The sequence below is a fragment of the Curvibacter sp. EU05-FHT14A10 genome (assembly GCF_058791075.1).
Window position 1 is genome coordinate 57,129 of sequence record NZ_JBYTDE010000007.1, and the last position, 55,500, is coordinate 112,628.

At 64.6% G+C, this 55,500-nt stretch carries 52 protein-coding genes and 1 tRNA gene (1 of these 53 cut by a window edge); 33 read left to right on the plus strand and 20 right to left on the minus strand.

All coding sequences use genetic code 11. The annotated features are described in order from the left end of the window. Positions 1-191 carry the start of a xanthine dehydrogenase small subunit gene (gene xdhA, locus AC3WUT_RS14855; protein ID WP_492347855.1) on the minus strand. Its footprint begins 1,420 nt before the window's first position, so 191 of the gene's 1,611 nt are visible here — the first part of the coding sequence; its start codon is at positions 189-191; its stop codon lies off the left edge, out of view. A gap of 137 nt (positions 192-328) precedes the next feature. Here xdhA and AC3WUT_RS14860 point away from each other — a divergent pair, with 137 nt between their 5' ends. The 7 genes from AC3WUT_RS14860 to AC3WUT_RS14890 all read left to right on the plus strand — a co-directional run bounded on the left by AC3WUT_RS14860 (position 329) and on the right by AC3WUT_RS14890 (position 8,375). Next, a complete protein-coding gene (locus AC3WUT_RS14860) occupies positions 329-1,261 on the plus strand; it encodes a LysR family transcriptional regulator (protein ID WP_492347856.1) in 933 nt (310 codons plus the stop codon). A gap of 58 nt (positions 1,262-1,319) precedes the next feature. Next, positions 1,320-2,912, plus strand: coding sequence for an ABC transporter ATP-binding protein (locus AC3WUT_RS14865; RefSeq protein ID WP_492347857.1), 1,593 nt, complete (start codon positions 1,320-1,322; stop codon positions 2,910-2,912). After that, positions 2,899-3,978, plus strand: a complete 1,080-nt coding sequence (locus tag AC3WUT_RS14870; RefSeq protein WP_492347858.1) for an ABC transporter permease — start codon at positions 2,899-2,901, stop codon at positions 3,976-3,978. The genes AC3WUT_RS14865 and AC3WUT_RS14870 overlap by 14 nt, the downstream gene beginning before the upstream one ends. After that, positions 3,978-4,898, plus strand: a complete 921-nt coding sequence (locus AC3WUT_RS14875) for an ABC transporter permease (protein ID WP_492347859.1) — start codon at positions 3,978-3,980, stop codon at positions 4,896-4,898. The genes AC3WUT_RS14870 and AC3WUT_RS14875 overlap by 1 nt, the downstream gene beginning before the upstream one ends. A gap of 88 nt (positions 4,899-4,986) precedes the next feature. Next, positions 4,987-6,144 carry a BMP family ABC transporter substrate-binding protein gene (locus AC3WUT_RS14880; RefSeq protein ID WP_492347860.1) on the plus strand — a complete coding sequence of 386 codons (1,158 nt, stop codon included), beginning with the start codon at positions 4,987-4,989 and terminating at the stop codon, positions 6,142-6,144. Positions 6,145-6,237: 93 nt separating this feature from the next. Further along, positions 6,238-7,218: an aromatic ring-hydroxylating dioxygenase subunit alpha gene (locus tag AC3WUT_RS14885; RefSeq protein WP_492347861.1), complete on the plus strand. Its 981-nt coding sequence runs from the start codon at positions 6,238-6,240 to the stop codon at positions 7,216-7,218. A gap of 104 nt (positions 7,219-7,322) precedes the next feature. Continuing rightward, positions 7,323-8,375 (plus strand): adenosine deaminase, encoded by a 1,053-nt coding sequence (locus AC3WUT_RS14890; RefSeq protein WP_492347862.1) that lies wholly within the window; start codon positions 7,323-7,325, stop codon positions 8,373-8,375. Here the strand turns inward: AC3WUT_RS14890 and AC3WUT_RS14895 are convergent. After that, a complete protein-coding gene (locus tag AC3WUT_RS14895; protein WP_492347863.1) occupies positions 8,335-9,657 on the minus strand; it encodes an MFS transporter in 1,323 nt (440 codons plus the stop codon). The genes AC3WUT_RS14890 and AC3WUT_RS14895 overlap by 41 nt on opposite strands. 80 nt (positions 9,658-9,737) lie before the next feature. Between AC3WUT_RS14895 and AC3WUT_RS14900 the strand changes: the two genes are divergently transcribed. Beyond that, positions 9,738-10,652 (plus strand): LysR substrate-binding domain-containing protein, encoded by a 915-nt coding sequence (locus AC3WUT_RS14900; RefSeq protein ID WP_492347864.1) that lies wholly within the window; start codon positions 9,738-9,740, stop codon positions 10,650-10,652. Here the strand turns inward: AC3WUT_RS14900 and AC3WUT_RS14905 are convergent. Continuing rightward, positions 10,645-11,871 carry an MFS transporter gene (locus tag AC3WUT_RS14905; RefSeq protein WP_492347865.1) on the minus strand — a complete coding sequence of 409 codons (1,227 nt, stop codon included), beginning with the start codon at positions 11,869-11,871 and terminating at the stop codon, positions 10,645-10,647. The two genes, AC3WUT_RS14900 and AC3WUT_RS14905, sit on opposite strands and share 8 nt — an antisense overlap. A gap of 160 nt (positions 11,872-12,031) precedes the next feature. Between AC3WUT_RS14905 and AC3WUT_RS14910 the strand changes: the two genes are divergently transcribed. Further along, on the plus strand, positions 12,032-13,141 hold the full coding sequence (locus AC3WUT_RS14910) for a BMP family ABC transporter substrate-binding protein (protein ID WP_492347866.1): 1,110 nt from the start codon (positions 12,032-12,034) through the stop codon (positions 13,139-13,141). Positions 13,142-13,169: 28 nt separating this feature from the next. Here AC3WUT_RS14910 and AC3WUT_RS14915 read toward each other — a convergent pair whose 3' ends face one another. Both AC3WUT_RS14915 and AC3WUT_RS14920 read right to left on the minus strand, forming a co-directional pair. Continuing rightward, positions 13,170-14,807 (minus strand): phospholipase D family protein, encoded by a 1,638-nt coding sequence (locus tag AC3WUT_RS14915; RefSeq protein ID WP_492347867.1) that lies wholly within the window; start codon positions 14,805-14,807, stop codon positions 13,170-13,172. Positions 14,808-14,856: 49 nt separating this feature from the next. Beyond that, complete coding sequence (locus AC3WUT_RS14920; RefSeq protein ID WP_492347868.1) at positions 14,857-15,342, minus strand: Lrp/AsnC family transcriptional regulator; 486 nt, start codon at positions 15,340-15,342, stop codon at positions 14,857-14,859. 113 nt (positions 15,343-15,455) lie between these two features. On the opposite strand from AC3WUT_RS14920, the gene AC3WUT_RS14925 reads away from it, so the two are divergent. From AC3WUT_RS14925 to AC3WUT_RS14955, 7 genes are all read left to right on the plus strand, one after another. Beyond that, positions 15,456-17,066, plus strand: coding sequence for an aminotransferase class V-fold PLP-dependent enzyme (locus AC3WUT_RS14925; RefSeq protein WP_492347869.1), 1,611 nt, complete (start codon positions 15,456-15,458; stop codon positions 17,064-17,066). A gap of 56 nt (positions 17,067-17,122) precedes the next feature. After that, the gene (gene guaD, locus AC3WUT_RS14930) at positions 17,123-18,436 is read left to right on the plus strand and encodes a guanine deaminase (RefSeq protein ID WP_492347870.1); all 1,314 of its coding nucleotides are present in this window, start codon (positions 17,123-17,125) and stop codon (positions 18,434-18,436) included. 72 nt (positions 18,437-18,508) lie between these two features. Further along, positions 18,509-19,075 carry a dCTP deaminase gene (gene dcd / locus AC3WUT_RS14935; RefSeq protein ID WP_492347871.1) on the plus strand — a complete coding sequence of 189 codons (567 nt, stop codon included), beginning with the start codon at positions 18,509-18,511 and terminating at the stop codon, positions 19,073-19,075. After that, entirely contained in the window at positions 19,072-19,458 is a 387-nt protein-coding gene (locus AC3WUT_RS14940) for a cupin domain-containing protein (RefSeq protein ID WP_492347872.1), read from the plus strand. The genes dcd and AC3WUT_RS14940 overlap by 4 nt, the downstream gene beginning before the upstream one ends. A gap of 173 nt (positions 19,459-19,631) precedes the next feature. After that, positions 19,632-19,910 (plus strand): hypothetical protein, encoded by a 279-nt coding sequence (locus tag AC3WUT_RS14945; protein ID WP_492347873.1) that lies wholly within the window; start codon positions 19,632-19,634, stop codon positions 19,908-19,910. Positions 19,911-20,078: 168 nt separating this feature from the next. Beyond that, positions 20,079-20,957, plus strand: coding sequence for a KPN_02809 family neutral zinc metallopeptidase (ypfJ, locus tag AC3WUT_RS14950; RefSeq protein ID WP_492347874.1), 879 nt, complete (start codon positions 20,079-20,081; stop codon positions 20,955-20,957). A 141-nt stretch (positions 20,958-21,098) separates the two neighbouring features. Further along, positions 21,099-22,559 carry a DEAD/DEAH box helicase gene (locus AC3WUT_RS14955; RefSeq protein WP_492347875.1) on the plus strand — a complete coding sequence of 487 codons (1,461 nt, stop codon included), beginning with the start codon at positions 21,099-21,101 and terminating at the stop codon, positions 22,557-22,559. A 54-nt stretch (positions 22,560-22,613) separates the two neighbouring features. Here AC3WUT_RS14955 and AC3WUT_RS14960 read toward each other — a convergent pair whose 3' ends face one another. After that, entirely contained in the window at positions 22,614-23,447 is an 834-nt protein-coding gene (locus AC3WUT_RS14960; RefSeq protein ID WP_492347876.1) for a symmetrical bis(5'-nucleosyl)-tetraphosphatase, read from the minus strand. A gap of 24 nt (positions 23,448-23,471) precedes the next feature. Here AC3WUT_RS14960 and AC3WUT_RS14965 point away from each other — a divergent pair, with 24 nt between their 5' ends. From AC3WUT_RS14965 to AC3WUT_RS14980, 4 genes are all read left to right on the plus strand, one after another. After that, entirely contained in the window at positions 23,472-24,770 is a 1,299-nt protein-coding gene (locus AC3WUT_RS14965) for a hemolysin family protein (RefSeq protein ID WP_492347877.1), read from the plus strand. Positions 24,771-24,933: 163 nt separating this feature from the next. Next, positions 24,934-25,236, plus strand: coding sequence for an H-NS histone family protein (locus AC3WUT_RS14970; protein ID WP_019574726.1), 303 nt, complete (start codon positions 24,934-24,936; stop codon positions 25,234-25,236). Between the two features lie 843 nt (positions 25,237-26,079). After that, positions 26,080-29,673, plus strand: coding sequence for a bifunctional diguanylate cyclase/phosphodiesterase (locus AC3WUT_RS14975; protein ID WP_492347878.1), 3,594 nt, complete (start codon positions 26,080-26,082; stop codon positions 29,671-29,673). Beyond that, positions 29,670-30,884: an FAD-dependent monooxygenase gene (locus AC3WUT_RS14980; protein WP_492347879.1), complete on the plus strand. Its 1,215-nt coding sequence runs from the start codon at positions 29,670-29,672 to the stop codon at positions 30,882-30,884. Before AC3WUT_RS14975 ends, AC3WUT_RS14980 begins: the two co-directional genes overlap by 4 nt. Before the next feature lie 11 nt (positions 30,885-30,895). Here AC3WUT_RS14980 and AC3WUT_RS14985 read toward each other — a convergent pair whose 3' ends face one another. Both AC3WUT_RS14985 and AC3WUT_RS14990 read right to left on the minus strand, forming a co-directional pair. Next, the gene (locus tag AC3WUT_RS14985) at positions 30,896-31,351 is read right to left on the minus strand and encodes an NINE protein (RefSeq protein ID WP_492347880.1); all 456 of its coding nucleotides are present in this window, start codon (positions 31,349-31,351) and stop codon (positions 30,896-30,898) included. Positions 31,352-31,360: 9 nt separating this feature from the next. Further along, positions 31,361-31,882: a GNAT family N-acetyltransferase gene (locus AC3WUT_RS14990; RefSeq protein ID WP_492347881.1), complete on the minus strand. Its 522-nt coding sequence runs from the start codon at positions 31,880-31,882 to the stop codon at positions 31,361-31,363. 119 nt (positions 31,883-32,001) lie between these two features. On the opposite strand from AC3WUT_RS14990, the gene rpsP reads away from it, so the two are divergent. The 7 genes from rpsP to hisC all read left to right on the plus strand — a co-directional run bounded on the left by rpsP (position 32,002) and on the right by hisC (position 37,386). After that, on the plus strand, positions 32,002-32,253 hold the full coding sequence (gene rpsP / locus AC3WUT_RS14995; protein WP_019574721.1) for a 30S ribosomal protein S16: 252 nt from the start codon (positions 32,002-32,004) through the stop codon (positions 32,251-32,253). Between the two features lie 121 nt (positions 32,254-32,374). Then, positions 32,375-32,947: a ribosome maturation factor RimM gene (gene rimM / locus AC3WUT_RS15000; protein ID WP_492347882.1), complete on the plus strand. Its 573-nt coding sequence runs from the start codon at positions 32,375-32,377 to the stop codon at positions 32,945-32,947. A gap of 19 nt (positions 32,948-32,966) precedes the next feature. After that, complete coding sequence (trmD, locus tag AC3WUT_RS15005) at positions 32,967-33,746, plus strand: tRNA (guanosine(37)-N1)-methyltransferase TrmD (RefSeq protein WP_492347883.1); 780 nt, start codon at positions 32,967-32,969, stop codon at positions 33,744-33,746. Between the two features lie 211 nt (positions 33,747-33,957). Next, positions 33,958-34,341 (plus strand): 50S ribosomal protein L19, encoded by a 384-nt coding sequence (rplS, locus tag AC3WUT_RS15010; protein ID WP_492347884.1) that lies wholly within the window; start codon positions 33,958-33,960, stop codon positions 34,339-34,341. Positions 34,342-34,456: 115 nt separating this feature from the next. Beyond that, complete coding sequence (locus AC3WUT_RS15015; protein WP_492347885.1) at positions 34,457-35,161, plus strand: CoA pyrophosphatase; 705 nt, start codon at positions 34,457-34,459, stop codon at positions 35,159-35,161. 45 nt (positions 35,162-35,206) lie between these two features. Continuing rightward, the gene (locus AC3WUT_RS15020) at positions 35,207-36,202 is read left to right on the plus strand and encodes a CobD/CbiB family protein (RefSeq protein ID WP_492347886.1); all 996 of its coding nucleotides are present in this window, start codon (positions 35,207-35,209) and stop codon (positions 36,200-36,202) included. Positions 36,203-36,306: 104 nt separating this feature from the next. Continuing rightward, complete coding sequence (hisC, locus tag AC3WUT_RS15025) at positions 36,307-37,386, plus strand: histidinol-phosphate transaminase (RefSeq protein WP_492347887.1); 1,080 nt, start codon at positions 36,307-36,309, stop codon at positions 37,384-37,386. A 24-nt stretch (positions 37,387-37,410) separates the two neighbouring features. Here hisC and rsgA read toward each other — a convergent pair whose 3' ends face one another. The 3 genes from rsgA to AC3WUT_RS15040 are packed head-to-tail and all read right to left on the minus strand — an operon-like array spanning position 37,411 to position 40,007. After that, positions 37,411-38,379, minus strand: a complete 969-nt coding sequence (rsgA, locus tag AC3WUT_RS15030; protein ID WP_492347888.1) for a ribosome small subunit-dependent GTPase A — start codon at positions 38,377-38,379, stop codon at positions 37,411-37,413. After that, on the minus strand, positions 38,336-38,695 hold the full coding sequence (locus AC3WUT_RS15035; RefSeq protein ID WP_492347889.1) for a 4a-hydroxytetrahydrobiopterin dehydratase: 360 nt from the start codon (positions 38,693-38,695) through the stop codon (positions 38,336-38,338). The genes rsgA and AC3WUT_RS15035 overlap by 44 nt, the downstream gene beginning before the upstream one ends. Before the next feature lie 34 nt (positions 38,696-38,729). Next, the gene (locus AC3WUT_RS15040; RefSeq protein WP_492347890.1) at positions 38,730-40,007 is read right to left on the minus strand and encodes a M48 family metallopeptidase; all 1,278 of its coding nucleotides are present in this window, start codon (positions 40,005-40,007) and stop codon (positions 38,730-38,732) included. 36 nt (positions 40,008-40,043) lie between these two features. Here AC3WUT_RS15040 and orn point away from each other — a divergent pair, with 36 nt between their 5' ends. Further along, a complete protein-coding gene (gene orn / locus AC3WUT_RS15045; RefSeq protein WP_492347891.1) occupies positions 40,044-40,610 on the plus strand; it encodes an oligoribonuclease in 567 nt (188 codons plus the stop codon). Between the two features lie 351 nt (positions 40,611-40,961). Continuing rightward, on the plus strand, positions 40,962-42,839 hold the full coding sequence (locus AC3WUT_RS15050) for a DEAD/DEAH box helicase (protein WP_492347892.1): 1,878 nt from the start codon (positions 40,962-40,964) through the stop codon (positions 42,837-42,839). 178 nt (positions 42,840-43,017) lie between these two features. Here the strand turns inward: AC3WUT_RS15050 and AC3WUT_RS15055 are convergent, their stop codons facing one another. Continuing rightward, the gene (locus AC3WUT_RS15055) at positions 43,018-44,820 is read right to left on the minus strand and encodes a glycoside hydrolase family 15 protein (protein WP_492347893.1); all 1,803 of its coding nucleotides are present in this window, start codon (positions 44,818-44,820) and stop codon (positions 43,018-43,020) included. A gap of 186 nt (positions 44,821-45,006) precedes the next feature. On the opposite strand from AC3WUT_RS15055, the gene AC3WUT_RS15060 reads away from it, so the two are divergent. Both AC3WUT_RS15060 and otsB read left to right on the plus strand, forming a co-directional pair. Beyond that, positions 45,007-47,256: an alpha,alpha-trehalose-phosphate synthase (UDP-forming) gene (locus AC3WUT_RS15060; RefSeq protein ID WP_492347894.1), complete on the plus strand. Its 2,250-nt coding sequence runs from the start codon at positions 45,007-45,009 to the stop codon at positions 47,254-47,256. Positions 47,257-47,264: 8 nt separating this feature from the next. Next, positions 47,265-48,017, plus strand: coding sequence for a trehalose-phosphatase (otsB, locus tag AC3WUT_RS15065; protein WP_492347895.1), 753 nt, complete (start codon positions 47,265-47,267; stop codon positions 48,015-48,017). 52 nt (positions 48,018-48,069) lie between these two features. On the opposite strand, the gene AC3WUT_RS15070 is transcribed toward otsB, so the two are convergent. After that, positions 48,070-48,432 carry a hypothetical protein gene (locus AC3WUT_RS15070; protein WP_492347896.1) on the minus strand — a complete coding sequence of 121 codons (363 nt, stop codon included), beginning with the start codon at positions 48,430-48,432 and terminating at the stop codon, positions 48,070-48,072. Between the two features lie 191 nt (positions 48,433-48,623). Between AC3WUT_RS15070 and AC3WUT_RS15075 the strand changes: the two genes are divergently transcribed. Beyond that, positions 48,624-48,770 carry a hypothetical protein gene (locus AC3WUT_RS15075; RefSeq protein WP_492347897.1) on the plus strand — a complete coding sequence of 49 codons (147 nt, stop codon included), beginning with the start codon at positions 48,624-48,626 and terminating at the stop codon, positions 48,768-48,770. Between the two features lie 60 nt (positions 48,771-48,830). Here the strand turns inward: AC3WUT_RS15075 and AC3WUT_RS15080 are convergent, their stop codons facing one another. From AC3WUT_RS15080 to AC3WUT_RS15090, 3 genes are all read right to left on the minus strand, one after another. Further along, positions 48,831-49,070, minus strand: a complete 240-nt coding sequence (locus tag AC3WUT_RS15080) for a hypothetical protein (protein ID WP_492347898.1) — start codon at positions 49,068-49,070, stop codon at positions 48,831-48,833. A gap of 151 nt (positions 49,071-49,221) precedes the next feature. Then, a tRNA-Met gene (locus tag AC3WUT_RS15085) sits at positions 49,222-49,298 on the minus strand. Positions 49,299-49,386: 88 nt separating this feature from the next. Then, positions 49,387-50,166 carry an enoyl-CoA hydratase gene (locus AC3WUT_RS15090; protein WP_492347899.1) on the minus strand — a complete coding sequence of 260 codons (780 nt, stop codon included), beginning with the start codon at positions 50,164-50,166 and terminating at the stop codon, positions 49,387-49,389. Positions 50,167-50,309: 143 nt separating this feature from the next. Here AC3WUT_RS15090 and AC3WUT_RS15095 point away from each other — a divergent pair, with 143 nt between their 5' ends. Continuing rightward, the gene (locus AC3WUT_RS15095) at positions 50,310-51,125 is read left to right on the plus strand and encodes an enoyl-CoA hydratase-related protein (protein WP_492347900.1); all 816 of its coding nucleotides are present in this window, start codon (positions 50,310-50,312) and stop codon (positions 51,123-51,125) included. Here AC3WUT_RS15095 and AC3WUT_RS15100 read toward each other — a convergent pair. From AC3WUT_RS15100 to AC3WUT_RS15115, 4 genes are all read right to left on the minus strand, one after another. Continuing rightward, positions 51,065-52,963, minus strand: coding sequence for a M61 family metallopeptidase (locus AC3WUT_RS15100; RefSeq protein WP_492347901.1), 1,899 nt, complete (start codon positions 52,961-52,963; stop codon positions 51,065-51,067). The two genes, AC3WUT_RS15095 and AC3WUT_RS15100, sit on opposite strands and share 61 nt — an antisense overlap. A 32-nt stretch (positions 52,964-52,995) precedes the next feature. Beyond that, a complete protein-coding gene (locus AC3WUT_RS15105; RefSeq protein WP_027478084.1) occupies positions 52,996-53,457 on the minus strand; it encodes a DUF3429 domain-containing protein in 462 nt (153 codons plus the stop codon). 108 nt (positions 53,458-53,565) lie between these two features. Beyond that, positions 53,566-54,294, minus strand: coding sequence for a DsbC family protein (locus tag AC3WUT_RS15110; RefSeq protein WP_492347902.1), 729 nt, complete (start codon positions 54,292-54,294; stop codon positions 53,566-53,568). A 47-nt stretch (positions 54,295-54,341) separates the two neighbouring features. Further along, on the minus strand, positions 54,342-55,487 hold the full coding sequence (locus tag AC3WUT_RS15115) for an FAD-dependent monooxygenase (RefSeq protein ID WP_492347903.1): 1,146 nt from the start codon (positions 55,485-55,487) through the stop codon (positions 54,342-54,344). Between the last annotated feature and the right edge of the window lie 13 nt (positions 55,488-55,500).

Consider the following 55,500-nt stretch of genomic DNA (forward strand, 5'->3'; position numbering starts at 1 on the left):
GGGCCTTGCGCTGGGTCCAGCTCGCCCAGCACCACGGTGCAGGCGCCGCAATCGCCTTCGCCGCAGCCTTCCTTGGTGCCCGTGCAGTGCAGGTCTTCCCTGAGCAGTTCCAGCAGGGTGTGAGTGGGTGTTACATTGCCCAGCGAGACAAGCTGGCCACGGCGCAGAAAGCGAATCGGTCTGTGTTGCATGGGTGGTGTGTGATCCCTGGAGTGGTGTTTGGCGGCCTGGGGAAATCCCCTGGGTGACTGCCGTCTGGTTCAGAGGGTAGGGCGAGCCACGGTCGCCAGCATAAGCGTTGACGTATGACAAGAATGCAGCCCCTGCTATGAGAGACCAAGCCCTTTTCGACAAGATAGACCTCCACTTGATAAGGGTCTTGCACACCGTGTTAACCGAACGCAGCGTTTCTCGCGCCGCCATCCGTCTGGGCATGCACCAGCCCGCCGTCTCGGCGGCGCTGAAGCGCCTGCGTGATCTGGCCGATGATCCGCTGCTGGTGCGCTCGGGTTCGGGCATGACACCCACCGACGCCGGCCTGCGCATGGTGGAGCCGGCCGCCAGCATCCTGCGGGCGGCCGAGGTGCTGTTCACCGATGTGCGTGGCTTTGACCCGCGCACGGCGAGCAACACCTTCCGGGTGGCCGCGAGCGATTACCTCGATCCGCTGTTCCTGCCTCAGTTGGTGTCGCAGATCAAGGTGCAGGCGCCGTTCTGCCAGATCGAGATCCATCCGCTGTCGGCCGATACCCATTACCACGCGCACCTGGCCCAGGGCCAGCTCGATGTGGTGATCGGCAACTGGCCCAAACCGCCTGACGACCTGCACATGGGCCGCCTGTTCGGCGACGAGGTGGTGTGCCTGGTGGCGGCCGAGCACCCGGCGGTGCGCCGGGGTTGGGACCAGGCGGCCTGGCTGGCCTCTGAACACATTGCCCCCACGCCCACCCACCCCGGTGCGCGGGGCGTGATCGACGATCACCTCGACACCCTGGGCATCCAGCGCCAGATCACGGCGCGCTGTGCGCATTTCAGCCTGATCCCGGCCATGGTGGCCTCGAGCCTGCTGGTGCTGACCACGGGCCGCCAATTCTGCGAGCGCTTTGTGGACCGCTACCCGCTGCGCATCCTGCCCTGCCCGGTGTCTTTTCCGCGGCTGATGTATTACCAGCTCTGGCACGAACGCACGCACACCTCGGTGGCGGCGGCCTGGCTGCGTGACCGGGTCAAGTCAGTGGCCGCCTCGCTTCGAAAAGAATAGCAACCCATCCCCCACAGGAGCCCCTTGTGACCCGCCAAACTTTGAGAAAATCCGCGGCATGAACACGCACGCTTCCCCCCCGCCCAGCGCCCGTCTGGTGCTGCAGGGCATCACCAAGCGCTACCCCTCGGTGGTGGCCAACAGCGGGGTCTCGTTGACCGTGCTGCCTGGCGAAACCCATGCCGTGCTGGGTGAGAACGGGGCCGGCAAGTCGACCCTGATGAAAATCATCTACGGCTCGGTCAAGCCCGATGAGGGCTCGGTGCTGTTCAATGGGCAGCCCGTGAACGTGCGCAACCCGCAGGAGGCTCGGGCCCTGGGCATCAGCATGGTGTTCCAGCATTTCAGCCTGTTCGACACCCTGACCGTGGCCGAAAACGTGTGGCTGGGCCTGGACAAGCACTTCAAGCTGGCTGAAGTGACGCGCCGCATCACCCAGAAGGCCTCTGAATACGGGCTGGACATCGACCCCAGCCGCCCGGTGCACACCCTGTCGGTGGGCGAGATGCAACGGGTGGAGATCATCCGCGCCCTGCTGACCGACCCCAAACTGCTGATCCTGGACGAACCCACCTCGGTGCTGACCCCGCAAGCGGTCGAGAAGCTGTTTGTGGTGCTCAAGAAACTGGCGGCCGAAGGCTGCAGCATCCTCTACATCAGCCACAAGCTGCATGAGATCCGTGAACTCTGCACGGCCTGCACCGTGCTGCGTGGCGGCAAGGTGACTGGGGTTTGCAAGCCGGCGGAAGAGTCGAACGCCTCGCTGTCGCGCCTGATGATCGGGGCCGAGCCACCGGCCCTGGAGCACCGTCCCGCCAAGCTGGGGGCCACGGTGCTGGGGGTGTCGGTCCTGTCGCTGCCGCGCCAGGACCAGTTTGGGGTTGACCTGATCGACGTGAACCTCGACGTGCGTGCGGGTGAGGTGGTGGGCATTGCCGGCGTCTCGGGCAATGGCCAACAGGAGTTGCTGTACGCCCTTTCGGGCGAAGACACGCGCGCCGCGCCGGCCTCCATCACCGTCGCCGGCCAGGCGGCCGGCCAGTTGCCGCCCCAGCGCCGTCGCGCGCTGGGCCTGCATTTTGTGCCTGAGGAGCGCCTGGGCCGCGGGGCCGTGCCCACCATGGGCCTGGCGCACAACCTGCTGCTGACCCGCAACGATGCCGTGGGCCGTGGCGGCTGGCTGAAGCTGGGGGCGCTGGAGGCGCAGGCGGCCGACATCATCCGTCGCTTCAACGTCAAGGCCGGTGGGCCTCAGGCGGCGGCCAAGTCGCTGTCGGGCGGCAATCTGCAGAAGTTCATCGTGGGGCGCGAGATCGACGCCAAGCCCCGGCTGCTGATCGTCTCGCAACCCACCTGGGGGGTGGATGTGGGGGCTGCGGCCCAGATCCGTGGCGAGATCCTGGCCCTGCGCGATGCCGGCTGCGCGGTGCTGGTGGTGAGCGAAGAGCTGGACGAGTTGTTTGAGATCAGTGACCGCCTGCATGTGATCGCCAAGGGCCGTCTGTCGCCCTCGGTGGCGCGCACCCAGGCCACAGTGGAAAAGATAGGCGAATGGATGAGCGGACTCTGGAATGAAGACGTGCAGGCCCACCTGGCCGAACTGGACCAGGCCGACGGTGCCGCAGCGGAGGTGAGCCATGTTCAAGCTTGAACCCCGGCCGCAGGCCTCGCGCTGGTGGGGCCTGGGCTCGCCCTTGTTGGCCCTGGCCATCACCGTGCTGATCGGCGTGGCTTTGTTCATGCTGCTGGGCAAAGACCCGCTGCGTGGGCTGCAGGTGTTCTTCTGGGAGCCGCTGAAAAGCGCCTATGCCATCGGCGAGCTGATGGTCAAGGCCACGCCGCTGCTGCTGATCGCTCTGGGCCTGGCGGTGTGCTACCGCTCCAACGTCTGGAACATCGGGGCCGAGGGCCAGTTTGTGATCGGGGCTCTGGCCGCGGGCGGCGTCGCGCTGCTGGCCGACAAGGGCACGGGCGGCTGGATCATCGTCCCCATCCTGCTGGCCGGCGTGGTGGGCGGCATGGTGTGGGCCGGCATCACGGCCCTGCTGCGTGACCGCTTCAATGCCAGCGAGATCCTGGTCAGCCTGATGCTGGTGTACGTGGCGGTGCAACTGCTCAGTTACCTCGTGTTTGGCCCCTGGAAAGACCCGGCAGGCTACAACTTTCCGCAGACCCGCATGTTTGACGCGGCGACCCAGATCCCGCGCCTCATGAAAGGCTCACGCGTCAGCGTGGGGCTGCTGATCGCCTTGGCCGGCTCGGCGGCGCTGTGGGTGTTTCTGTTCCGCACCAAGGCGGGCTTTGCCCAGCAGGTGGGCGGCTTGGCCCCGGCCGCGGCGCGCTACGCGGGTTTTTCGTCCCGCAAGGCCTTGTGGCTGGCGTTGCTGGTGTCGGGTGGCGCGGCCGGCCTGGCCGGAGCCCTGGAAGTGGCGGGCCCGATCGGTCAGCTCACGCCCTATGTGCCGGCGGGCTACGGCTTTGCCGCCATCATCGTGGCCTATGTGGGGCGCCTGCACCCGGTGGGCATGGTGTTCTCGGCCATCTTGATGAGCATGTTCTACATCGGTGGCGAGCTGGCGCAGTCGCGCCTGGGCCTGCCCAAGTCGCTGACCGGCGTGTTCCAGGGTTTGCTGCTGTTCTCTTTGCTGGCTTGTGACACGCTGATTGCGTACCGGGTCCGTTTTGTCGCCACGCGTTCCACAGGAGGGGCCCGCTGATGGAGTCCTATGCATTGCTTCTGGGGGCCACGCTGAATGCGGGCACCGTGCTGGCCATTGCGGCCCTGGGCCTGCTGATCAACGAAAAGGCCGGCATCGTCAACTTGGGCGCCGAGGGCCTGATGCTGTGCGCGGCCATCGCCGGTTTTGCCACCGTGTCGCACACCGGCAGCGACTGGCTGGGCTTTGCCGCCGGCATGGGCGCAGGGGCCTTGCTGGCGGCGCTGTTCGGCGTGCTGGTGATCTGGCTCAACACCAATCAATACGCCACCGGCCTGGCCCTGAGCCTGTTCGGCGTGGGCTTTTCGGCTTTTGCCGGCATCAACTACGTGCAGGCCAAGCTGCCCGAGCGGCCGCAGTTCTCGATCCCGCTGCTGGGTGACATCCCGCTGCTGGGCCAGGCCCTGTTCCGTCAGCACCCGCTCGTTTATGGGGCCATCGCAATGATGCTGGCCCTGAGCTGGTTCCTGTACCGCTCGCGCGCCGGCCTGGTGTTGCGCTCGGTGGGCGAGTCGCCCGAGTCGGCCCACGCGCTGGGTTACCCGGTGCGGCGCATCCGGCTGGGCGCGGTGGTGGTGGGCGGGGCGCTGTGCGGTCTGGCCGGCGCCTTCATCTCGATCTCCTACACCCCGCTGTGGGTGGAGGGCATGGTGGCCGGCCGCGGCTGGATCGCCCTGGCCCTGACCACCTTCGCCACCTGGCGCCCGGCACGGGTGTTGCTTGGGGCTTATCTGTTCGGTGGCGTCACCATGCTGCAGTTTCATCTGCAGGGGGTGGGGGTCAACGTGCCCAGCCAGATCCTGAGCATGCTGCCCTATCTCGCCACCGTGGTGGTGCTGGCCCTGATCTCGCGCAACCCGGCCTGGATCCGCGTGAACATGCCGGCATCGCTGGGCAAACCTTTTTATCCCGGTGCTTGAGGCCGGGACAAAGGTCTTGCTGTTTTGTTTTTCCTGACTGGATAATCAATTTTTCAACCCTCGTCACCGACCTCAACAAGGATTAGACATGACTGACCTGAACAAACGCTCCCTGCTCAAGGTAGCCGCCCTGTCTGCGGTTGCCGCAGCGGCCCTGGTGGGTTGCGGCAAGAAGGAAGAACCGGCACCGGCGCCCGCACCGGCTCCGGCCGCAGCACCGGCTCCCAAGCCCGAGCCGCTGAAGATCGCCTTCGCCTACGTCGGCCCGGTGGGTGACGGCGGCTGGTCCTTTGCCCATGACAACGGCCGCAAGGCGCTCGAAAAAGAATTCGGTGACAAGGTCCAGACCTCGTTCGTGGAAAGCGTGCCTGAATCGGCCGACGCCGAGCGCGTGTTGCGCGACATGGCCGGCCAGGGCAACAAGCTGATCTTCGGCACCACCTTTGGCTACATGGAAACCATGCTCAAGGTGGCCGCCGATACCCCGGACGTCAAGTTTGAACATGCCACCGGCTACAAGACCGCGCCCAACATGCGCACCTACGACAGCCGCACCTACGAAGGCGCCTACATGGCTGGCGTGATCGCCGGCGCCATGACCAAGACCAACACGCTGGGCGTGGTGGGCTCGGTGCCGATCCCTGAAGTGATCCGCAACATCAACAGCTTCACCCTGGGTGCCCAGAGCGTGAACCCGAAGATCAAGACCAAGGTGGTGTGGGTCAACGAGTGGTTCAGCCCGCCCAAGGAAACCGAAGCCGCCACCGCCCTGATCAACGGCGGCGCCGACATCCTGTTCCAGAACACCGACTCACCGGCCGTGCTCAAGACCGCCGAAGAAAAAGGCAAGCGCGCCTTCGGCTGGGATTCCGACATGACCGCCTACGGCCCCAAGGCCCACCTGGCTTCGTCGGTGATCAACTGGGGCCCGTACTACATCAAGGCCACCAAGGACGTGCTCGAAGGCAAGTGGGAAACCGGCCAAAGCTGGTGGGGTGTGAAGGAAGGCGCGATCGACCTGGTGTCGATTGCCGAAGACGTGCCCGCTGAAACCAAGGCCAAGATCGACGAGATCAAGAAGGGCCTGACCGACGGCAGCTTCGCGATCTGGAAGGGCCCGATCAAGGACCAGGCCGGCAAGGAACTGCTGAAGAAGGACGAAGTGGCCGACGACAAGTTCCTCGGTGGCATCAACTTCTACGTCAAGGGCGTGGAAGGCAAGGTGCCCGGCGGCGACAAGAAGTAAGCCCAAGCCTCCCGGGGTGAGCGCCCCGGGGTCTCAAGAGCTGCCCCTGGGCAGCTCTTTTTGATTGGGGCGTTGAAAAGTTCTGGAGTTGCAATGGAAAAGACACTTTGGCACCCGGTGGCACTGACCAGCGTGGTGCAGGCCGGCCCGGTGGCGGTGACGCTGTTGGAGCAATCGCTGGTGTTGTGGCGGGCCGCTGATGGCACGCTGCAGGCCTGGACGGATCGCTGTCCGCATCGGGGGGCCCGCTTGTCGCTCGGGCAGGTGCGCGATGGTCGGCTGGAATGCCCTTACCACGGCTGGCAGTTCGAGTCAGGCGGGCGCTGTGTGCAAGTGCCGGCCCTGCCTGAGTTCACCCCGCCGGCCTCGCACTGCGCCACCATCCATGCCTGCCGCGAAGCCCATGGCCTGGTCTGGGTGCGGCTTGACAGCTCGGGAGACGACCCAGGCCTGCCCCCGTTCGAGGCCGAAGCCGATGCGGGCCTGCGCAAGATGAACTGCGGGCCCTACGACGTGGCGGCCAGCGCCCCACGCATCGTCGAGAATTTTCTGGACATGGCGCATTTCTCATTTGTGCACGAGGGCTGGCTGGGCCTGCGCGCACGGCCCGAGATCGATGCCTACGAGGTGCACGACACCGACCGCGGCCTGCGTGCCACGGGCTGCAAAGCCTGGCAGCCCCAGTCCAACCTGCACTCCACCGCGCCGGCTCAGGTGGAATACAGCTACGAGGTGACCGACCCCTATTGCGCGTTGCTGATCAAGGTGCCCGAGGCCGGGACCACGACAGTGGCCGGGTGGCGTGAGTCGATTGCGCTCTACATCTGCCCCGTCACGCCTGAGTCCAGCCGGGTCTGGTTCCGTCTGGCGGTGGCCGACTTCGATTCGCCCGATGAGAAGCTGGCGGCTTTTCAGCACACCATCTTCACCCAGGATCAGCCGGTGCTCGAATCGCAGACCCCCAAGCGGCTGCCGCTGGACCTGCAGGCTGAGCGCCATGCCGCCACTGACCGCGTGTCGGTGGCCTATCGCCGCATGCTGGCCCGCCGTGGGGTGCGCTTCGGCGTGATCTGACCCAGCGCAAAGCCAGCGCAGGTGCCTGGGTGGCAGGGCGGGAAAACGCTCTGTTGCCGCCTGGGCGCTGTGGTAAAAAACTTCAAACTTCCCGGAAGGCCCCCATGTTCAAGATTCCCCACATCGCGCCGGCTCGCTTACCCGAGCTGCTGCGTCGCATGCCCAAGGCCGAGCTGCACATCCACATCGAGGGCTCGCTCGAGCCTGAGCTGATCTTCGCCCTGGCCCAGCGCAATGGCGTGAGCCTGCCCTATGCCGATGTCGAAAGCCTGCGCCGGGCTTATGCCTTCACCAACCTGCAGAGCTTTCTCGACATCTACTACGCTGGCGCCAGCGTGCTGCTGCAAGAGCAGGATTTCTACGACATGGCCTGGGCTTACCTGCAACGGGCCGCCGCCGACCACGTCGTGCATGCCGAGCTGTTCTTTGACCCGCAGACCCACACGGCCCGCGGCGTGCCCATGGCCACCGTGATCGGCGGTCTGCACCGGGCCTGCACCGATGCGGCCAGCCAGCTGGGGGTGGATGCCTCGCTGATTCTGTGCTTTCTGCGCCACCTCAGCGAGGACGACGCCCTGGCCACGCTGGAGCAGGCCTTGCCCTGGCGCGACCGTTTCATCGGCGTGGGCCTCGATTCGAGCGAGCTTGGGCACCCGCCCGAAAAGTTTGCCCGCGTGTTTGCGCGCTGCCGCGAACTGGGCCTGCGCCTGGTCGCCCATGCCGGCGAGGAAGGCCCGCCGGCCTACATCTGGAGCGCCCTCGATGTGCTCAAGGTCGAACGCATCGACCATGGTGTACAGGCCTTGCAAGACCCGGCCCTGATGCAGCGCCTGGCCCAGGACCGGATCCCGCTGACCGTGTGCCCCTTCTCCAACGTCAAGCTGTGCGTGTTCCCGGACCTGGCCAGTTCCAACCTGCGCCAACTGCTCGATGCGGGTCTGGTGGCCACCGTCAATTCGGACGACCCGGCCTACTTTGGCGGTTACCTGAACGACAACTTCGTGCAGACCTTCGCCGCCACCGGGCTGGACGCCCACCATGCCTACACGCTGGCACGCAACAGTTTCGAGGCCAGCTTTGTCACCGAAGCCCAGCGCCATGCCTGGGAGCATCAGCTCAAGGACGTGTTTCTGAGCTTCTCGGAAAACGATTACTGAACCTCGCCCCGGGCCGCAACAGCAAGGGGCCGGCCAAGGCCGCGCAGATGCTGGCGGCCAGCCACACTGCAGGCCAGCCCTGCCACTGCAGCAGGCCCGGCAGCACGCTGGGCGTGACAAAGCACACGACAAACACCCAGGTGTTGGCCAGGCCGAGTGCCGTGCCCGACTGGCGGGCCCCGGCCAGGGTGGCCAGTTCGGCATAGGCCACCCCGTGCCAGGCCGACACCACCAGGCCGGCCAACACCAGCCAGGCGGCCAGCAGCGGTTGAAGCGCCAGGGCCGGCAGCCCCCAGCCGGCGCCCGGCGAGGCCGGTTGCAGCGCACTCAGCAGCGCCAGACCCAGGAACACCGCGATCACCGCACCGACGCAGGCACGCAGGTAGGCCGGGCGGTTGCCCTGTCGATCGGTCCAGCGGCCGCTCCACACCCGCAAGCCCATGGCGCCCACCTGCACCAGGGCCATGGCCCCGGTGCAGGCCGGCAGGCTGAGGCCGCCAAAGTCGTGCAGGAAGACGGTACCGAAAGAGATCACGGCAAACTGCGGTGCGCACAGCAGGCCGATGCCCGTGGCCAGGCGCCACACCCGGTGGTCGTGCAGGGCGCCCGGGGGCGCTGTACAGGGGGTTGCGCCGGCGCTGGCAGGGGCTGGCGCGGAGCCGGCCGACCCAGGGGCGGGCTCGTGCACCCAGGCCGCACACAACAGGGCCGCGGCGCCACACAGGCCGGCCAGCACCCCGAACAGGCAGGCAAATCCGCCATGCCAGGCCAGCCAGGGCAGCAGCAAGGCCCCCACGCCGCCGCCCAGGGGCACAGCGGTCTGGCGGAGGCTCATGGCCAGGCCACGCTCGGTGGCCGGAAACCAGCCCATCACGGCCCGGCCGCTGGCGCCGTTGACGCTGCCCCCCAGCAATCCCACGACCAGCAGACCGCCACCCAGCCCCCACAAAGGGGCACCCGGTGTGGCCCAGCCGGCCAAAGCGAGCAAGGCCAACGCCGTGCTGCCCAGGCCTGCCAGCAGCACCGGGCGGTCGCCCAGCCGGTCGGTCAGCAGGCCCCAGGGCAGTTCGCTGAGCGCAATGCCCAGGCCCATCAAGCCCAGCATCAGCCCCAGCAAGGCGTTGTCGAGCTGGTAGGCCTGGCGCAGCAGCACGGCGGTCATGGGCAAGCCGCTGAAGGCCACTGAAAAGGCCGCATTGGCCGCCACCCCGGCGGCAAGCACCTTCCATCGGTGTTTTGGCGGGCGGTGGGCTTGTTGGGGCAGGGGAAGGAGGTAGGACATGGCCGGCAGTGTGGGCTGGCACAATGATTTTGAAAATCAGAAAATTCAGGATCAATTGTTTTGAAAAATGGGACGATCAAATGCCTCAAGCCTTGTTTGACCTGGACGTGCTGCGCACCTTCGTGACGGGCGTGCGCCTGGGCAGCTATGCCAAGGCCGCCGACCGCCTGGGCCGCTCGACGTCGGCGGTGAGTGCGCAACTCAAGAAGCTGGAGTCGCAGGCCGAGGCCGTGCTGTTTCGCAAGGCCGGTCGCGGCCTGGCCCTGACGGAGGCGGGCGAGACCTTGCTGGCCTATGCACAGCGCCTGATCGACCTGAACGACGAAGCTGGCGCAGCCTTGCGGGGCTTGAACCTGCAGGGCCAGGTGCGTCTGGGCCTGCAGGAGGAGTTTGGTGAGGTGCTGCTGCCCCAGGCGCTGGGGCGCTTTGCGCGGGCGCACCCACAGGTGCGCATCGAGGCCAGCATGATGCGTTGCGCTGGCTTGCGCGAGCGGCTGAGCCAGGGCCTGCTGGACCTGGCCCTGGTCTGGGAGACCGGGGATCAGCCCTGGTTGCCAGGGGCCGAGCGCTGGCTGGAGACGCCGCTGCTCTGGATTGGCCCGGTCGATGCCCATGGGGCCGAGCGCCCCGCCTGGTGGGGCGCCGATGCGGCTGGCTGGGGCAGTGATGAGCCCTTGCCCCTGGTGCTGCTGGACGAACCCTGCCCGGTGCGGCGCATGGCCATGGCGGCCCTGGATGCCCAAGGCACGGCCTGGCGTCATGCCTTTACCAGCGCCAGCCTGTCGGCCCTGTGGGCGGCCAGTTCGGCGGGGCTCGGGTTGACGGTGCGCACAGCCCTGGGTTGCCCGCCCGGTGTGCAAAGACTGGACGCAGCGGCTTGCGGCCTGCCCGCCTTGCCCCACATCAGCCTGGTGCTTTACCGGGGTGAGGCCCCGGTTTCGCCGGTGGTGGAGCAACTGGCGCGCTTGCTGCGCGAGGCCCTGCCGATCACTTGACGGGTGGGCGGACCTGGCCTTGGGTGCGCCAGTTCCACACCGCCCCCCATGCCAACAGCACGCTGGTGCCCAGGAACACCCAGCGCATGCCCAGGTGGCCGCCGATCAAGCCGCCCAACATGGGGCCGGTGACCTGTCCCGTGTACTGGGCCGAGGTGGAGTAACCCAGCATCTGGCCGGCCGTGCCTTCGGGCACGTTGTGCCGGATCACCGCGGCGATGCAGGGCAGCAGGCCGCCCAGTGACAGGCCCATGAGAAAGCGCAGCCCCACCAGTTGCCACGTGGCCGTGACGAAGGCCTGGGGCAGCAGCAGCAGGGCCGCCACCACCAGGCAGGCGATGACCACATTCCAGTGGCCCACCCGGTCGGCCAGGCGCCCCAGGTGCGAGGCGGACAGGATGCTGCCCAGGGCGGCGGCTGACATCACCAGGCCCGCGTGCAGGGTGACTTGGGCCGGGTCGGGCACCAGGGTGGCCACGTAGACGGTGATGATGGGCTCGATCGACATGTTGGCCAGCATCAGCAGCATGCCGGTGAACAGCATGGCCAGCAGCGGGCGCCGATCCGGAATGGCCTGCCAGCGGCTGGGGGCGCCGGCGGCGGGCCGAGCCGCTGGGCGCACGTCTTCGCGGATCAGGGTGCAGGTGGCGATGAAGGCCACGAAGATCACGGCCCCGGCGGCAAAGAAGGTCCAGCGGATGCCGATCCACTGGGGCAGCACGCCGCCCACCAGCGGGCCGACCAGGCTGCCTGCCATCACGGCCGATGACAGCGTGCCCAGGGCCCAGCCCGACTGGGCCTTGGGGGTCTGGGTGGCCACCATGACGGTCGAACCCGAGGCGTAGCCGCCCAGAAAGCCGGCCAGCAGGCGCAGCAGCACCAGTTGCCAGACGTTGCTGGCCAGCCCGATCAGGGCCATGGCCACGGCCATGCCCAGGCTGGCGCGGATCAGCATCAGTTTGCGGCCGTAGCGGTCGGCCAGCCGGCCCCAAAGCGGCGCCACCAGGGCGGCCGATAGAAACGAGGCCGCATAGGCCGCCCCCGACCACTGCACGATGGCGGCCGGGTCATGCACGCCCAGTTGCTCCACATACAGGGGCAGAAAGGGCAGCAGCAAGGTCATGGCCACGATGGTGGTGAAAGAGCCGAACATGCAGACCCAGAGGTTGCGTTTCCAGTGGGCTGAACCGGCCTGGGCCGATGGGGGTGGTGTGTTCATGCGGGCATTGTTCATGGCGGCGGCCCCCTTGTCTCTTGCCGCTTTGCGGGCTCAGCCATCGTGATCAGGGCGGACTTCCGGCGGGCCTTAGAATCACAGCCCCCAGCGGGTGTCCCGGCAGCTGGGGCTTTTGCATTCCGGGGCCATGTCGAGGAACACCATGTACAAAAACCTCGCCGCCAGGGGGCGCAGTGCGCTCCTGGCCGCCTGTTTTTCCATTCCCTTTGTCGTTCACCCGGCTGCTCAGGTGGCCCCCGCAGCGCCCCCTGTCAAGGCCGCCTTCGTCTATGTGACCCCCATCACCGAGGCCGGCTGGGTGCGCCAGCACGAGCAGGGGCGCCTGGCGGTTGAGGCCGCCCTGGGCGATCGTGTGAAGACCACTTTTGTGCAGGATGTGCCCGAGGGTGCGGATGCCGAGCGCGTGATCCGCGATCTGGCCCAGCAGGGAAACCAGATCATCTTCACGCCCAGCTTCGGCTACATGGAGCCCACGCTCAAGGTGGCTGCCGAGTTTCCACAGGTGAAGTTCGAATCCATCACGGGCTACAAGACGGCGGCCAATGTGGCGGTAGCCAATGCCCGCTACTACGAGGGCCGCTACCTGGCCGGCATCGCGGCCGGCCGCATGAGCAAGAGCCATGTGGCGGGCTATGTGGCGGGTTTCCCCATCCCCGAGGTCTTGCAGGGGCTGAACGCGTTCACGCTGGGCATGCGCTCGGTCGATCCGCAGGCCCGTGTCAAGGTGGTCTGGCTCAACGCCTGGTTCGACCCGCCGCGCGAGCGCGATGCGGCCATGACCTTGATGAACCAGGGCGCCGATGTGCTGGCTTTCCACACCGGCTCGACCGCGGTGATGGCGGCGGCTCAGGAGCGCGGCAAGCTGGCGGTGGCCTACCACTCGGACATGCGCAAGGTGGCGCCGCAGGCGCAGATCCTTGCCGTGACCCACGAATGGGGGGCTTACTACACCGCCCGGGTGAAGGCGGTGGCCGATGGCCGCTGGAAGCCCGCGGCCCTGTGGGGCGGGGTGCGCGAAGGCATGATCCGGGTCGGCGACTTTGGGCCCCAGGTGCCCGTGGCGGTGCAAAACGAGGTGCTGGCGCGCCAGAAGGACATGGCGGCTGGCCGGCTGCAGCCCTTCAAGGCCGGTGCCCAGCCGGTGCGCGACAACCAGGGGCACACCGTGATCGAGCCCGGCCAGGCCTTGAGCGATGAACAGATCCTGAATCTGAACTGGCTGGTCGAGGGCGTGCAGGGCAGCCTGCGCTGAGGATCAAGCGGGGGTATCCACCCGACCTTCAGAGTTCGCCCAGGGGCACCAGCGGCCCGAGCAGCCAGAGCTTGAAGCGCAGCCAGGGGCTGGTTTCGGGCTCTTCGGAGTGCACCGTCTCCTGGCCCTCGCCATTGCGTTCGATCCATTCGATGCTTTGTCCATCGGCCGCCAGACGCAGCTGGTAGACGCTGGCGAGGTCGCTCATGGCCTCCAACTGGGCGGCCATCTCGGGGCTGTCGATGATCAGGCCCAGTTCGGTGTTCAGGCGCACCGAGCGCGGATCCAGGTTCATCGATCCGAGGAACACCTGGCGGTGGTCGAGGATGGCGCTCTTCATGTGCAAAGCGCTCAGGCTCTTGCCGATCACGCCCAGGCGCCGGCGCTTGGCGCTCAGGCTGGGGCTGATCTCGAAGATCTCGACGCCCATCTTGAGCAAGGCCTGGCGCTGGCGCGAGTAGCCCACATGCACCCAGGGTTCGTCGGTGGCTGCCAGCGCGTTGGTCACCAGTTGCAGTCGCACCCCCTGCTGGCGCGCGTGGGCCAGGGATTGCAGGGCCGTGTCGTCGGGCACGAAGTAGGGCGAGGTCATCCTGAGCAACTGGCGGCTGGTGGTGAACCACTGGTAAGTGCCCTCGAACACCGTGCCGGTGATGGAGTGCTCGTGCTCGTTCACGCCGTCGGTCTTGCTCAGCGGGTCGACCAGCACCCGTGCCTGGGCCTGGAGCAGGGGCCCTAGCCGGCCGTCGGCCAGCTCGTAGGGCAGGTTGAGCATGTGGACCAGGGCCGGTGGCAGGTGGTCAAAAGGCAGGTCCAGGCCCGAGCCCTCGACCTGACCGTTGTCCGGCACCCGTCCCGTATCGGTGGGCGGGTGGGTCTTGGCGGTCAGGCGTTCGAATTGGGCACGGCGTTGCTCCGGGCTCAGTGGGCTGAAGGCGATCTGGTCCACGGGGTAGACGTGCTCGCTGTTCCAGTACAGGTCAAAGGCGTGCGAGAGTTCGCGCACCGCCGGGCCTGCCACGAAGGTGTCCATGTCGATGAAGTTGCTGCCCTCGGCATTGACCATGTACTCGTCGGCGATGTTGCGCCCGCCCGCCACCGCCGCCACGTTGTCGGCCACGAACAGCTTGTTGTGCATGCGCCGGTCCACGCGGCCGATGTCCAGCCCCGAACTGATGAAGCGCGTCAGCAGGTGGCCGCGCCCGCTGGGGAAGGGGTTGAACAGCCTCAGCTCCACGTTGGGGTGGGCCGCCAGGCCCAGCAGCAACTCGTCGGAACCTGCCGTGTGCAGGTCGTCCACCAGCACGCGCACGCGCACCCCGCGTGCGGCTGCGTCGCGCAGGGCGCGCATCAGGGTGCGGCCCGTGTGGTCGGATTGCAGCAGGTAATACTGAACATCCAGGCTGCGCGTGGCCAGCCGGCACAGGGCCAGCCGGGTGGCGAAGGAGTTGGGCCCGTAGGGCTGAAGCAGAAAGCCAGAACGTCCGTCATCGGGCAACTGCGCCTGGGTGATGCGGGCCAGCGGTGTGTCCTCGAACCCCTTGATGGCGTGGGTGGGTGGGGCTGGCGGCGGCTTGGGCAGGCTGGAGCAGGCGGACAACGCCGCCAGCACCAGCACAGGGCTCAGGATGCGCAGCAGCCAAAGGGTCAAAGGTCGGGTCGGCATGAAGAATGTTCTTGTTGAGCGTGGACTTTGCAGCAAGGAGGGCGCGCCATCAAGCACTGTCCTGGCGACCCGGCAGGGCCAGCGGCAAGGCGGTGCTGCTTTTGATCTGCTCCATCGAAAACGCCGAGGAAACCCCGCTGAGCTCACCCACCCGGATCAGCTTCTTGTAGAAGGCGTCGTAGCCCTCGATGCTGGTGGTCACCACCTTCAGCAGGTAGTCGACGTCGCCACTCATGCGGTGGAACTCCTGCACCTCAGGCAGGGCGGTGACGGCGGCGGCAAACTGCGCCAGCCAGCGTTCATCGTGCCGGGCAATGCGCAGGCTGACGAAGACCGTGATCGGCAGGCCCACCTTTTTGCGGTTGACGATGGCCACGCGGCGCTCCAGGTAGCCCTCGTCCTCCAGCCGCTTGACCCGCTTCCAGCACGGCGTGGAGGACAGGCCCACCTGCTCTCCGAGTTGGGCGATGGACAGGCTGCCGTCGTGTTGCAAGGCGTCCAGCAGTTGAAGGTCGATGCGGTCCAGTGGGTTCATCTTGTTTTTTGGTTTGAAATTAGGAAAATTTTCTATCAAAACCCAATTCTTGGGGGATTTTTGGAATGTTTTTCAAAGAGCGAATCTCTAGACTTTCAGCCTTCAGTCACCTCTTGCAACCCCGCTCCCGCCCCATGAATCTGGACCTGCCCGCCGAGCTCTACCTTGATTTCAACGCCACCAGCGCCGTGCTGCCCGAGGCCGCCGCTGCCGCCCAGGCCACCATGCTGAGCGCCTACGGCAACCCCAGCAGCACCCATGCCCTGGGCTTGAGGGCGCAGACCCTGCTCAGCCAGGCCCGGCAACGGGCGCGCGAGGTGTTGGGAGCGACTACAGGGCACTTGCTGTTCACCAGCGGCGCCACTGAGGGCATCCAGACCGCGGTGCTGTCGGCCCTGTGCGGCCTGCGTGACCGACTTCGCCAGGGCCTGCCGGCGGGTCGGGTGCTGTTGTATGGCGCCACCGAGCACAAGGCCGTGCCCGAGGCCCTGGCGCATTGGAACCAGGTGCTGGGTCTGGGTTTTGAAGTGCGCGCCTTGCCCGTGGATGCGCGTGGGCGGCACGATCTGGCGGCCTTGCGTGTCGCCTTGCCCCAGGTGGGGCTGCTGTGCACCATGGCGGCCAACAACGAGACCGGCGTGGTGAGTGACCTGGCCGGCATCGAGGCGGTATTGGAGGAGGCCGGCAGCCCTGCGCTGTGGCTGGTCGATGGGGTGCAGGCGCTGGGCAAGCTGCCGCTGAACCTGGCCGCCAGCCGCATCGACTACGCCCCGTTTTCTGGCCACAAATTGCATGCGCCCAAGGGGGTGGGCCTGCTGTACGTGCGTGAGGGCAGCCCCTTCACCCCCCTGATCGCCGGGGGTGGCCAGGAGGGCGGCGCCCGGTCGGGTACCGAGAACATGCCCGGCATCGCCGCCCTGGGGGCTGTGCTGGCGGCCTTGCAGCGGGGGAACACCTTTTGCCCGCCCGCGCGCTTGAAGGCCTACCGTGAACGCGTGTGGCAGGCCCTGCAGGCGGCATTCCCGGGCGTGGTCCTGAATGCCGCCCTAGAAGACAGCCTGCCCACCACGCTCAATTTCTCCTGGCCCGGTGTGCCGGCACAGCGCTTGATGAGTGCCCTGGAAGCCGCAGGCCTGATGGTGAGTGCCGGCAGCGCCTGCTCGGCGGCCCAGGCCAAGCCCAGTGCCGTGCTGGCGGCGATGGGCTGGCCGGCATCGCGCAGCACGGCCTCGGTTCGACTGTCTCTGGGCTTGCTGGTGGATGAGACTTTCGTGAATCAGGTTTGTGAGCGCCTGCTCGCCTGCGGCGCCGCTCTGCAAGGGGCAGGGCTGCCAGAAGACGATCAGACTGCACCTGCTCCTGCAGGTCTTGCCGAGGCCTTGTGCGTGGCACCTGAAGCCTTGGCGGATTGGCTGGCCCGCCATCCACAAGCCCGCCTGGTGGATGTGCGCGACCCCCACGAGCACCAGGCCAGCGGCCTGACCCGCATGGCCGGCCGGCCAGTGCAGTCGGTGCCCTTGAGTCAACTGGCACAGGTGCTGCCGGGGTGGCTGGAGGCGTCGCCGCCGCTGTTGTTTCTGTGCCGCAGCGGGGCTCGCAGTCAGCGGGCCGCCGCACAGGCATTGGCCTGTGGCCATGTCGAGGTCGGCCAACTGGCGGGTGGCCTGGTTGCCCTGGCGGGCCTGGCGCAACAGCGTTCTGCGGGCATGCCGCTGTCGCGATAGCGGTTATGGCACCTGCCATATGGGCGCCCCGGGGCCTGCGGGTATGCTGCGGCCCCATGAAAGCACACCGCGCCGCCATCCTCCGCTTTGCCGATGACCGTTCTGCCGTCTATGAAGAAGACGGCCTGCTGGTGATCGGCCCCGACGCCCAGGGCCGCCCCGTGGTACGGGCCGTGGGCTCGTACCGCGAGCTGATCGACCGTTACCCGGGCGTGGTGGTGACCCATCACCCGGGCCGCATCCTGGCGCCGGGTTTTGTCGATCTGCACATCCACTGCCCCCAGACCGACGTGATCGGCTCGCCCGCCGAGGGGCTGCTGCCCTGGCTGGAGAACTACACCTTTCCTCACGAATCGCGCTTTCACGACGGCGACTACGCCACCGAGGTGGCGGGCTTCTTCCTCGACGAGTTGCTGCGCCATGGGGTGACGACGGCACTGGCCTTTGCCACCTCGCACCCGACCTCGGTCGATGCCCTGTTCGAGCAGGCCCGCCAGAGGCAGATGCGCTTCATCACCGGCAAGGTGTTGCAAGATCGCTTCTCGCCCGACGGCGTGCGCGATCAGACCGAACAGAGCCTGATCGATACCGAAGACCTGATCCGCCGCTGGCATGGCGTGGACCGGTTGGGCTATGCCATCACGCCGCGCTTTGCCCCGACCAGCACGCCCGCCCAGCTGCGGGGCGCCGGCGAGCTGGCCGCCCGCTATCCGGAGGTCTGGGTGCAGTCCCATGTGGCCGAAAACAAGGCCGAGATCGCCTGGGCCCGCGAGCTGTTTCCCGAGTCGCGCAGCTACCTGGGCACCTATGCCGATTTCGGCCTGATGCGGGAGCGTGCCATCTACGCCCATTGCATCCACTTTGATGACGATGACCGTGCCTTGATGCGCGAAACCGGGGCGGCCGCCGCCATCAGCCCGACCAGCAACCTGTTCCTGGGCAGCGGATTCTTCGACTACGAAGGCGCCGATCGGGTCGGTTACCGATATGGCCTGGCCAGTGATGTGGGCGGAGGCACCTCGTTCAGCCCGTTCCACACCATGCTGGCGGCCTATTACGTGGGCCGCGAGGGGCAGACCAAGCCCGGGCTGTCGCTCAGCCCGCAGCAATTGTGGTGGCAGCACACGGCCGGTGCGGCCCAGGCGCTGGGCCTGGGCGGGGTGGCCGGAGCCCCCGCCATCGGCAACCTGCAGCCCGGCAGCGACGCCGATTTCGTGCTGTTGAACCCCCGGGCCACCCCGCTGCTGGCGCGCAAGACGGCCCAGGCGCGCAACCTGGATGAACTGCTGTTTGCCCTGATCGTGCTGGGTGACGACCGCCTCATCGAGCAGACCTTCGTGGCCGGCCAGGCGGCCCTGGCCCAGGCGTGATCCCCCACGGGCTGCCCTACAATGGGCCGCCCAACGCCTGGCTTGCGCCAGGGCGGGCAACGGAGCATTCCCATGAGCATCAAGAGCGATAAATGGATTCGGCGCATGGCCGAGCAGCACAGCATGATCGACCCCTTCGAGCCGGGTCAGATCCGTGAGCAGGAGGGTCGCAAGATCATCAGCTACGGCACCAGCAGTTATGGCTACGACATCCGCTGCGCCCCTGAATTCAAGGTGTTCACCAACATCCACAGCACGGTCGTCGACCCGAAAAACTTCGATGAAAAGAGCTTTGTCGATTTCGAGGGTGACTCGTGCATCATCCCGCCCAACAGTTTTGCCCTGGCCCGCACGGTCGAGTACTTCCGCATCCCGCGCAATGTGCTGACCATCTGCCTGGGCAAAAGCACCTATGCCCGCTGCGGCATCATCGTCAACGTGACCCCCTTCGAGCCCGAATGGGAGGGCTATGTGACGCTGGAGTTCTCCAACACCACACCGCTGCCCGCCCGCATCTATGCCGGTGAGGGTTGCGCCCAGGTGCTGTTCTTCGAGAGCGACGAGGTCTGCGAGGTCAGCTACAAGGACCGTGGCGGCAAGTACCAGGGTCAGCATGGCGTGACCCTGCCACGCGCTTGAGCACCCCCAAGCTGTCGCTGTTGCAGACCACCGGCTACACGCTGGAGTCGGCCGGGGCGCCCGAACTTTCCCGGCCCCGACCCGAGCGCCTGGAGGAGGGCAACCCTCTGCGCGAAACCTGGACGGCCGTGACCGCCCCGGTGGGCCAGGCCAGTGCCCTGAGTAGCGGGCTCTGGCGTTGCGAGCCGGGCCGTTGGCGCATCGAGTTCGGCGCGCACCAGCAGGAGGTCTTCACCGTGCTGTCGGGGCGCTGCCGTGTGCATGATCGCCTGGGCACCTGGCGCGAGGCCGGTCCCGGTGACAGCCTGCACATTCCGGCGGATTTTCAGGGGGCTTTCGAAGTCCTGGAGACGGTCACCAAGGCCTGGGTGATCCTCGACTGATTCTGGGCGGGCACCAGGCCAGACGAGCCGGGATTTGGACGGTTTCCATGTTGGTGCCAGCGGCGTTTGTGTCATCTGCTGGACATTTCGCACGGGGGGATGGGCTTCCGTCCTACAGCCCGGAAATATCTGCTTACCTACGATTTCCTGTCACCCAACAGGAGCGCAGTGTCATGAAAAATTCTTCCAGTCCCACGATCCGCTGGACTCAATGGCTGGACCTGCCCATCCTGATTGCCGTTGGGGGCGTGCTGGCTGTCCTGGTCATGATCGAGGTGCTGAGTCGCGGTGGCTTGCTGTACAGCGCCAGCCCGCAAGAGGACGATGCCTTTGCCCCGGCACCGGCCGCCTGGGTGCAGCAGCGAGAACTGTCGGCCATGTGCGGCAGCGTGCCGGGGCGCCCCGTGCACCCGGCCTGCGAGAGCCCGAGCACCCCGCGCCGCAATCCCTGACGCCGGACGCCCTGATACCGGGGCTGTGGCCTTGGCGCCCGCCCGATCGCCGAGTGCTCCGCAGGCGGGCCCCATGCCGTGCCATTTTTCACGCTACCTCATCCCTTTTGAGGACGGCTCCCAGGTAGCATCCGTCCTGACTGCCGTTGATCGGCTTGGGAGTGCCGCATGAAATGGGAAGACCAGAGAAGTTCCAGCAACGTTGAAGACCGCCGTGACGAGCCTGCCTCGGGTGGGGGCGGCTTTTCTTTAGGGGGCGGACGCCTGGGTCTGGGCACCGTGCTGGTGGTGCTGGCCGTGGGCTGGTTCATGGGCATCAACCCGCTCACTCTGCTGGGTCTGCTCGAGGGCGGTGCACCCAGCCAGAGCGCGGCCCCCGCCGCCAGCCATGCCCCACCTGCTGACGACCGCTTGGCCCGTTTCGTCTCCGTGGTGCTGGCCGATACCGAAGACGTGTGGAAAGACATCTTCCAGCACTCTGGCGGCCAGTACCGAGAGCCTCGGCTGGTGCTCTTCCGGGGCAGCACGCCGACATCGTGTGGCCAAGGGCAGGCAGCCATGGGTCCGTTTTATTGCGCGGCAGACCAGAAGGTCTACATCGATCTCGATTTTTATGAGATTTTGCGTACCCGCCTGGGCTCGCCAGGCGATTTTGCCCAGGCCTATGTGATCGCCCACGAGGTGGGGCATCACGTGCAGCACCTGTTGGGCATCAGCCAGAAGCTCGACGAGGCCCGTGGCCGTGTCAGCCCGGAGCGTTACAACGCGTTGAGCGTGCGGTTGGAGCTGCAGGCGGATTGTCTGGCCGGGGTGTGGGCTCAGCATGCCGATCAAAGCCGACACATTCTGGAGGCTGGCGACATCGAGTCGGCGATGAACGCCGCGGCACACATCGGCGACGATGCCTTGCAAAAGGCGGCAGGCCGTGCGGTGGTGCCGGAAAGCTTCACGCACGGCAGCAGTGCCCAGCGTCAGCGCTGGTTTGCCACAGGGCTGCGCGAGGGCACGGTGCGCGCCTGCGACACCTTCAGTGCCCGTAACCTCTAGACCACAGGCCGATGAGCCTTGACCTGACTCAGCAGGCCGCTATCAATTTCATGGCATTCAAGGTGGCGAAACCACTTTTTGGGCCGCAAAAATACGCCGCATTACCGGGTTTTCCCCGCCGGTGCGACAATACAAGGCTTCATGACGACATCATTCTCACATTTATCGCTCGCTGAGCCCCTGGCTCGCGCCGTGGCCGAGATGGGCTACGAGTCCATGACCCCCATCCAGGCTCAGGCCATTCCGGTGGTGCTCACGGGCAAAGACGTGATGGGGGCCGCACAGACTGGCACCGGCAAGACGGCGGCGTTCTCCCTGCCTTTGCTGCAGCGACTGCTCAAGCACGAAAACAGTTCGACGTCTCCTGCCCGCCACCCCGTGCGTGCCCTGGTGCTTTTGCCCACGCGCGAATTGGCCGATCAGGTGGCCCAGCAGGTCAAGCTCTATGCCAAGTACACCCAGTTGCGCAGCGCGGTGGTGTTTGGCGGCATGGACATGAAACCCCAGACGGCAGAGCTCAAGCGCGGTGTCGAAGTTCTGGTGGCCACGCCAGGGCGTCTGCTTGATCACATCGAGGCCAAGAACGCGGTGCTGAACCAGGTCGAGTACGTGGTGCTGGACGAGGCGGACCGGATGCTGGACATCGGTTTCCTGCCTGACCTGCAGCGCATCCTGAGCTACCTGCCCAAGCAACGCACCACCTTGCTGTTCTCGGCCACCTTCTCGCCTGAGATCAAGCGGTTGGCCAGCAGCTACCTGCAAGACCCGGTCACGATCGAGGTGGCTCGCTCGAACGCCACGGCATCGACCGTGGAGCAGCATTTTTATGGCGTGAACGACGACGACAAGCGCCGTGCCCTGCACCAGGTGCTGCGTCGGCAAGGCATCAAGCAAGCCTTTGTTTTCGTGAACAGCAAGCTGGGTTGTGCCAGGTTGGCCCGTTCGCTGGACCGAGATGGTCTGAAGACGGCCGCGTTGCACGGTGACAAAAGCCAGGACGAGCGCTTGAAGGCCCTTGACGCCTTCAAGAAGGGTGAAGTCGATTTGCTGGTGTGCACGGACGTGGCGGCCCGAGGCCTCGACATCAAGGACGTGCCGGCGGTGTTCAACATGGACATCCCTTTCAACGCCGAAGACTACGTGCACCGCATCGGCCGGACCGGTCGGGCGGGTGCTTCGGGTCTGGCCGTGAGCTTTGTGGGCGGCAACAACGATGCCCGTCTGGTGGCTGACATCGAGAAGCTGATCAAAAAGAAGATCGAAGTCGAGGCCCTGGAATACGACGAAGACCGTCCTCGCGAGCGCATCAACGAAGGGCGCCGCATGTACCAGCAAGGCGAAGGTCGTCCTGCTCCGCGTGAACGTGAACGCGAGCGCACCGAGGCAACGGCCGAAGGCTATGGCCGTGAGCGCCGTTCCTATCGCACCCATTCTGCGCCGCGGGATCCGTTTTTTGACCAGCCTTATCAGGCCCCGGTGGTCGATGCAGCACCTGCCTGGGAGGCCGCTGCCAAGGCGCCTGCCAGGGCGATTTCGTCGAACATCAAGCCCAAGCGCAAGGTGGCTGCGTTGTTCAAGGCGGCTGATCCGGTGGTTTCCTGATCTCAGCGCCGGGCTTCTGGCCTTTGGCGAGGCTCAAGCCCGGTAGGAATGCCCTCAACGCCCGGGTTTCTGAGCGGGCGGGCATTTCACCTGGATCAATTCCCGATCTTCTGGTCGCTTGCCCAGGCGCACAGCGCTCAGGCAGCCACCCCAGACGCAGCCCGTGTCCAGTGACAGCAGATGGGGGCGATTCTGCCAACCCAGGGTGGACCAATGGCCGAAGGCCACCAAGGTGTCTGCAGTAGCCCTTCCCGGCACGTCGAACCAAGGCAGGTAGCCGGGTGGCCCTCCCTCCGCACTTTCGGTGCTGGCGAATTCCATTTCTCCCTGAGGTGTGCAAAAACGCAGTCGAGTGAGCGCGTTGACGATGATGCGCAGGCGGTCGTGACCGCGCAGGCCATCACGCCATCCCAGGGGCAGGTTGCCGTACATGTTCTGCAGAAAATCAAGCCAGTCCGGGCCGCTCAGCATTTGCTGAACCTCAGCGGCCAGGGCCATGACCTGGGTCGGTGTCCAACTGGGCAGCACCCCGGCGTGGAACATCAGCACCCCGTTCTCATGGCGCGCCAGGGGCTGGCGGCGCACCCAGTCGATCAGGGTGGCACGGTCGTCGGCCTGGAGGAGGGTCTGGAGGGTGTCTTTGCGACCGGGCGGGCGAAGACCCTGCGCTGCAGCCAGCAAGTGCAGGTCGTGGTTGCCCAGCAGGCAACGGGCAGCGTCGTCCAGTTTCATCAGGCGCCGCAGCACCCCGGCCGAGTCGGGACCCCGGTTGACCAGGTCGCCCAACAGATAAATCGTGTCACGGCTGGGTGAGAAACCCAGCGTGTCCAGCAGACGTCCCAGGGCATCGTTGCAGCCCTGGACATCACCAATCAAGTACATTGCCATGGTGTTGATTCTCCACTCCCCTGCATGGATTTCCTGCTGATTGCCCTGCTGACCCTGCTCAATGCAGTGTTCGCCATGTCCGAGATGTCCCTGGCATCGAGTCGCAAAGCCCGTTTGACCGCCATGGCCGAGGCGGGCGACAAGGGGGCCGCCACGGCACTCGCCTTGCTTGACAATCCGACCCAGTTTCTGTCGTCGGTCCAGGTCGGCATCACCTCGATCGGGATGCTCAACGGCATTTTGGGCGAGGCCGCTTTCAGCGATCGTCTGGCCCATTGGCTGGTGAGCTGGAACATGCCTGAGGGCGTTGCCGGTGTCACGGCGACCGCGGTGGTGGTGACCGTGATCACCTTCATCACCATCGTGTTTGGTGAACTGGTGCCCAAGCGCATCGGCCAGCTGTATCCGGAGACGGTGGCCCGTTGGATTTCGCGCCCCATGTCCTGGGTGGCGGTCGGGGCCAAGCCCTTTGTGCGTCTTCTGTCGCTCAGTACCCATGCGGTGTTGCGCTTGCTGCGGGTCGATGATTCGGGAGGGCGCTCTGTCACCGAAGAGGAAATCGTGGCCAGCCTCGAAGAAGGGCTGGACGCCGGGGTCATTGAAGAGCACGAGCATCAGATGGTGCAGAACGTGTTTCGCCTGGATGACCGGCCCCTGACGTCGATGATGTTGCCCCGGGCCGAGATCGACTGGTTGGAGGCCCAAGATACGGTGGCACAGTGCCTGCAAAGGATTCGCGGTGCAGGCGCGCTGAGCAGTCACTCCTGGTACCCCGTCTGCCGTGGTTCGCTGGACGACGTGGTGGGGCTGATCAGCGTGGCGTCGTTGCTGGAACTGGGGCCGGACCACGTCGGCCCCATCGAGGCCCATGCCTTGCCGGCGGCCTTTCTGCCCGAAACCCTCAGCGGCATGGAATTGCTTGAGCAGTTCCGGGCCCGCGCGGCCCGCATGGTGCTGGTGGTGGACGAATATGGGGTGGTACAAGGCTTGATGACTCCGCACGATGTGCTCGAAGCCATCACCGGCGAACTGCAACCCTTGGCCCAGGCCGATGCCTGGGCCGTGCGCCGCGAGGGAGGATCGTGGCTGTTGGATGGCCTGATGCCCGTGGATGAATTGCGGGCTCGATTGGATATTCGCGAATTGCCCGATGAAGAGCGCGGCCGCTACAACACCCTGGCAGGCCTGCTGATGTTTGAATCCGGTCATTTGCCTGCGACGGGTGAACGGATCGAGTGTGCTGGCTGGATTTTTGAAGTCGTCGATCTTGATGGCCGAAGAATTGACAAAGTTCTGGCCTGGCCCCTGGGTACCAGCCCCTGAGTGCCTGGGCATTTGGCCGCGTTGTCGGCGCTTCAATAATCAGGTGCCTGTGTCTGCTTCGTGAAGATAATCCTCAAATTGCAGAAGGGCTCAGCCCTGATCTTTGTACGGCTTGAATTTATTTCTATAATGGGGTTTTAAACACGAATGGGTTGATCAAATCATGAGCACCACTTACAAGGATCTACTGAAGCAACGCGAAGCCCTTGAGCAGCAAATTCAAGAAGCCCGCAAGCGTGAAACCGCTGACGCGGTGGCGCAAGTGCGTACTTTGGTGGCTGATTTTGGTCTGACGGCCGAAGATATTTTCCAGGCACCGCGCGCCCGCAGCAGTTCTGCTGCCAAGGGTGGCAAAGTGGCTGCCAAATACCGCAATCCCGCCACAGGCGAAACCTGGACTGGCCGCGGCAAGGCCCCTAAGTGGATTCAAGATCAGGACCGTGCTCAATTTCTGATTGCCGCGTGATCCCCTGATGATTGATTGAATCCCGTTCTGCGCTTCAGGCGCATGACAACAAAAAGCCCGTGCAGAAACACTTCTGCACGGGCTTTTTGTTGTCTCGTTGGTCAAGAACATTGGGGTTCTCGCGCGTGGTAGCCGAACTTGTGTCTAAATGTGTTTGAGACCCTGCCTTCCGGTGGGCTCATGGATCGGCGGGTTTGATGATGTGAATTGATATAGTGAAAATCATGTGTTTTTGATTTTCATTTTGGGTGCGTGAAGGTATTTGAGATTGGCGTGTTGGCTATCTCCTTGAATTGTCAGTGTCGGCAGAGCGCTTTGTCATTCAAGCAAGGTGCGCCGCAAGGCGGACCCCATATCCGGCCGCAGCGTTGCGCGGATGAAATGAACGGCTGAACCCGTCTGTTCGGCTGGTGCTCAGGATTTCGTCATCCGCAGGAAGACCGGTGCTTTTTGGGAGCGCCATGCCCTGCCGCCTCGATTTTTCCATGGCGGTTCTCCGTTCGTTTTCGCATCGTCGCTGACAAGTCCTTCATGCACCGAACCGGGGCAGGCGGTGCGGCCTCGGCCCGGGATGGGCCTGCCGTGTCATCGGTCATGGGGTGAGTCCAATGATCAGACCTTGCTGCGGGCTGACGAAGACCGTTCTCTAGCAGCCGACCGACGGGATTGAGGTATTTAGGCCGCAATGCTCCACATTCTTATTGTCGATCGGTCGTTTTTGCCTGATAAAGGATGTAACGAAATCGATAGGCTGTCAGCATGAAGGACCAAGACGCCAGTCTTCAGGCGCGAAAAATAACGACCCGACTGGGGATGGCTGCCGGGGTGCTTCTTTCATTGTTGATGTTGTCACCCCCGGTGCGGCTGTTTGAGCGGGGTGAGGGTTTGTGGCTGGGTTTGCACCTTCTGCTGGAGTTGTCGGCCGTGGTGGTGGCCTCTTTGGTGGTGGCCGTGTCCTGGTACTCGCTGGACCGGGTGCAGCGGAGGCAGTCCAATGCCCTGATTTTCGGCTTCACGGTGACGGCTGTCTGCGATTTGTTGCACGCGCTGTCCTACGCCGGGATGCCGCCTTTGTTGTCCACATCGAGTACCTCCAAGGCAATTTACTTCTGGTTGGCCGCTCGGATTTTCGAAACCCTGGCGTTGACGCTGCTGGCGATCAACCTTCGCCTGCCGGGTGCGGCCGGACGCTGGTTCGGAGCCGCCGTGGCGGTTTCGCTGGGCTTGTTCGGGCTGTTCACCTGGCCGCCAGCGGGTTTGCCTGCGGTCTATGTGCCGGAATACGGCCTGACGACATTCAAGGTGTTTGTCGAATACCTGCTGTGTCTGGTCAACCTGGCGATTGCGGTCACTTTCTGGGGCTCGGCACAGCGCACCGGCCGATCGCGTGGGTATTGGCTGGCGGGGGCCTGTTTCGTGATGGCCTTGGGCGAGGTCGTGTTTGCCAGCTACCACGCGCCAGAAGATTCACTCAATGTGCTGGGGCATGTCTTCAAGGTGCTGGCGGATTGGCTTATCTTCCGGGCCGTGTTTGGCATCAACATTCGCCAGCCCTATGAACTGGTGAGGCGGACCGAGGCCTCGTTGCGTGATCGGGAGGCCCAACTGGCCGCCCTGGCCAGGAATATTCCCAACGGACTGCTTTTTCAGGCCGAACGTGACCTGCAGGGCCACAACAGATTTGTGTATGTGAGCGATGCGGTGCAGCGTGTGGGCGGCATGAACATGGCCGATGTTGTGCGCGATCCGATGTTGTTGTACGGGCGCCTGCTACCCGAGGACCTGGACTTGCTACGCGCGGCAGAGGCCGAATCAGCGCGTTCGATGTCCGTGTTGGATGTGGTGGTGCGCATGCCTGGCAAAAATGGGGTCATGCGGTGGCTGCGTGTCTGCTCGGCGCCCAGGCCTTTGGACGATGGTCGCGTCATGTGGGACGGGCTGGTGTTGGACATCACCCGTGAAAAGTTGGACGAGCAATTGCAACGCAGCAATGAAGCCGTCTTGCGCACCATGGTCGACAACATGCCATTTGAGGCCTGGGTGCGGGACGAGCAGGAACGCCTCGTGCTCGAGAACCCGGCACGGGTGGCCCATTTCGGCACCCAACTGGGCCTGACACCGGCTCAGTGCACCGACCAGGTGGAAGAGCAGGCACGCTGGGCACGCTACAACGCCCGAGCCTGGCAAGGCGAAGTGATCGAATACGAGATGGACACCCCGGTGCAGGGCCGGATGCGCTCGTTCCTGTGCATCGTGGCGCCTCTTTGGCAGGGCGAATCGGTGCGGGGACTGGTGGGCTTCAACATTGATGTCACCCCCCGCAAAGAGGCTGAGCGACGGGCCCATGAGAAGGATGCGCAACTGGCCAGCATTCTCATGCAGATGCCCGGTGGGGTGTCGCGGCTGGATCGCGACCTCAGGTTTCAGTTTGTCAACCAGGCCCACGCCTCCTGGTTCGGTCATTCGGTCGAGGCCATGCGCGGGCAGCCCTTGTCGGCCATCGTTTCACCGGACCGGCTGCAGCGCATGCTGCCCTTTGTGGAGCGTACCTTGGCCGGGGAGCTGGTCGTTTTCGAGAACCGGGTGGAACTGCCCTCGGGGCAGGTGCGCTACCGCCACACCACATTGGCGCCCGAGCGTGGGGCGGACGGCGCGATCGTCGGCTTCATTGCCTTTGCCATCGACACCACCGAACGCAAGACCATGGAACTGGCCCTGGAGCAGAACCAGACCCGCCTGCGAGCCCTGGTCAATGCACTGCCTGACATGGTGTTCCTGAAGGACATCGAAGGCCGTTACCAATATTGCAATCCGGTTTTCGAGCGATTTGCCGGGCACGGCGAGGCCGCCATCATGGGGTGCACCGACGAGCAACTGTTCTCGGTGGAGGCCGCCCGGCATTACCGTGCCCGGGACCTGGAAATGCTGAAATTGAAGCAGGCGATGATCTACGAAGAGGACATGGTGTTCTCGGATGGTCACCATGGCTTGTTCGAAACCATCAAGACACCCATTCGGGACAATGAAGGCCAAATCACGGGCATTCTGGGGGTGGCGCGTGACATCACGGATCGCAAGCGAGCCGAGCGCGAAATCGAGCGCCTGGCTTTCTACGATGCACTGACCGAACTGCCCAATCGTCGCCTGCTGATCGATCGCCTGCATCAAGCCTGCCTGTCCAGCGAGCGCATGGGGCATCACGGGGCCCTGTTGTTCCTGGACCTGGACAACTTCAAGGATCTGAACGACACCTTGGGCCACGCCAAGGGCGATCAACTGCTGGTGCAGGTCGGGCGCCGGCTCGTCAAGTGCGTGCGGCAGTGCGATACGGTCGCGCGCTTCGGAGGCGACGAGTTTGTGTTGATGCTGGAAGACCTGGCCCATGACCGGGCTGCGGCCGCGGAGCAGACCGAACGTGTGGCTGAAAAGCTGCTGGCCAGCATGAACAAGCCTTTTGACCTCAACGGCCTGGAGTACTACAGCACACCCAGCATCGGCATCACTCTGTTCCAGGGCGACGAAACCCCGATTGATGAGTTGCTCAAGCGTGCCGACCTGGCCATGTATCAGGCCAAGGCGAACGGGCGCAACACGCTGCGCTTCTTTGACCCGCAGATGCAGGCCGCCGTCACCGCACGTTCGGTGCTGGAGGGCGACCTGCGGCAGGGCCTGCTGCGCCATGAACTGCTGCTGTACTACCAACCCGTGGTGGACGACGCGCGTCGCATCACCGGTGCCGAGGCCTTGGTGCGCTGGGCGCATCCGCAGCGCGGCATGGTCTCGCCGGGGGAATTCATCCCCTTGGCCGAGCAGACGGGACTGATCCTGCCCCTGGGTCTGTGGGTGCTCGACCAGGCCTGTGCCCAGCTCGTGAGGTGGTCAGAGCAGGAGGCCACGCGTGACCTGACCATTTCTGTCAATGTGAGCGCCCGGCAATTCAGGCACCCTGATTTCGTGTCCTGGGTACGCCAGAGCCTGTCGCGCTCCGGGGCTCGGGCGCGATGTCTGCAACTGGAGTTGACGGAGAGCCTTCTGCTCACCGATGTGGAGGACATGATTGCCAAGATGACCGAATTGCGCATGGAAGGCGTGCGCTTTTCGTTGGACGACTTTGGCACCGGGTACTCCAGCCTGAGCTATCTGAAGCGTCTGCCGCTGGATCAGTTGAAAATCGATCAGTCCTTTGTGCGTGATGTCCTGGTTGATCCCAACGACGCCGCCATCGTCCGCACCATTCTGGCTTTGGCCGGCAGCCTGGACCTGGCCGTGGTGGCCGAAGGGGTCGAGACGCTGGGACAGCTCGAATTTTTGTTTCAAAGTGGGTGCCGAGCCTTTCAGGGCTACCTCTTCGGGCGGCCGTCGCCAGTCGATGTGCTTGAGCGAGCGCAAGGCTTGGTCGAAAACGAGCGCCAGGAGCGCGGCACAATCCTCGGATGAGTCAGCAGATCGAAGTTTTGGTGGCCGGTGGTGGGATTGGCGGCTTGGCCGCCGCCCTGGCCTGTGCGCAAGCCGGTTGGGTGGTGCGCCTGTTTGAGCGCGCCCCTGTTTTCAGCGAGGTGGGGGCAGGGATCCAGATCAGCCCGAACGTGGTCCGTGTGCTCCATCACTGGGGGCTGGAGGCCGCGCTCAAAGAGGTGGCTGCCTTTCCGGATCGGCTGCAGGTGCGGTCTGCGTTGTCTGGGGCCGTGCTGGGCGGGCTGGCGTTGCGTGGCCGCGCCGAGGCGCGCTACGGCGCACCCTATGCCACCATCCACCGCGCCGACCTGCACCACGTGCTGTTGGAGGCCGTCCGTGCCCATGGGCAGGTGGCGCTGCACCAGGCCTCGTCCGTACTGGGCGTGCATGGGGCGGCCGCTGGGGAGGGGGTGTCACTGGAGCTGGAGGGTCGAAAGCGCATTGAAGGTGATGTATTGGTCGGTGCCGACGGCCTGTGGAGCCAGGTGCGGCGTGAGGTGTGGGGCGACAGTCAGCCGCGTGCCACCGGCCATCTGGCCTTTCGTGCCATGTTGCCGCAATCGTCTTTGCCTGCGGCCTTGAGAACCCAATCTGTCACGGCCTGGCTGGGGCCGCGTCTGCATGTGGTGGCCTACCCGGTGCGGGGGGGCGACTGGCAGAACGTGGTGGCCATCGTGCACGGCGAGGTCGAGGGCGATCTCAGCCATTGGGACCACAGCACCAATGCGCAGCAGTTGCAAATCGCCATGGCCGGGACCTGCGCGGGCTTGCAGGCGCTGATCGGAGCCGTGCCTGAATGGCGCCTCTGGGCCTTGTGCGACCGGCCGCCCGTGGCGGGCGCCGACCAGATGGCTCGCGGGCGTGTGGCCCTGCTGGGCGATGCAGCGCACCCCATGCGCCCCTACCTCGCCCAGGGCGCAGGCATGGCCATCGAGGATGCCCACGCCTTGGCGCAGTCCCTGGCCATGTTCGAGATCGATCTACCCACCCGGCTGCAGCGCTACGCACTGAACCGTTGGCAACGTTGCGCCCGCGTGCAGGCCCGGGCCGAGCGCAACGGGCGCATCTTCCACTCCAGTGGTTTGCTGCGTTGGGGCCGAGACCTGGGCATGCAGCTCCTGGGTGACCGGCTCCTGGATGTCCCCTGGCTCTACGGCGGCGATCCGCTCAACTCTTTGCCAGCGCGCGGCTGAGGCCCTGAGCCTCAGTCGGCAGGCTGGGAGATCTTGCGGGCTTCGTCGATCTGGTATTCAAAGTAGCGCTGAAAACTGTAGACCAGGCTGGCCATCAGCACGCCGGTGCCGATCAACAAGGCGGCTGCCAGTACCGCAACTGTGCCCCAGTGGGTGCGTCCCGGGGGCGCATCACCCGCTGCGCCGGGGTTGTAGCGGCTGTTCCATTTCTCGGGTGTCATCAGTCCATAGACGATGGCACACAGGGCACAGCCTGCGATGTTGAAACCCATCACGGGCAGCAACACCCAACTCAAGGTGTCGTCCAGGCCCAGAGCCTGCACCCGCTCAAGACCCCACAGGCCGAGCAGGGTCGGAACCCAAAGCGCCCAGCCCAGCCAGTCACCCCAACCCTTCAGGTAAAAACGATGCAAGCCCAGCGGGCCGCCCAGAAAGGCCAGCCACGCCGCGAGGGTTTTGTTTTTCATGGCCCGACTTTACTCGGGTGAACTGCGGTCGCCCTGACCGAGGCTTTTTTCCATCAGCACGATGTCGAGCCATCGATTGAACTTCCAGCCGCAGGCCTTGAGTACACCGGCCGGAGTGAAGCCGACACTGCGGTGCACGCCGATCGAACCGGCGTTGGCCGAGTCACCGATCACGGCGATCAACTTGCGCACGCCCACGGCCTCGGCCCTGGCGGCCAGTTCGGCCAGCAAGGCGCGCCCCCAGCCCTGGCCCTTGGCCTCCGGGGCCATGTAGATCGAGTCTTCTGCGGAAAAACGATAGGCGGGCCGAGGCTTGAACCAGTTGCAATACGAGAAGCCCACCACCCGGCCCTCGTGCTCCATGACCAGGTAGGGCAGGCCTTTGGCCAGCACGTCAGTGCGCCTTGCGGCCATGTCGGTTTCATTGGGCGGATCGACCTCAAAAGTACCGGTGCCATGCAGCACATGATGGGCATAGAGGGCGGTGATGGCGGGTACGTCGGCTTCGGTGCTGGGGCGGATGATCGGCATAAAAACGTGAAGGGGTTATAATCGAGAGCTATTCAGCGTGTCGCTGGCCGGGTGGCTATGTCGCGTGTCTCAACGCTGGAAGAAATTTCGGAAGAAATTCCACCACCCAAGGATAAATCATGGTCGTCATTCGACTCTCCCGCGGCGGCTCCAAGGCCCGTCCGTTCTATAACATCGTCGTCGCAGACAAGCGCGAACGTCGCGATGGCCGCTTCATTGAGCGTCTGGGTTTTTACAACCCCAGCGCCAAGGAATCGGAAGAAGGTCTGCGCATTGCGCAAGACCGTCTGACCTACTGGAAGGGCGTTGGCGCCCAGGCTTCCGACACCGTGGAACGCCTGATCAAGCAACTGGCCAAGAAGGCTGCCTGATCGCGCCACGCGTTCAATCCGCACGCTCTTCGCTTGACTGATTGAGCGCATAGACTGAGCGCATCAACAGGCCGGCAGTGTTCGCACCGCCGGCCTGAATTTTTTTGGGGCCTGCATTTTCATGTCACAGAACTTTCCCCCTCTCGAAGCCGCTGAGCTTCCGGTCGATGCCATCGAGGTGGGTCGCATTGCCGATGCCTGGGGCATCAAAGGCTGGTTCCGGGTGTTGCCTTACAGCGCCTCGCCTGAGGCCCTGTTTTCGTCCAAGCGCTGGTACCTGCAACCGGCTGAAAAAGGGGCCAAGACCTTCACAGGGACCGTGCGCCTGGTGATCAAGGAGGCCAAGGACCATTCGGACTCTGTCGTGGCCACCTCTCTTGATGTGCCTGATCGCAATGCGGCCGAAGCCCTGAAAGGTGCGCGGATTTTTGTGCCGCGCTCCAGCTTCCCGACTGCTGGCGCCGATGAGTACTACTGGGTGGACCTGCTCGGTCTGAATGTGGTGAACCGCGAAGGCCTGGCGCTGGGTGTGGTGCGCGACCTGATGCACACCGGGCCTCAGACGGTGCTGGTCATCGCCTATGAGCAAGACGGCAAGACCCTGGAGCGCATGGTGCCCTTTGTGGCGGCTTATGTGGACAAGGTGGACCTGGCGGGCCGATGCATCACCGTCGATTGGCAGCCTGATTACTGAGCCTGGCCGGCATCAACCCATGCGATTTGACGTCATCACCCTGTTCCCTGAGTTGTTCGAGCCGTTTCTGGCGGCGGGCGTGACGCGCCGGGCCTATGCCTCAGGCCAGGTGAGCGTTCGTCTCTGGAATCCGCGCGATTTTGCCCAAGGCAACTACCGGCGCGTGGATGACCGGCCTTTTGGTGGCGGCCCAGGCATGGTCATGATGATCGAACCTCTGGAGCGTTGCCTGCAGGCCCTCCGTGCCGACCGTGCCAGCCTGGCCGAGGATGAGCGGGCGCCGGTGGTGCTGTTTTCGCCCATCGGGCGGGTGCTCAACCATCCTGGCGTTGAGCGGTGGGCGCAAGGTCCAGGTGCGATCTTGCTGTGCGGTCGTTACGAGGGCATCGATCAGCGCTTCATTGATGCCCATGTCGATGCGCAGATCAGCCTGGGTGATTTCGTGCTGTCGGGGGGCGAGATTGCTGCCATGGCCCTGATCGATGCCGTCACACGTCTGCAGCCCGGTGTGCTCAATGACGAGGGCAGCCACCAATTCGACAGCTTCAATCCGGCCCTCGATGGGCTGCTGGACTGTCCGCACTACACCCGGCCCGAAGTCTGGCAGCCCGGTGAGGGCGCCGCGCCGGTTCCTGTGCCTGAGGTGCTGCTGTCGGGGCACCATGCCCACATCGAGCGATGGCGTCGGGACGAGCGCCTTCGCATCACGGCGCAACACCGGCCTGAACTGATCGTGGCGGCGCGTGAATCCGGTCTGCTGAGTGCCAAGGATGAGGCCGCCTTGGCCAGAAATTCCTGATTGGTTATAATCAAAGGCTTTTCGATCCTCTGGCCGGCCGCTTGATCCGTCATTTTGCGGACAAGCCACCTTGCAAATTCTTCTGAATTGTCCCCAGGGTTGAAGCAGTGTGTCGTGCGTCAGCACGGCGTTTTGCTTCAGTCCTGTGCAGCACGGTGCACGTCATTCCGACACTGCCATCCTGGCGCGGGCAAGATCGTATGAGGTCCTCATGAATCTGATCCAAACTCTTGAGCAAGAAGAAATTGCTCGCCTGAACAAGACCATTCCCGAGTTCGCCCCTGGCGACACCGTGATCGTCAGCGTGAACGTGGTTGAAGGCACCCGCAAGCGCGTTCAGGCTTTCGAAGGCGTCGTGATCGCCAAGCGCAACCGTGGCCTCAACAGTGGCTTCATCGTGCGCAAGATCTCCAGCGGCGAAGGCGTGGAACGTACGTTCCAAACCTACAGCCCGCTGATCGCCAGCATCGAAGTCAAGCGTCGTGGTGATGTCCGCCGTGCCAAGCTGTACTACCTGCGTTCGCGCAGCGGCAAGTCGGCTCGCATCAAGGAAAAGCTGCCGTCGCGTGTCAACAAGGTGGCTGCTGCCGCCTGAGCTTGATAGCTTCTTCCGGGAAAGCCGCTGCAGCCCATGCTGTCAGCGGCTTTTTTGTTTTTGCGGCACACCATCCGGTCTGCCAGGCCATTGCTTTCACCCCAGGGGCCTTTCCTTGAGCACTGAACCCTCCGCCCTCACGCCCTTGTCGCGCCTGCCGAACTTTGACCCCCGTGCGGTGCCGGTGCTGCGCACGGATGCTGATTTGCCGGCCGTCAGTGCGGAGCGAATGCGCCCCGAGGCCATGGCCAAGCGGTTTGCCCTGCCGCCGACCTGGCAGCCCGAAGTGACGATGGAGCGCCGCTTCGCCAATCGGCAACCCGCCCAGGCTTCGGTGCTGGTGCCCATCGTGCTGCGTGACGAGCCTACGGTGCTGCTCACCCAGCGCACTGAGCATCTGTCGACGCACTCCGGCCAGGTCGCGTTTCCAGGGGGGCGCATGGACGACACCGATGCCTCGCCTGCGGCCACGGCCTTGCGCGAAGCCCAGGAAGAGGTGGGGCTGGCGCCAGAGCACGTTCAGGTGCTGGGCAGCCTGCCCATTTACACCACCGGCACGGCTTACATCGTCACCCCGGTGGTGGGCTTGGTCAGTCCGGGTTTCAGCCTGCAGCTCAACCCTGACGAGGTGGCCTCGGCCTTTGAGGTGCCGCTGGCCTTTCTGATGAACCCTGCGAACCACCGGCGCCATGCCTATGAGGCCGAAGGGGTGCGGCGCGAATGGTTTTCGATGCCGTGGATGGACGGTGAGCAGGAGCGTTTCATCTGGGGTGCCACGGCCGGCATGTTGCGCAATTTCTACCGATTTCTGGTCGCCTGAGGGCTGCGACGCTGAAGCGGCAAGAGCCCCCGGTATCATCGCGACATGAGTTTTTTCGCCATTCTTTTGGCTTTGTTGATCGAGCAGGCCCGGCCGTTGGGGCGCAGCAATCCGATTCATGCGGGATTGCGGGCCTGGGCGCGCACGGCCAGCCGCAATTTTGATGCCGGCAAACCTCAGCATGGTTGGATCACCTGGGGCCTCGCTGTGCTGTTTCCGGCGCTGATGGCGCTGGCCATCCACTGGTTGCTGTGGGTGTTTGTGGGCTGGCCAGTGGCCATGCTCTGGAACGTGGCTGTGCTGTACGTCACCCTGGGATTCCGGCAGTTCAGCCACCATTTCACCGACATCCGCGATGCCCTTGAAGATGGGGACGAGGCGCGAGCCCGTGAGCTGTTGGCCCAGTGGCAGCAGGTGGATGCCAGCGAGTTGCCGCGCAGTGAGATCGTGCGCCATGTGATCGAGTACTCGGTGCTGGCGGCCCACCGGCACGTGTTTGGCGTGCTGGCCTGGTACTCCGTGCTCGCGGCGGTCGGCCTGGGGCCCGCAGGGGCGGTGATCTACCGCTTGTCCGAGTTTGTGTCGCGTTATTGGCGTTACCGCAATCGCGTGGGGCAGCAGGCAGTGAGCGATGCCCTTCAACGTGCTGCCGCCCAGTCCTGGACTGTGATCGATTGGCTGCCCGCGCGCCTGACGGCGCTGGTCTTCGCGGTGGTTGGTAACTTCGAGGAGGCCATCGATGGCTGGCGCTACCATGCCCAGCGGTTTCCCAATGACAACGACGGTGTGGTGCTGGCCGCGACGGCAGGGGCGATCAATGTGCGTCTGGGTGGCGAGGCCTTGAAAGTCACCGCCTTGCCTTCTCAACTGCCCGAATTTTCGGCAGGCGAGGCCGATGCCGAGTCGGCAGACAGCGACAGCACGCCGGGCCGAGAGCCGGAGGTCGCTCACCTGGCCCAGATCGTGGGCTTGGTGTGGCGCTCTGTCGTGGTGTGGATGGTTTTGTTGGCCCTGCTGACGCTGGCCCGTCTGCTGGGTTGATCACAGCTGTCAGGACGCTGCGCCTGACAGCCCCGGGCCCGTCCAAGGCCCCGTCTTGATTCTGCCCTGCACCCTGGGGCCCTCATGCAAGCGAGAGATCCGTCATGAATCCAAGTTTCTGGAGCCCCCTGGTGGGCACGCTCAAGCCCTATGTGCCCGGTGAGCAGCCGCGCATGGCCGGCCTGGTCAAGCTCAACACCAACGAGAACCCTTACCCGCCATCGCCTCGGGTGCTGGCCGCGATCCATGCCGCTACCCTTGCGGGCCTGGAGCGCTACCCTGATCCGGAGTCCCTCGAATTGCGTCGCACCATCGCGGCCCACCATGGTTTGCAGTGGGGTGAGGTGTTCGTGGGCAACGGGTCGGATGAGGTCTTGGCCCACGCCTTCCAGGCCTTTTTCCAGCACGGTGGCGTCCCGCTGCTGATGCCGGACATCACCTACAGCTTCTACAGTGTTTATTGCGATCTGTATGGCATCCCTGCGCTGAAAATCCCTTTGCGTGAAGGACTTCGGCTGGAGGTTGCTGATCTGGTCGCGCCTGCGGGTTCCGTGGCCGCAGGTGTGGTGGTGGCCAATCCCAATGCCCCTACCGGTATCGGCTTGCCCTTGGCTGAGATCCAGTGCCTGCTGCGCCAGCACCCCGACAAGGTGGTGCTGGTGGACGAGGCCTATGTTGACTTTGGCGGCCAGAGCGCGGTGTCCTTGATTGAGCAGCACCCGAACCTGCTGGTGGTGCACACGCTGTCCAAGTCCCGCTCGCTGGCGGGATTGCGGGTGGGGGTGGCGATGGGGCAGCGCCACCTGATCGACGCCCTGGAGCGGGTCAAGAACAGCTTCAACTCCTACCCCCTAGACAAGCTGGCCCAAGCGGGCGCGCAGGCGGCCTACGAGGATCAAGCCTATTTTGACAAGACGCGCCAAGCGGTGATGCACAGCCGCGAAGGCCTGGCCCTGCAGCTTGAGGATCTGGGTTTCGAGGTTCTGCCCTCGCAGACCAATTTTCTGTTCGCTCGCCACCCGGCATGTGATGCGGGCTTGCTGGCTGCCGGGCTGCGTGAGCGCGCGGTGCTGGTGCGGCACTTCCGTTTGCCGCGCATTGACCAGTACCTGCGCATCACGGTGGGTACGCCGGACCAGTGCCATGCCCTGGTCGAGGCCTTGCGGCCCCTCTTGCCCGCTTGAGCGGGTGGCGAGGCCGTCAAGGCTTCAATAGCGGCTTTGACTCAGTTCCGCGAACAGGTCGGCATAGATGCGGTAGCGTTGTTCGCTGATGGCGTCCGACCGGTCTTCGGCGCTCACTGCGGCCATCACGCCGCAGCCTGGCTCGTGCAAGTGGGTGCAGTTGTAGAACTTGCAGTTCGCCACATGGGGCTTGAGGTCGGGCATGTAAGCCGCCAATTGGGCCGGGTCGATGTGATGCAGTCCGAACTCCTGGAAGCCGGGGGAATCGATCAGGCCGGTCTGGCGCTCTGCGTCCACCCAGTACCACGAAGTGCTGGTGGTCGTGTGCTTGCCTGAGTTCAGGGCCTGCGAAATCTCCTGGGTCTCGGCCAGAGCCCCAGGCACCAGCAGGTTGATCAGCGTGCTTTTGCCGGAGCCCGAGGGCCCCAGCACCAGGGTGTTCTTGTGGCTCAGAAGCCGCAAAAGGTGCTCGCGATCGACTTCTCCCGACTGTTTGAGCGACAAGGGCAGAACACCGTAATGCATGTGCCGGTAGGGGGCCAGTCGGGCCCAGGCGCGGGCAAAGGGCTCGACGAGATCGCTCTTGTTAAGACCGATGATCGGCGTGATGTGTTCGGCTTCGGCCGCGATCAGGGCGCGCGAAAGCTGGTGGGCCGAGAACTCGGGCTCGGCCGCCACCAGGATCAGCACCTGATCGAGGTTGGCGGCAAAGGACTTGGTGCGGATTTCGTCTTGCCGGTAGAACAGGTTCTTGCGGGGCAGCACCTTCTCGATGGTGCCTTCCTCGCCTTGGCCCGGCGTGGCCGACAGCCAGCTCACCCGGTCACCCACCACTGCCTGACTCTTCTTGCCGCGAGGGTGGCAGATCCGCCGCACGCCATCTGAACTTTCGACGACGCAGTGGCGCCCGTGGCTGGCGACCACCAGGCCTTCGTGCAAGGTGCGGCGATCACTCACGGGGGCTGCCTTCGGGGTCGGTGTTGAGCAGTCCATCCACCTGGGTGGCGGCATCGAAGTCGCGCTCGGACAGGCCCTTCACATCATGGGTGTTGAAGCGCACCACGCAGCTGTGCGGCCGCACCGTCATTTCCGGGTGATGATCGCGTCGACGAGCAACGAAGGCCACTGCATTGACGAAGGCCATGGTGTCCGCGTAGCTGTCGAATTCAAAGGCCTTCTCGATGCAGACGTCGGCGCCATCGCCGTTGAGTCGCCAGCCTGGGTGGCGCGCCAGTCGGGTCACGATCTCGGTCGGGCTCAGGGCGCGCATGGTGCGCTCGGGCTTCGCGGGGGATTGCGGGGCGTTCATGGTGAGATGCGTGTGGGCCAAAGACAAAACCGTTTCAAGTGCCCAGGCGAACCAGCCGTTCGGAGGCCGGGGGATGGGAGTAGTAAAAATTGGCAAACACCGGGTCCGGCGTCAGCGTGGAGGCATTGTCCTCGTAAAGCTTGAGCAGGGCGCTGGCCAGGGCCTGCCCATCGGTCTGGGCCACCGCGTAGGCATCGGCCTCGAACTCGTGGCGTCGCGACATGCGTGCCATCAGGGGCGACACAAAAAAGCTGAACACCGGCACCACCAGCATGAACAGCAGCAAAGCCAGGGCGTCATTGGCGCCTGTCAGCGAGGGCTGCACCCCCAGCCCGGCAAAGAACCACACCTGCCCACTGACCCAGCCCAGCAAGGCAAAGCCAGCCAGGCTGAACGCAAACACGCCAAGCAAGCGCTTCAGGATGTGCTTGTGCTTGAAGTGCCCCAGTTCATGGGCCAGCACGGCATCCACTTCGGCGGGTGAGAGCTTGCTGAGCAGGGTGTCGAAAAACACCACCCGCTTGGCTGCGCCAAAGCCCGTGAAATAGGCATTGCCATGGGCGCTGCGCCGGCTGCCATCCATCACGAAAAGACCTTTGGCCGAGAAGCCGCAGCGTTGCATCAGGGCCGTCACCCGCGACTTGAGCGTCTCATCTTCCAGTGGTTGGAACTTGTTGAACAGCGGTGCAATGAAGGTCGGGAAGATCACCATCATCAGCAGGCTGAAGGCCATCCAGGTGCTCCAGGCCCAAAGCCACCAGAAGCGCCCGGTGCTGCCCATCAGCCAAAGGATCAGGCTGGCCAGCGGCAGGCCGATCAGCGCACCGAGCAGGCTGGATTTCACAAGATCACCCAGCCACAGGCGCCAGGTGATCTTGTTGAAACCGAAGCGCTCTTCGATCACAAAGGTCTGGTAAAGCGAAAACGGCAGGTCCAGCAGCCCGCCGATGAGCACGAAGCTGCCCAGCAAGGCCATCTGTTGCACCATGCCCGCGCCCAGCCAGCCAAGCAGGGCCTGGTTCAGGGCGTCCAGGCCGCCCAGCAGCGTCCAGGCCATCAGCGTGGCCGTGCTCCAGGCCAGCTCCAGCATGCCCAGCTGACTTTTGGCAATGGTGTAGTCGGCCGCCTTCTGATGCGCGGCCAGGGAGATGCTCTGCGAGAAAGGCGTCGGCACGTTGGCGCGGTGCCGGGCCACATGGCGGATCTGGCGCGACGAAAGCCAAAGGCGCAGCAACACGCTGGCCACCAGGGCCAGTGCAAAAACGCTGGTGAGCAACAGCGCAGGGTTCAGGGTGGAAGAGGCTTCAGGCATGGTGGCGGAGTTTAGGTCATCAGCGACAATCGGCCCATGTCAGAAACCATATCTCCCCTGAGCAAATCCGACCTCAACCTGGTGTGGCTGGATTGCGAAATGACCGGACTGGACCCCGAGGTAGACCGCTTGATCGAGATCGCCGTGGTCGTGACCGGACCGAACCTGGAGCCCCGCGTCGAGGGGCCTGTTTTTGTGATTCACCAGAGCGATGCGCAACTGGACAAGATGGATGCCTGGAACAAGGGCACCCACGGCCGCAGCGGCCTGATCGACAAGGTCAAGGCATCCACCACCACCGAGGCCGAGGCCGAAGCGGGCTTGATCGAGTTCATCCGCCAGTACGTGCCCAAGGGCAAGGCCCCCATGTGTGGCAACTCCATCGGGCAGGACAGGCGCTTTCTGGTCAAGTACATGCCCAAGCTGGAGGCGTTCTTTCACTACCGAAACCTGGACGTCAGCACGCTCAAGGAGCTTTCCAGGCGCTGGAAGCCCGAGGTCTATGCCAGCTTCAAGAAGGCGCAGAAGCACACGGCCTTGGCGGATGTGCATGAATCGATCGACGAGCTGGCACATTACCGTCAGCACTTCCTCAAGTCATAAATTCGCTGGTTCCGCCATCACCGGCGGCGCATGACGGTCATTTTTGGTCTTTCTCTTGCGGGAAAACCCTGAACCTGTCACAATCGCAGGCTGCACTCGGAAACGGGTGCTTCTTGTGCATCTCCCTTCACTCCCGGGCTTGCGGCTGTGGACGGTGACCCAGAGCTTTCCAGAAAAGCAGGTCTCGTCCGGATCGATGAATGTCGGTCTTCCAGATTCGCTGAAACGCCCACCCGCACCATCGTCTCCCAGACACCAGATGGTTCAGGCTTCGTTTGATGGTTGATGTTGTTTAACCATTGACGAAGCGTCCGCTGGCTACGCCGGCGGCGCATTTCGTGTGAGAAAACCATGACCGACACTCTTGCAGTGCAGGGCGACATCGCGCCTGCCGAATCCTTTGTTTCCACCGCCGCCGTGGTGGCCCAAGTTGCCGCCCAGGTGCTGGGTACCGAATCGGATGCTGCCAGCCAGCCCGCAGAACCCGCTCTCCCCAATGGCTTCGTGAAGCTGGGCCTGGCGCCCGAACTGGTCCAGGCTGTGGCCGACCTGGGCTACACCGAACCCACCTCCGTGCAGTTGAAGGCCATTCCTCTGGCCTTGCCCGCCGATGTGCAAGCCGGCGAAGCCGCCCGCTACATCGACTTGATGGTCTCCAGCCAGACGGGCAGCGGCAAGACCGCCGCCTTCCTGCTGCCGGTGCTGCACACGCTGATCCAGCAGCAGGCCCAGGCCGAGGCTGATGCCCGTGCCGAGTTCGACCGTGCCGTGGCTGAGGCCGCCGCCCGCGGTGAGCCCGCCCCCAAGCGCCCCAAGCGCAAAGACCCCACCAACGCCCGCAATTTCAAGGCCGCCGTTCCCGGCGCCCTGATCCTGTGCCCGACCCGCGAACTGGCGCAGCAGGTGGCCCATGACGCCATCGACCTGGTCAAGCATTGCCGTGGCCTGCGTGTTGCCAACGTGGTGGGCGGCATGCCCTACCAAGTGCAGATCGCCAAGCTGCAAAACGCCAATCTGGTGGTGGCCACGCCGGGTCGCCTGCTTGACCTGCAGCGCTCGCAGCAGATCAAGCTGGACCAGGTTCAGTTCCTGGTGGTCGACGAAGCCGACCGCATGCTCGACCTGGGTTTCTCGGACGACCTGGCTGAAATCAACCAGCTCACGATCCAGCGTCAGCAGACCATGATGTTCAGCGCCACCTTTGCGCCGCGCATTCAGCAACTGGCCGCCCGCGTGATGCGCGAGCCGCAACGCATCCAGATCGATTCCCCGCAGGAAAAGCACGCCAACATCAAGCAGGTGCTGTTCTGGGCTGACAACGCTCAGCACAAGCGCAAGATGCTCGACCATTGGCTGCGCGACACCAGCATCGACCAAGCCATTGTGTTCGCCAGCACCCAGGTGGAATGCGACGGCCTGGCCACCGACCTGCAGCAAGAAGGCTTTTCGGCTGTGGCCCTGCACGGGGCCTTGAGCCAAGGCCTGCGCAATCGCCGCCTGATGGCACTGCGCAATGGTCAGGTGCAGATCCTGGTGGCCACCGACGTGGCTGCGCGTGGCATCGACGTTCCCACCATCACCCACGTGTTCAACTTTGGCCTACCGATGAAGGCTGAAGACTACACCCACCGCATTGGCCGTACTGGCCGTGCAGGTCGCGATGGTCTGGCCATTACCTTTGCCGAGTTCCGCGATCGTCGCAAGATCTTCGACATCGAGGGTTACAGCAAGCAGACTTTCAAGGCCGAAGTCATCCCCGGCATGGAGCCGCAACAGCGCTTCGATGCGCGTCCGCGTGGCGACTTCGGTGGCCGTGGCCGTGGCAGCGAAGGCCGTGACTACGGTCCGCGTGACCGCAAGTTCGGCGGCGGTGGCCGTGGCGGTTTTGCCGGTGGCGATCGCGGCGGTTTTGGTGGCGGTGACCGTGGCGGCTTCGGCGGCGGTGACCGGGGTGGTTTCGGTGGTGGCTTTGGCGGTCAGGGCGACCGTGGCCAGCGCCCGGCCCGCGGCGAAGGTTTCCAAGGGGCTGACAGCTTCGGCGGTGGCCGTCGTGAGCCGCAGCGCGATGGCCAAGGTTACGGCCGCAAGACGGGCTTTGGTGATTTCGGCGGCGCTGCTCCCCGCGGTGATTTTGCTGCCCGCAAGCCGGGTGGCGCGCCGCGCCATGCCGGCCCCGGCCCGGCCCGGCCTTTCGTTCCGCACGATGCGCGCAAGCGTCCCGTTCGTTGAACTTGCTGTCCAGTCAAGGGCCGGTTCGGCCGCTTGACTGACACGGTTGCCGCTTTGAAAGCGCTGACACCGCAAGGTGCTGGCGCTTTTTTGCGTCTGGCGAGGGGGGCAGCAGCCACAAAACCACGGCATGGCGTGGCATGGCAAGCGACCAGCGCCTGGTGCCGGCTTGATCCTCTTACACCACCTGATCCCAGGGGCGGGACAGGCGCATGGCACCGTGGATGATCCCGACCATTGAGTAGGTCTGAGGGAAGTTGCCCCAGAGTTCGCCTGTCTTGGGTGCCAAATCCTCCGAGAGCAACCCCACATGATTGCGATGGCTGAGCAGGCGCTCGAAGCTGGCGCGTGCTTCGTCCAGGCGTCCCACCCGGGCCAGGGCATCCACCCGCCAGAATGAGCACACATTGAAGGCTGTTTCAGGCAGGCCAAAATCATCAGGCGCCTCATAACGACGCATGAAGGGGCCGTCGCACAGTTCGTTGTCCAGAACCCGGACCGTGCTCACGAAACGGGGGTCGAGTGCATCAATGAAGCCCACCTCGCACATCAGCAGCACGCTGGCGTCCAGGTGCTCGCCTTCAAAGCTTTCAACAAAGGCCTGGCGTTTGTCGCTCCATGCTCGCTCGAGGATCTTTTGCCGGATCAGCGTGGCTCGTTCAGCCCAGAGCGCTTCACGCTCGGACAAGAGCAGCTTGCGGGCGATCTTGGCCAGGCGATCGCAGGCGGCCCAGCACATCAGGGATGAGGAGGTGTGCACCCTGGCCCGGGTGCGCAACTCCCACATCCCGGCGTCGGGGGCGTCATGCAAGAGCCAGGCTTGTTCGCCCATGCGTTCAAGCAGTCTGAAGTCTTCGGCATCGGCCCGCCTCTGCAGGCGGTGATCGTGGAAGGATTGGGCCGCGCCCAGCACAATGTTGCCGTACACATCGTGCTGGAAATGCTCGTAGGCCTGATTGCCGACCCGCACCGGCCCCATCCCCCGGTATCCGGCGGGGCCGGCTTGCAGGCGTTCGGGTAGTTGTGACTCCAGGCCTACACCGTACAAAGGTTGCACGTGACCGGGGCTGGCGCGCACCACATCGTGCAACCAACGCAGGTAGTCTTCCATGGTGCCCACCTCGGCCAGGCTGTTGAGTGCCCGGACCACAAAAAAGGCATCGCGCAGCCAGCAATAGCGGTAGTCCCAGTTGCGCTGGCTGTGTGGCGCCTCCGGCAGGCTGGTGGTCACGGCGGCGAGGATGGCGCCGGTCTCTTCGAACTGGCACAGCTTGAGGGTGATGGCCGCGCGGATCACGGCGTCCTGCCATTCCAGCGGCAGGGCCAGGCGCGAGGTCCAATGACGCCAATAGGCGTGGGTTTCTTCTTCAAAAAGGCGCGCCGTTTCTTCGATGCCCCCGTTGAGCGATTCGTCAGGGCCCAGCAACAGGCTCACCGGCCCGGACAACGAAAACCAGGTCTCCTCCACCAGGTAGGTGATCGGGACATTGGTGTTGACCCGCCAGGTCCCGTCCGGCATCACATAACGCACATGGTTGCTCCCGCGGGTCAACTCAGGCCGGGTGTTGCCCCAATCTGCACGGGGTCTCAGCACGAAGCGCACCCTGGGATGGCCCGCCAGCGGGCGGACCCGGCGTACCAACTGAGCTGGTCTGAACATGCGATCGCGGCTGCGGTAACGCGGTGCGAAATCAAGCACCTCGATACCCGCACCGGCTGTGTTGAAAAGACGCGTTCGCACAATGGCTGTGCTTTCATCGTAGGCCTGCTCTGTCCGGCACAGACCCTCCAACTCGACGGCCAGTGTTCCATCGAGGCCTATGCCGTCGGCTGAATCGAGCAGCGCATGAAACAAAGGATCGGCATCGGGGCGCGGCATGCAGCACCACACGATGCGGGCCTGGCGATCGATGAGTGCGTTGATGGCGCAATTGCCGATCAGGGCCAACTCGAGGTTGGCGTTGGGCTGTAACTGGGGCACGGCACACCTCCTGGATACGGGTTGTCAAATGCAGTCATGTATATTTGTGCAAATGTATTTTGACGGCCCAGTGGGTTGAAGTCCACCCGACGCATGATCTGGCAAATCGGGTTTTCCATGAAGTCCGGACCCGGATGGCGGCAGGGGGAAGGAGATGGGGAGGGGCAAGAAGGGAAGGGTAGAACCATGATTTTGAATACCTTGCGATTGCAGTTCCGATTTTTGTTGCCATTGGTGTTGACCTTGGTGGCAGCTGCCTACCTGGCGCTGCCTTTGATGGACAAGCTCACGCTGCGCTGGTCGTCACGGGACCTGTCGCTGCGGGGCGAGTTGGTGACCCGTGCGCTGACCGAGCCCATTGCCGAAGCCCTGCCTGAGCCCGCGCGCCTGCGCACTGCGCGACTGCAGGCGCTGTTCAATCGGGCGGTGCAGGACGAACGGCTGTTTGCGGTGGCCTTGTGTGGTTCTGACGACACCATCGTCCACAAGACCGGAACCTACCCGCCCGATCTCGGGTGTGCTCAGGCGCGCAGCCTGGCGGCCCAAACCCTGGCCCAGCTGCCTTTGGCCAGCGGCGCGGTGCATGTGGGCATGCATCCGGTGGTGGTCGATGGCGAGCGGGTGGGCAATCTGGTGCTGCTGCACGACCTCAGCTTTGTGGAGCGGCGCAGCCAGGACACGCAGAAATACCTCATCGCCTTCATGGCAGGTCTGGGGCTGGTCATCTCGGTGATCACGGTGGTGGTCGCGCAGCTGAGCTGGCGCGGATGGGTCTCCGGCGCGCGGGCGCTGTTGCGTGGCGAGGGCTTGTTGAGCCCGCTGATCAGCACGCGTGGTGAATTGGCGCCTCTGGCGGCTGATTTTCGCGAGCGCCTGCGTGACCTGGAGGACAGCTACCGGCGATCGCTCGATCGCGATGACCACTGGGGGCCCGAGCGCCTGCGCGCCTTGCTGCGCTCGCAGTTGCGCGGTGACGAGTTGATGGTGGTGTCCAACCGCGAGCCCTACATCCATGAGCATCGCGGTGACAGCATCGTGTGCAAACGACCGGCCAGTGGCCTGGTCACGGCCGTTGAGCCGGTGATGCGTGCATGCTCAGGCACCTGGATTGCCCACGGTGGGGGCAGTGCCGACCGCAGCGTTGTCGATGCGCACGACCGGGTGATGGTGCCGCCAGGCAGTGCCGACTACACCCTGCGACGCCTTTGGCTCAGTGCCGACGAGGAGCGGGGCTATTACAGCGGTTTCTCCAATGAAGGTCTGTGGCCGCTGTGCCATGTGGCCCATGTGCGCCCTGTGTTCCGCGAGTCCGATTGGGTGGCCTACCGCGCCGTGAACGAGCGCTTTGCAGACGCTGTGGTGGCCGAGGCACGCAGCGCAGATCCGGTGGTGTTGGTACAGGACTATCACCTGGCCTTGCTGCCCGCCTTGATCCGTCAGCGCTTGCCGCGGGCCACCATTCTCACGTTTTGGCACATCCCCTGGCCCAACCCGGAGTCCTTTGGCATCTGCCCCTGGCGCGAGGAGCTGCTGCAAGGCCTGTTGGGCAGCACGATCATCGGCTTTCATACGCGCTTCCACTGCAAGAACTTCATGGAAACCGTTGACCGTCACCTGGAGGCTCGCATCGAGCACGAGCATTCGACCATCACCGTCAACAAGCAGACCACGCTGATCGAGAGCTACCCGATTTCAATCGCCTGGCCCGATGAGCAGGAGCGACAACGTTGGCCAGCCATCGCGGCCTGTCGCGAGGCGGTGCGCCAGCGCCTGGGGCTGCCTGCGGGGCACAAGCTGGCCGTGGGGGTGGATCGCTTCGACTACACCAAGGGCATTCTGGAGCGGCTACATGCGGTCGAGCGCTTGCTCGAAAAGTACCCGCAGTGGGTGGGGCAGTTCAGTTTGGTCCAGGTGGCTGCACCCTCGCGCAGCGCGCTGGATGAGTACCAGGCCTTTCAGCAGCGCATCCATCAGGCCACTGAACGACTCAATGCGCGGTTTGGCCGGCCGGACTGCCTGCCGGTCTACCTGTTGGCCGAACACCACGAATTCGACGCTGTGAACGAGCTCTATCGTGCCAGCGAGATCTGCCTGGTCACCAGCTTGCACGACGGCATGAACCTGGTTTGCAAAGAGTTCGTGGCTGCGCGCGACGACGAACAGGGCGTGCTGGTGCTGAGCCGTTTTGCTGGCGCCGCGGCCGAGCTGAACGAGGCCTTGATCATCAACCCCTACCATGTGGAAGAAGGCGCCGATACCTTGCACCGTGCCCTGACCATGCCTGAGGCCGAGCAACGCGAGCGCATGGGCAATCTGCGCACCACGGTGCGTGACGACAATGTGTACCGCTGGGCGGGCCGCATGCTCACCGATGCCGCGCGTTGGCGCCTGCGGGAGCGCATTGAAGCTCGCATGCAACGTCACAACGGCGCTTGAGAGCTGCCATGCAACATCTTTTGACTGCCCAGGGGCTGCAGGCACTGTCCCGTTTGATGTGTCGGCGAGTCTTGTTCGCTTTTGACCTCGACGGTACCTTGGCCCCGATCGTCGAACACCCGGCCGATGCCCGTGTGCCAGATGCCTTGGCCAATCGCCTTCGGCAACTGGCGATGGTGGCGCCGGTGGCGGTGGTCACCGGTCGCAGTGTGGCGGACGCCCGGCCGAGGCTGGGGTTCCGTCCGCACTACCTGATTGGCAACCACGGTGCCGAAGGCTTGGGCCATGTGGCCGAGTCCACTGGATTGGCAAGTCTGCGTGCCCGATGGCTTGAGCGTGGTGGTGTACCGCAGGCGGCCGGCGTTGCGTTCGAGGACAAGCGGTTCTCGCTCGCCCTGCACTACCGCCAGGCACCTGACCCGCAACACGCGTTGCAGGCCATCCAGGACTGGTTGCATCCGCTGCCTGCCGACCTGTCCACGCTGGGGGGGAAAGCCGTCGTCAATGTGTTGCAACGTTCGGCCCCTGACAAGGCCGATGCGGTGCTGCGACTTCTGGCGCTCAGCGCCTGCGACACCCTTTTGTTTGCCGGTGACGACGTGAACGACGAGCCCGTCTTTGAACGCGCACGGCCTGATTGGGTGACGGTGCGCATCGGCTCGCCGGAGGCCGTCAGCCGGGCCCTGTATTGCCTGGAAGATCCTGCGGCCATGGCGCAATTGCTGGACCTGATCCTGCCGCAGCTGATGGCGCGGCCCTAGAGGCCGTGCGCGTGGGGGCACACTTGGGTCCGGTTTTTGGCCGGGTCGACATTCAAGGCAGGTTCAAATCGGCCTTGATTCTGGCCACTTGCTGCTGGATGGCTTCCTTGAGCGCATAGCGGTCGACCATGGTTAGGCCTGGGAAGCCGTTCCTGAGCAACTGTTCCAGGGGTTCGAATGATCGGAGGTACTCCACAGAGCGCCTGTAAAACGCCAGCAGCAGCGTCGATCGCCTCGCATCCAGGGCATGGCGCAAGGGCCGTGGTACTTCCGCCGGGCCCATTTGTTGAAACGCTGAATCCAGAAACTCAAGTGCCAGCAGGTTGTCGTGCTCTTCAATGAGATCGATGGCCTTGTTCAGATCGCTTGCTGGCCCCCCGGCTCGTTTGAGTACGCTGTTGACAAAGACTTCCATGACGCAGGCAGGCTTGACGGAGTCTGGATTGTCAATCGTGCCCGCCCCTGGATGCCTTGATCTGAGTGGTGTGTCCGCCAGATTCCGGACCTATTTCACGCCGCGCATCAATCCTGGCCAGCCTGGGCTGCAAGAATCGATCGAGGCCGGTGTTCTGTTCCAATGAGGGCAGTTTCAAACCGGAGAACAATGTGATTGATCGTGCCCTCAGGATTGCCCAGGTGCTCGCCTTGCTGTGGATCGGCTACGAGCTGCATGCTTTGGCCAACCCTGACGCAGAGAGTCCGGACCTCGATAGCACGGTTGATTCTGCGGCCGTGGTGGCACCTCGGTTGTGAGGGCGGTGCCTGCCTGCGCGGGCCTTGGCCTGGGTGCGGGTGTGGCTCGGTACTTGGGCCTCAGTCGTTCCACTGAATCCAAAGCCATGCGCAAAGAATCGAGCCCAGTGCCCAGAGCATCCAGGTTTCTGTGATGGCATAGGGGTAGAGCATCAGAACAAGCCCGCTCCATCTGACGACAGGGCGTTGGGTGTGTTTGCCATGGCGCCAGGCCACCATGCCCACCAGCCCGAACAGCACCGCACCGATGAGGTAGGCCGCGCTGGGCAGCTCAATGCCGAGTTGGAAAAGTGGGTCCATGAGGGCGGTGAGTGAGGGGGGGGGTTGGGGCGACGCCGATTTCAGTAATCTACTTGCATCCGCCATGACATCGGATGGGGTGGCCCGGAAACGAAAAAGCCACCCGAAGGTGGCTTTCTTGTCCAAGTGCTTGTCGCACATAGAGAAATTTTGGTGGCGCTTCACGGATTCGAACCGCGGACCTGTGGATTATGATTCCATCGCTCTAACCGACTGAGCTAAAGCGCCAACTTTTCAAAAGCCTTGCGATTGAGGCTTTTGTTTCAGACTCATTTCGTCTGAGCCCTCAATTATAGACACAAAATTTGAGGCGAAATCACTGGTGGGTGAAATTTGGGCTGCGTTTGTTCAAAAATGCGTCCATGCCTTCCTTCTGGTCCTGTGTCGCGAACAGCGAGTGGAACAGGCGGCGTTCGAACATCACGCCATCCGACAGCGTTCCTTCAAACGCCCGGTTGACCGATTCTTTGGCGGCCATGACCGCAATCTGCGAGTAAGAGCAGATCACCAGCGCAGCGCCCAGTGCTTCTTCCATCAATTTGTCCACCGGCACCACCCGACTGACCAGGCCCGAACGCTCGGCTTCGGTCACGTCCATCATGCGCGCCGTGAGGGCCATGTCCATGGCCTTGGATTTGCCGACAGCCCTTGGCAGCCGCTGCGTGCCACCAGCACCCGGGATCACACCGATCTTGATCTCGGGCTGACCAAACTTGGCGTTGTCTGCCGCGATGATGAAGTCGCACATCATGGCCAGCTCGCAGCCGCCTCCGAGGGCAAAGCCTGCCACGGCCGCAATCACGGGTTTGCGGATGCTGCGGATGGTTTCCCAGTTGCGCGTGATGAAGTCGCCCTTGTACACATCCTGAAAGCTGAACTTGGCCATGGCGGCAATGTCGGCCCCTGCGGCAAAGGCGCGCTCGCTGCCCGTGACGATGATGCAGCCGATCTTGGCGTCTGCATCGAACTCGCGCAGGGCGGCGCCCAGTTCGGTCATCAGCTGGTCGTTCAGGGCGTTGAGCTGTTTGGGGCGGTTCAGGGTGATGATGCCGACCTGATCAGCCTCGACGCGCACTTCGATGGTTTCGTAAGCCATAAACCTATATCTCCGTCAGTAGGGGTTGCCGGGACTATACCCAAGCCATTTGTCGCCAGGCTGTCAAACGGGTTGCAATGCGTGCTGAAGGCTTTGGGCAGAATGATCGATCCAGATTCAAAACACCCAGCAGGAGACTTGGCATGACCGATGAAGCTCAGCCCGCAGTTTTGTATGCCACCGACGACGCCAGTGCTGGCGCAGTGGCCTTGATCACCTTCAACCGGCCCCAGACGCTCAACAGTTTTGACCTGACGATGCACCGCGCCTTGTGGGCGGCCCTGGATGCGGCCGAGGCCGACGAGAACGTGCGGGCCGTGGTGCTGACGGGCGCGGGCCGGGGTTTTTGTGCAGGGGCCGATCTGTCGGCCTTCGACTTTGCCCCGGGGCCCGATCGGGTGCGCCGGGCCGACCCGGGGCCGGTGATCGATCAGGCCTTCAACCCCACCGCCCGGCGCCTGCAGGCCTTGCGCATGCCGGTGCTCGCTGCCGTGAATGGGGTGGCCGCGGGGGCCGGCATGTCGCTGGTGATGAGTTGTGACCTGGCGATCGCCTCGCCTCAGGCCAGCTTCATCCAGGCTTTCAGCAAGATCGGGCTGGTGCCAGATGCCGGCAGCACCTGGTTGCTGCCGCGTCGCGTGGGCTTGACCCGCGCGCTGGGCCTGGCGCTGACGGGCGACAAGCTGGGCGCTCAGCAGGCCCGGGAGTGGGGCTTGATCTGGGATGTGGCGGACGACTGCCTGGACACCACCTTGACGCTGGCCCGCCGCCTGGCGGCCATGCCCACGGCGGCCTTGGTGGCCACCCGCCGGCTGTTGCGCGAATCGACCACGCGTGAGCTGGACGCCCAGTTGCTGGCCGAGCGCGACGCCCAGTCAGCCATGGGCCGCACCCACGATTACTTTGAGGGGGTCGAGGCCTTTTTGGCCAAGCGAGCCCCGGTCTTCCGGGGCGATTGAGGCGCTCGGGCCTTGGTTTCAGTGGCGGCGGCCGGTGCACTGGCAGGCACATCGGCTGACGCAGGGGCTGGCATTGGGTCCCCACCCAGCCAGGCCTTGACCCAGGCCGCCTGCTCGATGGCCAGGCGCACCGTGGTGGCCTGGGCGGGCAGCTTCAACGCCAGTCGCAGCAGGCGCCGGTCGCGCGCGACCAAGGCGGTGGCGCGCTTGGCCGGCCCCGCGTACAGCGCCAGGTCGTCCAGCTTGGACAGGCGCCAGCCTTGCGGGCCCACCTCCAGGCCAAGCCATTCATCACCGGCCGCCATGCCGGCTTTCTCGGCCAGGCCACCGCGCAACACCGCCTTGATCTGGACGCTGCCGTTTTCCGTCACGCGCAGGCCCAGGGCTTGCGCGGGTTGGGCTGGGTCATCGTGCCAACGCACACCGGCCTTCGCCAGCAAGGGCTGCACCGGCAGGTCGGCCACGCCGTGCACCCAGGCCTTGAGTTCGGGGCCGAAGTCGCGGCCCGAAACCTCTTTGAGCACCTGGGCAAAGTCGTCTTCGCTCATGGGGCCGCCGCTGCAACGCTGCCATACCGCACGCATGGCCTGGTCCAGGCTCTGTCCCTGGGCGCGCAGCGTCAGGTCCAGGCACAGGGCCACCAGCGAGCCCTTGGTGTAGTAGCTGATGGTGGCATTGGCCGTGTTTTCATCCTGCCGGTAGTACTTCACCCAGGCGTCGAAGCTGGCCTCGGCCACGCTCTGCACCAGGCGCCCCGGGGCCTGCAGCACCTGGTTCAGGGCCTTGTTGAGCAGGCGAAGGTAGGCGGCATCGTCGATCAGGCCGGCGCGACGCAGCAGCAGGTCGTCGTAGTAGCTGGTGAAGCCCTCGAAAAACCAGAGCAACGGGGTGTAGTTCTCCTGGGTGTAGTCGTAGCGGGCCAGTTCTGCAGGGCGCAGCCGCTTCACGTTCCAGGTGTGGAAGTACTCGTGGCAGATCAGGCCCAGCAAGGTGGTGTAACCCTCGGGCGTGCGGGCTTCGCCCAGTCGCGGCAGATCGCGGCGGCCGCAGATCAGCGCGGTGCTGGCCCGGTGCTCCAGCCCGCCGTAGTTGTCATCCACCACATTGAGCATGAAGACGTAGCGCGAGTGCGGCACGCCGCTGGCCGCCGGCTGGGCGGCGTCGACCTCGGGGTGCCAGAAACGGATGGCGGTTTCGCAGATCTGCTGGGTGTCGCGCAGCAACCGGGCCGAGTCAAAAGACGCCGTTGCGCCCGCCACCACGATCTGGTGTGCCACGCCGCAGGCGGTGAAGCTGGCCTGCCAGAAGTCGCCCAGTTCGAAGGGGCTGTCCACCAGCTCGTCGTAGTCGGCCGCCTGGTACAGACCAAAACCGCGACGGTCGACCTTCAGCGCCGTCAGCGCCGTGGCTGCGCTCCAGCCTTCAGCCGGGGATTCCACCGTGATCTGGTGGGGCAGGCTTTCCTGGCCGTGCACCCGCAGGCACAGGCTGGTGCCGTTGAAAAAGCCACGCTGGCTGTCCAGCCACGCGGTGCGCACCGAGTTGTCAAAGGCATAGACCTGGTAGCGCAGTTCCAGCGGGCTGCCGGCCTGGCTCGCCACTTGCCAGCGGCATTTGTCCAGTTGCTGCAGCGCCACGCGCCGGCCTTTCTGCCGGGCTTGCAGCTGTTGCAGGTTCTTGGAGAACTCCCGCACCAGGTAACTGCCCGGAATCCACACCGGCAGGGAGACCTCCTGCTGTGCCGTGGGGGCGGGAATGGTCAGGGTCACCTCATACAGGTGGGCGTGCCGTTGACGGGCGTCGATGCGGTAGTGCGGTGCGCTGGGGTGTTGTTTCATACGGGCCTGAGGCGGGGCGGTCGGCAGAGGGGTCAGGTATTGGCAGCGCCCAGCAGGCAGCTCAGGGTGGCCACCACGGTCAGCCTGAAGCGCAGGGTGAGCCAGGGCCTCAGTTGGGGCGAGGTCCAGGTCTTGCGATCCACCAGGTAGCACACCACCAGCAGCAGGCCCAGCAAGGGCAGCCCAGCATAGATCGGCATCACCACGGCGATCCAGGCCACGATGGGCGGGATCACGCCCCACACCAGATGGATGCGCGGCGCTGCTTCACCCTGTTGAAAGGCGATACCCCAATGGATGCCGCCCAGAAACGAGGCCACGGTGGCCGCATAGGCCATCAGCGCCAGGGCCACAAAGGGCATCAGGTCGGGCGTGACCAGCCACATCAGCAGGGCCAGCAACACGAAAGGCGCCAGGCCGGCATAACCCAGGCGTTCGATCACGAGGGACAGGGGAGCCCCAGCCGGATGGGGAGTCGGGACAGAGGTGTTCATGCCCCGGATTGTGGCCGGGTTTGCGTGCCCCAGCCGCAGGCCAGGGCAATCCTGTGGGGCGAGTGTGGCGTGAACGACGCACTCAGGCGGTACCGGTCCGTGGCCCGGTCACTCCTTGCTGGGGCTGGCCGCCTGGGCAATGCGCTGCTCGATCTGCTGCGTGTTCAGCGCGCCGGGCACCCGGCTGCCATCCGAGAAGATGATGGTGGGCGTGCCGGTGATCTTGTACTTGCGCCCGAATTCCACGTTGCGCGCAATGGCGGCCACGTCGCAGCTGCCATTGGGGGCGGCCTTCTCGCGCACCATCCAGTCAAGCCAGGCGCCGCTCTTGTCCTTGGCGCACCAGTGGTTGCGCGCCTTGTCGGCCGAGTCGGGGCCCAGGATGGGGTACAGGAACATGTAGACCGTCACGTTGTCCACCTTGGACAGGTCTTTTTCGAAGCGTTTGCAGTAGCCGCAGTTGGGGTCTTCAAACACCGCGATCTTGCGCTGGCCATTGCCGCGCACGATCGTGAATGCGTCGCCCATGGGGAGGGTGCTGAAGTCGACCGCGGTGATCTTGGCCACGCGCTCTTCCGTCAGGTTTCGTTGCTGGGCGGTGTCGATCAGCTCGCCCTGGATCAGGTAGTTGCCCTTGGCGTCGGTGTAGAACAGATCATTGCCCACGCGCACCTCGTAGAGGCCGTTCATGGGGGTCTTGCGCACCTCATCAATGTTCTGCAGTTGGGGAAGGCGGGCCGCCAGGGCTTTCTTGATCACCGCCTCCTGGGCCAAGGCGCCCAGGCTGAGCAGGGGCAGGGCTGCCAGCAGCAGGCGGGGGATGAGGGCTGTTTTCATGGTGTGGTGTGGGGCAAAAGGAGTAAAAGACCGTGGTCAGGCCTGGATCAGGCCAGGCCCATGGCCAGGCGGGTCACCCAGTTCTTGAGTGGGCCGCTGCGGTTGAATTGGTTCATGCCCCAGTTGCGGGCGTTCTGTACGCTGGGCAGCGTGTGGTCAAACAGGCGCTGCAGCCCGTCGCTGGCCAAGCCCAGGGCCCAAATCCCAGCCTTGCGTTCGCGTTCGTAGCGGCGCAACAGCTTGGGGTCGCCCACGCTGCGCCAGTAGTCACGTTCGCGCAGCACGCGGGCCAGGGCTTCAACGTCGCCCAGGCCCAGGTTCAGGCCCTGGCCGGCCAGCGGGTGCACGGCATGGGCGGCGTCGCCTGCCAAGGCAAAGCTGCGCACCGGGCCCTGAGCGGGCTGGCCGGGCAGGGGCCCCACCCAGCGGTCGGCACGCGACTGCTGCAGCGACCAACTGGCCCGCTCGCTGCTGAGGCTCAGCGAGCCCGCAGGCCAGCCGGCCTGAGCGGCCACGCGATCGGCAAAGTCTTGGGGGGGCAGGGACATCAGTTCGGCAACCTCGGCATGAGGCACTGACCAAACCAGAGCGATGGAGTTCCCTTGATCGCCGCCCAAAGGCAAAAAAGCCATCACCTGAGCCGGTAAAAACCACTGGCGAGCCAGTTGCCCATGGGGCTCCGCGGCCTCCAGTCGGGCCGCAATGGCGGTGTGCGGGTAGGGCGTGGTCTCGTATTGCACGCCAAACTCTTCGCGGGTGCGGCTGGCGCGCCCCTCGCAGACCACCGTCAGGGCGGCATCGCGCGGGCTGTCAACGCGTTCGATCTGGGGTTGGTAGCGCACGGCCTCGGTCAGCCGGGCCTCCAGGGCAGGCACGTCGACGATCCAGGTCAGTGCCGGGGTGTTCTGCTCGCGGGCCGAGAACACCACCTCGCCGCCCTGGTCGCCCAGCACCTGCATGCCAGTGACGGCGGTGACGGCCTCGCCCTCGGGCCAGCAGCGCAGCGAATCCAGCAACTGCTGCGACGCGTTATTCAACGCGTAGGCGCGCACATCCTGGGCCGGGGGGGCGGGCTGGGTCGGGCGGGGCGGGCTCACCAGGGCCACCCGCAGGCGTTCTCGGGCCAGCAGCAGGGCCAGGGTCTGGCCGACCACGCCGGCACCACGGATACACACATCAAAGGCTTGCGTCATGGGCCGTGATTGT

Excerpts from the sequence above, each read along its gene's own strand:
- AC3WUT_RS15095 (WP_492347900.1), top strand. The coding sequence starts at position 50,310 with ATGACCGATGAAGCTCAGCCCGCAGTTTTGTATGCCACCGACGACGCC.
- AC3WUT_RS14965 (WP_492347877.1), top strand. The coding sequence starts at position 23,472 with ATGGATTTCCTGCTGATTGCCCTGCTGACCCTGCTCAATGCAGTGTTC.
- AC3WUT_RS14860 (WP_492347856.1), top strand. The coding sequence starts at position 329 with ATGAGAGACCAAGCCCTTTTCGACAAGATAGACCTCCACTTGATAAGG.
- rsgA (WP_492347888.1), bottom strand. The coding sequence starts at position 38,379 with ATGGACTGCTCAACACCGACCCCGAAGGCAGCCCCCGTGAGTGATCGC.
- AC3WUT_RS14900 (WP_492347864.1), top strand. The coding sequence starts at position 9,738 with ATGCCTCAAGCCTTGTTTGACCTGGACGTGCTGCGCACCTTCGTGACG.
- AC3WUT_RS14875 (WP_492347859.1), top strand. The coding sequence starts at position 3,978 with ATGGAGTCCTATGCATTGCTTCTGGGGGCCACGCTGAATGCGGGCACC.
- AC3WUT_RS14955 (WP_492347875.1), top strand. The coding sequence starts at position 21,099 with ATGACGACATCATTCTCACATTTATCGCTCGCTGAGCCCCTGGCTCGC.
- rpsP (WP_019574721.1), top strand. The coding sequence starts at position 32,002 with ATGGTCGTCATTCGACTCTCCCGCGGCGGCTCCAAGGCCCGTCCGTTC.
- AC3WUT_RS14910 (WP_492347866.1), top strand. The coding sequence starts at position 12,032 with ATGTACAAAAACCTCGCCGCCAGGGGGCGCAGTGCGCTCCTGGCCGCC.
- AC3WUT_RS14885 (WP_492347861.1), top strand. The coding sequence starts at position 6,238 with ATGGAAAAGACACTTTGGCACCCGGTGGCACTGACCAGCGTGGTGCAG.
- AC3WUT_RS14870 (WP_492347858.1), top strand. The coding sequence starts at position 2,899 with ATGTTCAAGCTTGAACCCCGGCCGCAGGCCTCGCGCTGGTGGGGCCTG.
- AC3WUT_RS14945 (WP_492347873.1), top strand. The coding sequence starts at position 19,632 with ATGAAAAATTCTTCCAGTCCCACGATCCGCTGGACTCAATGGCTGGAC.
- AC3WUT_RS14865 (WP_492347857.1), top strand. The coding sequence starts at position 1,320 with ATGAACACGCACGCTTCCCCCCCGCCCAGCGCCCGTCTGGTGCTGCAG.
- AC3WUT_RS14985 (WP_492347880.1), bottom strand. The coding sequence starts at position 31,351 with ATGAAAAACAAAACCCTCGCGGCGTGGCTGGCCTTTCTGGGCGGCCCG.
- AC3WUT_RS15110 (WP_492347902.1), bottom strand. The coding sequence starts at position 54,294 with ATGAAAACAGCCCTCATCCCCCGCCTGCTGCTGGCAGCCCTGCCCCTG.
- AC3WUT_RS14905 (WP_492347865.1), bottom strand. The coding sequence starts at position 11,871 with ATGAACACACCACCCCCATCGGCCCAGGCCGGTTCAGCCCACTGGAAA.
- AC3WUT_RS14970 (WP_019574726.1), top strand. The coding sequence starts at position 24,934 with ATGAGCACCACTTACAAGGATCTACTGAAGCAACGCGAAGCCCTTGAG.
- guaD (WP_492347870.1), top strand. The coding sequence starts at position 17,123 with ATGAAAGCACACCGCGCCGCCATCCTCCGCTTTGCCGATGACCGTTCT.
- AC3WUT_RS15060 (WP_492347894.1), top strand. The coding sequence starts at position 45,007 with ATGATTTTGAATACCTTGCGATTGCAGTTCCGATTTTTGTTGCCATTG.
- AC3WUT_RS14915 (WP_492347867.1), bottom strand. The coding sequence starts at position 14,807 with ATGCCGACCCGACCTTTGACCCTTTGGCTGCTGCGCATCCTGAGCCCT.
- AC3WUT_RS15035 (WP_492347889.1), bottom strand. The coding sequence starts at position 38,695 with ATGAACGCCCCGCAATCCCCCGCGAAGCCCGAGCGCACCATGCGCGCC.
- AC3WUT_RS14960 (WP_492347876.1), bottom strand. The coding sequence starts at position 23,447 with ATGGCAATGTACTTGATTGGTGATGTCCAGGGCTGCAACGATGCCCTG.
- ypfJ (WP_492347874.1), top strand. The coding sequence starts at position 20,079 with ATGAAATGGGAAGACCAGAGAAGTTCCAGCAACGTTGAAGACCGCCGT.
- AC3WUT_RS14895 (WP_492347863.1), bottom strand. The coding sequence starts at position 9,657 with ATGTCCTACCTCCTTCCCCTGCCCCAACAAGCCCACCGCCCGCCAAAA.
- AC3WUT_RS15070 (WP_492347896.1), bottom strand. The coding sequence starts at position 48,432 with ATGGAAGTCTTTGTCAACAGCGTACTCAAACGAGCCGGGGGGCCAGCA.
- rplS (WP_492347884.1), top strand. The coding sequence starts at position 33,958 with ATGAATCTGATCCAAACTCTTGAGCAAGAAGAAATTGCTCGCCTGAAC.
- AC3WUT_RS15105 (WP_027478084.1), bottom strand. The coding sequence starts at position 53,457 with ATGAACACCTCTGTCCCGACTCCCCATCCGGCTGGGGCTCCCCTGTCC.
- AC3WUT_RS14990 (WP_492347881.1), bottom strand. The coding sequence starts at position 31,882 with ATGCCGATCATCCGCCCCAGCACCGAAGCCGACGTACCCGCCATCACC.
- AC3WUT_RS15020 (WP_492347886.1), top strand. The coding sequence starts at position 35,207 with ATGAGTTTTTTCGCCATTCTTTTGGCTTTGTTGATCGAGCAGGCCCGG.
- otsB (WP_492347895.1), top strand. The coding sequence starts at position 47,265 with ATGCAACATCTTTTGACTGCCCAGGGGCTGCAGGCACTGTCCCGTTTG.
- AC3WUT_RS15115 (WP_492347903.1), bottom strand. The coding sequence starts at position 55,487 with ATGACGCAAGCCTTTGATGTGTGTATCCGTGGTGCCGGCGTGGTCGGC.
- AC3WUT_RS15090 (WP_492347899.1), bottom strand. The coding sequence starts at position 50,166 with ATGGCTTACGAAACCATCGAAGTGCGCGTCGAGGCTGATCAGGTCGGC.
- AC3WUT_RS14880 (WP_492347860.1), top strand. The coding sequence starts at position 4,987 with ATGACTGACCTGAACAAACGCTCCCTGCTCAAGGTAGCCGCCCTGTCT.
- AC3WUT_RS15050 (WP_492347892.1), top strand. The coding sequence starts at position 40,962 with ATGACCGACACTCTTGCAGTGCAGGGCGACATCGCGCCTGCCGAATCC.
- dcd (WP_492347871.1), top strand. The coding sequence starts at position 18,509 with ATGAGCATCAAGAGCGATAAATGGATTCGGCGCATGGCCGAGCAGCAC.
- trmD (WP_492347883.1), top strand. The coding sequence starts at position 32,967 with ATGCGATTTGACGTCATCACCCTGTTCCCTGAGTTGTTCGAGCCGTTT.
- AC3WUT_RS14920 (WP_492347868.1), bottom strand. The coding sequence starts at position 15,342 with ATGAACCCACTGGACCGCATCGACCTTCAACTGCTGGACGCCTTGCAA.
- AC3WUT_RS15100 (WP_492347901.1), bottom strand. The coding sequence starts at position 52,963 with ATGAAACAACACCCCAGCGCACCGCACTACCGCATCGACGCCCGTCAA.
- AC3WUT_RS15040 (WP_492347890.1), bottom strand. The coding sequence starts at position 40,007 with ATGCCTGAAGCCTCTTCCACCCTGAACCCTGCGCTGTTGCTCACCAGC.
- AC3WUT_RS14890 (WP_492347862.1), top strand. The coding sequence starts at position 7,323 with ATGTTCAAGATTCCCCACATCGCGCCGGCTCGCTTACCCGAGCTGCTG.
- AC3WUT_RS14975 (WP_492347878.1), top strand. The coding sequence starts at position 26,080 with ATGTTGTCACCCCCGGTGCGGCTGTTTGAGCGGGGTGAGGGTTTGTGG.
- AC3WUT_RS15080 (WP_492347898.1), bottom strand. The coding sequence starts at position 49,070 with ATGGACCCACTTTTCCAACTCGGCATTGAGCTGCCCAGCGCGGCCTAC.
- AC3WUT_RS14980 (WP_492347879.1), top strand. The coding sequence starts at position 29,670 with ATGAGTCAGCAGATCGAAGTTTTGGTGGCCGGTGGTGGGATTGGCGGC.
- orn (WP_492347891.1), top strand. The coding sequence starts at position 40,044 with ATGTCAGAAACCATATCTCCCCTGAGCAAATCCGACCTCAACCTGGTG.
- hisC (WP_492347887.1), top strand. The coding sequence starts at position 36,307 with ATGAATCCAAGTTTCTGGAGCCCCCTGGTGGGCACGCTCAAGCCCTAT.
- rimM (WP_492347882.1), top strand. The coding sequence starts at position 32,375 with ATGTCACAGAACTTTCCCCCTCTCGAAGCCGCTGAGCTTCCGGTCGAT.